This is a genomic window from Pseudomonas sp. NFACC24-1, assembly GCF_900115235.1.
In the GTDB taxonomy this organism is placed as follows: Bacteria; Pseudomonadota; Gammaproteobacteria; order Pseudomonadales; family Pseudomonadaceae; genus Aquipseudomonas; species Aquipseudomonas fluorescens_AA.
In genome coordinates this window covers 225801-283471 of sequence record NZ_FOVS01000002.1, presented here as the reverse complement: position 1 = coordinate 283471, position 57671 = coordinate 225801, and the positions used below count along the sequence as shown (strand labels likewise).

The window sequence follows — 57671 nt, the reverse complement described above, 5'->3', positions numbered from 1 at the left end:
CTGACCTTGCTCGCCAGGGCCGCCTCCGACAACGCCGCGTCGATCACGCCGTTCTGTGCCAGCAGGCGGATGTGGCTGTCGGTCAGGCGCGCCAGTTCATCATGACCCTTGGACAGGTAATGGGACGGCCGGCGCTGGGCGATCATCAATGACAGCATTTCCCGCAGGGCCAGGCCTTTTTCCGCCAGGCTCTGGGGATCGGTCGCGGTGCTGGCCAAGCGTTCATTGGCCCGATTGAAGTCGGCGCCGTACCAGACCCGCAAGCCTTCGGCCATGCCGTGGACTTCACCATGCCCCGGCACGGCGGAAAGCGGCACGCTGTTGAGGTAGTCGCGGATGATCCGCTGCCGTGCCTCGAGGGTTTGCGGGCCGGTCTGGTAAGCACGCACGCTGGCGGAAATCATCTGGCGGATTTTCTCCGCGCCGGACACGGTCAGGCCCTCAGGCGAGTGACGGTATTTCTCCAATTGTGTGGCCAAGGTGCTGCCCCCGGCGGATTGCCCCGGCAGGCTCAACAGCTTGGCGACTTGCGACCAGGCCGCCATGCCGAAGCGCGGCCAGTCCACGGCCGGGTTGGCCAAGGGTTGCTTGGGGTCGAGCAGAAACCGGTTCTCGATGAACAACAGGCTCTGCACCACCACGGGCGGGATCGCTTCGAAGTTCGCATACAGCTGCTGCGGGTACTTGAACTGATAGACCGGCGCGGCGCGGCAGTCGGTGATGGTCAATCCAGCCTGGATCTTTTCCGCGTAGGGCACGAACAGGCCTTTTTCGACGTAGCCCATCAACGCCGGCGAAAACCGCGCCTGGGCCTGGATAACGTAGTCACGCTTGAGCAGGCGCGGCAGGAACTCCCCCAGTGCGCTGTAGCCCAAGCGGCGGTCGAACGGGCCTGCGCCAGGGTAGACGATGGCATCGCTAGGCCCCGGCTGCACCGAGTAGCTCAGGGACTCGGCATACTTGCTGAGCTCCCGGGCCTGAAACCGCGACGTGCGCATCTCCTTGGCCACTGCGAGGCCGACCACCACCACGATAATCAGCAACAACAACCAGAATGCCCGCCAGCCATGCCGTGCGCGGCGTTTTTTTTGAGGTAAAGGCGCTTCTTCCATACGTTCAGTCGGGACCACAGGTTCATTCGAATCGGTTTGCCACAAAGCGCCCATAGTCGACTGATCCATTAAGCAGATTGATCGGACTTGCTTGAAGCTTAGACGGTGGTTGGCGTGGGGGAGGGGAAATTGTGGGCAACGGTCTGCCCTGGCCAGTAGCATCCCTTTGTGGCGAGGGGATTTATCCCCGCAGGGCTGCGAAGCAGCCCCAATGCAGATAACTCAATTGCCAGATACACCGGGGTGCAATTGGGGGACTGCTTCGCAGTCCAGCGGGGATAAATCCCCTCGCCACAGATAAGTCCCTACATCACAAGTACTACACAAGCTTCGGAGCATTCGCTCGACCTTCTCAGCGTCGATCAAACAACAGCATGGCTACGCTGCATCCAAACCCTCTCAAAGGAAGCAAGGAATGCATCCACGCCCCCATTCACATCGCTTGCGTCGAGGACGTTATTCGGAACAAGGACGCGCCTACCTGGTGACAGCCGTTACTCATCAGCGCCGTCCTGTTTTTGCCAACTGGAAGGTTGGAAGATTGTTGGTTGCAGAATTCAAATGCGCCCATGATTCTGGTCTGGTGAACTCTTTAGCCTGGGTGGTGATGCCGGATCATTTTCACTGGTTGCTGCAACTCCACGACGGCCATCTGAGTCGTGTCATCGGTGCCACCAAAGCTCGATGCACCCATCGCGTCAACAGCATGACCGGAGCCTCTGGTCCGCTTTGGCAAAGCGGCTTTCATGACCGCGCGATTCGTGACAATGAAGAGCTGCGGCCCTCCGCCGACTACATCATTGATAATCCGCTGCGGGCTGGGCTGGTGGAATGTATCGGCGATTACCCTCTCTGGGATACTGCATGGCTTTGAAGTGACTCATGCTCCCTATCTGGACCGGGGAACATGGATTCCCTGTAGTGAGGGGATTTATCCCCGCTGGGCTGCGCAGCAGCCCCAATACAGGCAACTCGATTGTCCAGAAATACCCGGGCGCGGTTGAGGGGCTGCTGCGCAGCCCAACGGGGATAAATCCCCTCGCCACAAATAAATCCCCTGCCACAGATAATCCCCATCATAACGGGCAGTGGTGTCGGGAAAGCCTTGCGCTAGAGCCATCGCCCCATGCCAAAACATGACGCCGCACCATCACTGTGCAATACTCCGCGGCGTTTCCGAGTGACCTGAATCCCAGACAACACCTCTCCAAAAGCTGATTCTGGCGCAGCCTTATCCCTGAATTTCCCTGGTTTTACAGTGAATCTCTCTATCCCTGGCTTTTTATACTGCACGACCCGCTGATCCTGAGGTTGTCGTTCCACAGGACGGTCTGCTCACAAGACAGACCCGGTTTCGGCAAAGCGGCAGGCTTACCGGCCTGTGGCTTTGGACACTCGGTGGTTAATCCAATAACAAGACGAGGTTGTATCCCTATGCCTGTCGGCAATCATCTGCCCCATGGCGAGACCGCTCAGGGCGGTCCGCTCAAACGTGAACTCGGCGAGCGGCATATCCGCCTGATGGCGCTTGGCGCCTGCATCGGTGTCGGGCTGTTCCTCGGTTCGGCCAAGGCCATCGAAATGGCCGGCCCGGCGATCATGCTGTCCTACATCATTGGCGGCCTGGCGATCCTGGTGATCATGCGCGCCCTCGGTGAAATGGCCGTGCACAACCCGGTGGCCGGTTCGTTCAGCCGCTATGCCCAGGATTACCTCGGCCCACTGGCAGGTTTCCTGACCGGTTGGAACTACTGGTTCCTGTGGCTGGTGACCTGTGTGGCGGAGATCACCGCCGTGGCGGTGTACATGGGCATCTGGTTCCCCGACGTGCCCCGCTGGATCTGGGCCTTGGCAGCACTGGTCAGCATGGGCTCGATCAACCTGATCGCGGTCAAGGCCTTCGGCGAATTCGAATTCTGGTTCGCCCTGATCAAGATCGTCACCATCATCGCCATGGTCATCGGCGGCGTCGGCATCATCGCCTTTGGCTTCGGCAACGACGGTGTGGCCCTGGGTATTTCCAACCTCTGGGCCCACGGCGGCTTCATGCCCAACGGCGTGTCCGGCGTGTTGATGTCCCTGCAAATGGTCATGTTCGCCTACCTGGGCGTGGAGATGATCGGCCTGACTGCCGGTGAAGCGAAGAACCCACAGAAAACCATCCCCAACGCCATCGGTTCGGTGTTCTGGCGGATCCTGCTGTTCTACGTCGGCGCGCTGTTCGTGATCCTGTCGATCTACCCGTGGAACGAGATCGGCACCCAGGGCAGCCCGTTCGTGATGACCTTCGAGCGCCTGGGCATCAAGACTGCCGCCGGCATCATCAACTTCGTGGTGATCACCGCCGCACTGTCGTCCTGCAACGGCGGCATCTTCAGCACCGGGCGGATGCTCTACAGCCTGGCGCAGAACGGCCAGGCCCCGGCCGGTTTCGCCAAGACCTCGGCCAACGGCGTGCCGCGTCGTGCATTGCTGCTGTCCATCGCCGCGCTGCTGCTGGGTGTGTTGCTCAATTACCTGGTGCCGGAAAAGGTCTTCGTCTGGGTGACCTCCATCGCCACCTTCGGCGCGATCTGGACCTGGGTAATGATCCTGCTGGCCCAGCTCAAATTCCGTAAAAGCCTGAGTGCTTCGGAGCGTGCGGCCTTGAAGTACCGCATGTGGCTGTACCCGGTCAGCTCGTACCTGGCGTTGGCATTTTTGGTGCTGGTGGTGGGGCTGATGGCGTACTTCCCTGATACACGGGTGGCGTTGTATGTCGGTCCGGCGTTCCTAGTGTTGTTGACGGTGTTGTTTTATGTATTCAAGTTGCAGCCGACGGGCGAAACCCACGGCTCGGTGCGGTCAGTGTCGTAAATTAACCGCGATATAAAAGAAAGCCCCGGTCAGTGACTGGGGCTTTTTCATTGAGCTGTGATTGACCGTCCGTCGAAGACTGTAGCTGACCTGTAAGTTCTGACAGTAGACCCGCATCGGACCGCAGTCTAGCTTGGAAGCTTGCCAACAGGGGAATGGCAAGGCACCAAGATGAAAGATCTATCTGCACTGTTGGCGATTGCACGAGTAACCTATGCGAATAACGAAGGTACTTAGCAAAAAAGAGGTGCTATTGTTTTTTACAGTAGCTTCTTTTGTGTACGTATACCCTATTGTTCATGCCGATTACGCCTATGTAGACGATAGTTGGCGGGAAATATTGGCGATCGATGACTGGTGGAGAATTCACGGCAGAGTGCTGGCTGAAGTGGTTACGAAGCTTATGGCGTTTAACAATGCAACCATTAATATTTTCCCGCTTCCATTGTTAATTGCTACTTTTGCATTTGCATGTGCGATGACTAGGCTGACGTTATGGTATTTTCCTCGCCCCGAGTGGACAGCGTGTCTCGTGGTGCTCCCACTGCTCTGTAATCCTTTTTTTTTAGGTAACATTAGTTTTCAATATGATGGGCCGGGTATGATGTTAGCAGTTGTGGCTGCTGTTTTTTCTATAACCTGTCATGTTCGCAATAGTTACCTGCGAGGGTGCGTGTCGGCTATTTTAATAGCGGTGCTGCTAAGTATTTATCAATTGGTGATTACAGTTTTTATTGGGTTGTGCTGTATGGAGTGTTTGTGGAATGTTAGAAATGGAAAGCCGGCGCAGGAAGTGTTGAGAGAAATTGGGTTGCGTGGTTTACAGCTTTTTTTGGGGGGGATTTTTTATTATTTTACCGCTTTCAAACTGACGAGCGATAGGCGCGGTTCGCTGGCAGAGTTCGATTCGCACTGGTTTGAGGAGTTCGTTAGGAAGTTTAAGTTCTCTATGGAAAAAGTGTTCGAGTTGATCAACGCCGGAAATGGATTTTTTTCTATTTTAATGGTGATCGTAGCCGGCGTGGGATATGTCCTAGTCATTAAGAATGTTTTAGCACTGGCCGGTGGTAGGGGCGAAAAAATTTTAGTTTTAGGGGCCTGTCTATGCGTACCGCCTGTGCTGATAGTTTGTGTCCCCGGTCCGATGTTATTCGTGCTGGATCCTAATTTGGAAGCGCGGAACTATCTGGGGTTTTCTGTAGTATTGTTTTTTTTGCTGCTGATGAGTCGTGAAGTTTTGGGGCGTGCTGGGTATAGGTTGCGAATGCTTTTGGTGATACCAGTTTTGGCGATGTATTCGTTTAGTTACGGCTATGGGCAAGTTCTTATCGCAAAAAAAGAGCTTGAGACGGCCATGGCAATGTTTATAGCTTATGACATTATTGCAACAAAAGAATTTCTCAATTCCCCTGTGCTTTATTATATTGAGCCCCCTATTAATGGGAAGTGGTTGCCCAAAGCGCAGGGTGCCATAAATTATATGCCGGCGTTGCGCTACCTTTTGAGCAGCTCCAGTATGGTGCTCCGCCCAAATACTTTACCTCAGTACGGTATTAATAATGTAGTTTCAGAGGGGCGCGCCGCTTTTGATGCGGCGACGGCTGAGGGCAAGACTTATAGGCGGGTGGTAGACAGGAAGTTCTATTCATTTTATGTCACTGAGTCAGGTGATTTTATTGTCATGAAAGATTTAACAGGTTCCGAAGGGTACATTAGGGGATGGTGGCGATAGTTATGCCGCCACTATTTTCTCCGGCGCAAAACTATCCGCCCGCGCCATCTGCCACATCCGCGAATAAAACGCCCCATTGACCTCGCCGGTGAGCAATTCCCCCGGCTTCAGAAACACGTGCAATTCAGAGAACAACTTGACCTCGGTAGCCGACATCCGCCGCACCAAATGCTTGGGCTGCAATTGCGACGGGTGCTGGAGCCCGGCGGCGGCGAGCATTTCGGCCAGGGCCTTGAGGGTGTTGCGGTGGAAGTTGTAGACCCGCTGGGCCTTGTCCGGGACGACCAGGGCGCGCTGGCGCAAGGTGTCCTGGGTGGCGACGCCGGTGGGGCATTTGTTGGTGTGGCAGCTTTGGGACTGGATGCAGCCGATGGCGAACATGAAGCCGCGCGCGGCGTTGGCCCAGTCGGCACCGATGGCCAGGACGCTGGCGATGTCGAAGGCGCTGACGATCTTGCCACTGGCGCCGAGCTTGATTTTGTCCCGCAAGTTCAGGCCCACCAGGGTGTTGTGCACGAACAGCAGGCCCTCGCGCAGCGGCACGCCGATGTGATCGGTGAACTCCACGGGCGCCGCGCCCGTGCCGCCTTCCTTGCCGTCCACTACGATGAAGTCGGGCAGGATCCCGGTTTCCAGCATCGCCTTGGCGATGCCCATGAATTCCCAGGGATGGCCCAGGCAGAATTTGAAGCCCACCGGTTTGCCGCCGGACAGCTCACGCAACTGCTGGACGAACTGCATCAGTTCGATCGGCGTGGAAAACGCGCTGTGGCATGACGGCGAAATACAATCCTCGCCCATGAGGATGCCACGGGTCTCGGCGATTTCCCGGGTGACCTTGTGCTTGGGCAGGATCCCGCCGTGGCCGGGTTTGGCGCCCTGGCTCATCTTGATTTCGATCATTCGCACCTGCGGGTTCTGTGCCTGGGCGGCGAAACGCTCGGGGTCGAAGCGCCCGTCGCTGGTGCGACAGCCAAAATAGCCGCTGCCCAGTTCCCAGGTCAGGTCGCCACCGTGTTCGCGGTGGTAGGGGCTGATACTGCCTTCACCCGTGTCATGGGCGAAGTTGCCCAGCTTCGCGCCTTGGTTCAGCGCCCGGATGGCGTTGGCGCTCAGGGAGCCGAAGCTCATGGCCGAGATGTTGAACACCGACGCGGAGTAAGGCTGCGTGCACTGCGGGCCGCCGACGGTCACGCGAAAACCGCTGGGGTCGCTCAGCGGGGCCGGGCGCATGGAGTGGCCGATGAATTCGAAGCCGGTCTGGTACACGTCGATCAAGGTGCCGAACGGTTTGTCGGCGCTTTCGTTCTTGGCCCGGGAGTACACCAGCGAGCGTTGGGCCCGGGAGAAGGGCAGGGCATCGCTGTCGGATTCGAGCAGGTACTGGCGGATCTCCGGGCGGATGCCTTCGACCAGGTAGCGGATATTGCCCAGGATCGGGTAGTTGCGCCGTACGGCATGACGGCTTTGCAGCAGGTCGAACACCCCCAACAGGCTCAACAGCCCGGTCACCAGCGCAATGGGCCAGAGCCAGTCGTGTTGCAGGAATGGCAGGCTGGCGAGGGTGAAGATGACACAGCCAGCAAAGAAGGCGTAACGACTCAGCAGAGACAGGCTCATACGGTTTCCTTGGGGGAGAGCGATTGGCGAGACATTAGCTTGGAATGCAGCTTGTGGCGAGGGAGCTTGCTCCCGTTGGGCTGCGTCCTGTAGCAACTGCGTATGAGCGTGTAGGAGCTGTCGAGTGCAACGAGGCTGCGATCTTTCCCCAGACACACTTGAATCTCAAGCGAAAGAAAGCGAAAGATCAAAAGATCGCAGCCTTCGGCAGCTCCTACAGGGGTGGCTCAGCTCGCCTGTTTCATCTGCCGCAACGGTAATTCCACGCGGAAGGTGGTGCCGACGCCGACTTCGCTGCGTACCGTGATTTCGCCATTGTGTTTTTTCACGATGCCGTAGGACAACGACAGCCCGAGCCCCGTGCCCTGGCCGATAGGTTTGGTGGTGAAGAATGGGTCGAAGATTTTCTGCAGGGTCTCGGGGGGAATGCCCGAGCCGTTGTCCGCCACTTCGATCCAGACGGTTTCTTCACCGACCCCGTTGCGCAGGGTGATGGTGCCGCGTTCGGGGCCGATGGCCTGGGCGGCGTTGACGATCAGGTTCATGATCACCTGGTTGATCTGCGACGGCAGGCATTCCACCTCCGGCAACGGCGTGTACTCCTTGACCACGTCGGCCTTGTACTTGATTTCATTGGCGACGATGTTCAAGGTCGAATCCATGCCGTGCTGCAAATTGGCCATCTGCCATTCCTGGCTGGAATCAACGCGGGAGAAATCCTTCAAATCCTTGACGATCTGCCCGACCCGGCCGATGCCATCCTTGGATTCCTTGATCAGCAAGGGGATATCCTCGACCAGGAAGTCCAGCTCCACCTTTTCGCGCAGTTTTCTCAAGTTCACCACCAGCTCCGGCGAGGCGATGGCTTCCTCGGCGTTGCCATAGGCGCTGAGCATTTCCTGAAGTTTGCCGAAGTAGCCGTCCAGCGCCCCCAGGTTGGAAGAAATGAAACCGATCGGGTTGTTGATCTCGTGGGCCACCCCGGCCGCCAACTGGCCCAGCGAGGCGAGCTTTTCCGATTGCACCAACTGGGTTTCCAGCATCTTGCGTTCGTCGATCTCCATCTGCAGCAGTTCGCTGGCCTGTCGGAAGGCCTGGGTGCGTTGTTCCACCAGGTCTTCGAGCTTGTTCATCTTCAATTGCGCCCGAGAGGTCATTTCCCATTTGGTGGTCAGGGTGTTGGCCATCTGCTGGACTTCGATGTTGTCGAACGGCTTCTTCAGGATCAGCAAGCGGTCGTGGCCGTTCAGGCGGTCGAGCAATTCATCCCAGGAATAATCCGAATAGGCGGTGCACACCACCACTTGCAACTGCGGGTCGCGCTTCCAGAGTTCTTCGATGGTCTTGGCGCCGTCCCAGCCTTCGGGCATGCGCATGTCGACAAAGGCCAGGGCATAGGGACGCTCCTTGGCCATTGCCCCCAGCAATTTGTTCAGGCCTTCCTGCCCACCGTAGGCCGAGTCGAGTTCGAACACGGTGGCGGCAGGTTTCGGCGCTTCGCCAAACAGCGCGCTTTCCATGTCCAGCAAATCCGTGTTGCTTTCATCCTCCGGGGTGAGGATCTTGCGGAAATCTTCATGAATGGCGGGTGTATCGTCGATCAACAGGATGCGGCGGTTACTCAGGCTGTTCATGGTTCACCTTCTGCAAGTTTCAGGGGCACCTGCAATTGGAATGTCGCCCCTTTTCCTGGCCCTTCACTGTGGGCGGTGAGGTGGCCGTTCATTTCGATGGCCGCCAATGCGCAGCTGTGCAGGCCAAAGCCGTGGCCTTCCTTACGCGTGGTAAAACCGTGGGCGAAGATGCGCGTCATGTTTTCCTCCGGAATGCCTTCGCCTTCGTCCTTGACGCTGATTTGCAGGGTCTGGCCATCGACGACGGCGGCCTTGAGGGTCATGTTCCGCGCATCGTTCGACACCCCGGCCATGGCGTACTTGGCATTGCTGATCAGGTTGATCAGGATCAGCAGCAAGCGATGCTTGTCGCCCATGATCCGCGGCACGTCGCCGTATTCCTTGATCACCGTAACATGATGGCGGGTCAGGGCGCCGGAGTTCATGCGCAAGGCGTCTTCGAGCAGTTCGCTGACCACCAGGGGTTCGAGCAGGCTGCTGGCGCCAGCATAGGATTGCTGGGTGGAGACGATATCCTTGATGTGGTCCACGCTCTTGCTCAACTGGGCCAGTTCATCGGTCAGGCTCTGCTGCTCCGAGGCGATGGCCTCGACCAGTTGGTTGAGGTAGCCGGGCAGCAACTTGCCCTTGGCGTCCTCGGTGAGGAAGTGCCCGAGGTCATCGGTGTGTTCGTTGATCAATTGCATCGCCTTGCCCAGCCCCAGGGCCTTGCTGCTGCGCAGTTTGCGGCTGACCAGGTCAGCGGAGATGTTCACGCTGTTGAGGACGTTGCCGACGTTGTGCAACACGTTGGTGGCGATTTCCGCCATGCCGGCCTGGCGGGCGGTGTCCATCAACTCGCTCTGGGTGTCCTTGAGCTGGCGGGTACGCTCTTCGACCCGTTGTTCCAGCTCGTCGTTGGCGGTCTGCAGGGCGCTGTTGACCCGATTGATTTCGGCGAAGCTGCGTATCAGGCGAATCGCCAGCCAGATCAGGATCAGCACCAGGAACGTGGCGAACACCAGCAGGTAAATGTGGTTGCGCTCGTATTTGGCGGCGGCTTTTTCCTGGTCTTTCTCGAGCAGGTTGGTGATGGTGTCCAGGCGATCGGCCACGGGGATCGCTCCGATTCCCAGCAGTAACTCATTCACCTTGGGTTGTTCGCGCAGGATCACCCCGATGTGCCTGCGCAGGACTTCGATGGAGTTGAGCAACCCCTCAGGCAGGCGTTCCTTGTTGACATCCAACTGGTTCAAGCCCAGCAGGACTTCGGCTGCGATCTCCGGGGAGCTGACCTGGGCGAACTCCATACTGCTGAGCAACAGGTCGTAAGTGTCGATGGCAACGTTCTGCAACTCCAGTTTGTAGGTGTCGGGCAGCCGGGCGAACTGGCCCTGGATGTCGTCCTCACCGGTGGGCAGAAAGGCCAGGGAGTTACGCAACACCGCGTTATGGGACTTGAACTGTTCTATCAGGCGGGTTTTTTCCTTGACCAGCTTGAGGTATTCGTCGCGCTGGGCCTCCCAGAGCGACGGCCCGTGGCGTCCCGGTTCCGATTCGATGGCGTCCAGACGCTGCCACAAGCGTGCCATTTCATGCAGGGGGGAGACCAACGGGTCGTAGTTGTGGGTCAGGGCGATCCGCGACTTGAGGACTTCGTTGTCCCAGATAGCGTCCTGTTGCTTGAGCAGGCGAATCAGGTCACGGGATTCAATGTACGAGGCGGCTTGCTGGGCCCCCGAATTGACGTACATGAACAGCAGGACCGAAGCCAGTAACAGGCCGATGAAGGCAAGACCGAGGCGGCGCAGAGTGGTCATAGGGGCTTGCCCTCCGATTCACCCGTCAGGGTCTTGAGGAACTCGACGATCAGTGTCGTATCGTTCTTGAGAGGCTCACGACCCAGTTGGTACTTGAACATCACCTCCACCGCGTGTTCCAGAGTCGTCGCCGACCCGTCATGGAAATACGGCGCGGTGACGGCCACGTTGCGCAGGCTGGGCACCTTGAAGACCTGGCGGTCCGCTTCATCGCCGGTGATGTTGAAGCGTCCTTCGTCGGCGCGGGTGGGGTTGCCCCGGTCGCCGACATAGTCACCCATGACGCCGAATTTCTGGAACATGTTGCCGCCGATGTTCACGCCCTGGTGGCAAGCGATGCAGCCGTACTCCTTGAAACGCTGGTAACCGAACTTTTCCCGGGGCGTGAGGGCGTCGGTGTCGCCCAGCAGGTACTGGTCGAAACGCGAATTGGGTGTTTGCAAGGTGCGTTCGTAGTCGGCCAGGGCGCTCTGGATATTGGGCTTGGTCACGCCATCGGGATAGGCGTCCTTGAAGTCCTTGGCGTAGCCGGGGTCATCGGCGATGCGCTTGACCACCGACTCCCAGGTGCTGCCCATTTCCACCGGGCTGGTCACGACCTCGTGGACCTGTTCTTCCAACGTATCGACGCGGCCATCCCAGAACTGGTGGAAGTTCAGGCCGGCGTTGAACACGGTAGGTGTATTGACCTCCACCGGCTTGCCGTCGAAGCCCAGGGAAAACGGCTTGTCGTCGGCGCCGCCCTTGTCCAGGCGATGGCAACTGGCGCAGGACAGGGTGTTGTTGACCGACAGCCGTGGGTCATTGAACAGCCGCAGCCCCAGCTGGACGCGCTTGGGGTCCAGGGCCGGCACCGGCGGCAGGGGCTTGAGGGGTTCATCCAGGGGGGCGGCGTGAGCGGTTACGCTTGCTCCCACGAGCAGGCCGAGCGCCAGAATCAGTCCATGTAACGCCATGGGATGTTTTCCTTGAAACTTTGGTTGAGGACTCAGCGGTTCACGAAAACGGGTTCTGGCGTTTTTCCCACTCGGTCATCCAATCGGCAAAGGCCTGCGGTTCGACGGCCTTGCTGAAGTAATAACCCTGGGCTTCCTCGCATTGGTGCTTCTTGAGAAATTCAAGCTGCTCAAGGGTTTCCACCCCTTCGGCGATGATGTGCAGGTTCAGGCTCTTGCCCAGGCTGATGATGGTGCTCACCAGCTTGGCGTCATTGCTATCGATGCTCAGGTCACCGACGAACGACTGGTCGATCTTCAGCACATCCACCGGAAATTTCTGCAAATAGCTCAGGCTCGAATAGCCGGTGCCGAAATCGTCGATGGCCAGGCGTATCCCCTGTTGCTTGATGGCCTTGAGGATGGCGACCGTGGTATCGATGTTCTGCATCAGTACGCTTTCGGTGATCTCCAGTTCTAACTGTGTCGGGTCCAGGCCGGTTTCCTTGAGGGTGCGGGCGATGCCTTCGACGAAGCCGCGCTGGCGAAAATCGATGGCCGAGATGTTCACCGACAGGCACAGCGGCCGCATGCCCTGGGCTTGCCAACGGCAGGCCTGCTGGCAGGCTTCCTGGAGTACCCATTGGCTCAGCGGCACGATCAAGCCGCTGTCCTCGGCCACCGGAATGAAGTCCGCCGGGTAGACCAGGCCATGTTCCGGCCTGTTCCAGCGCACCAACGCCTCGACACCGACCACCTTGCCGCTCTTGAGGTCGAGCTTGGGTTGGTAATGCAGCACGAATTCCTTGCGTTGCAGGCCCAGGCGCAGGCCCGATTCGATGGTCTGTTGCTGCCGTGCCCGGCGGTTCATGTCCTCGGTGAAGAAACGGTAGTCGTTGGGGCCGGTTTCCTTGACGTTGCGCATCGCCGTCTCGGCTTTCTTGATCAGCGCCACGGCGTCGAAACCGTCGCTCGGGTATACGCTGATGCCCAGGCTCGCGGTGACGCTCAGGTCATGGCCGTCGATAGGCTGGGGGGTGCTGATGGCCGCCAGCAGTTTTTCGGCCACGCCTTTGGTTTGCTGCGCCTCGGTGATGTCCCCCACGATCACCACGAATTCATCGGAACCGTAGCGGAACACCGAATCGGACTCACGCACCACGCTCGCCAGCGCCCGGGCCACGCGCTTGAGCATTTCGTCGCCCACCGGATGGCCCAGCGCGTTGTTGATGCGCTTGAAGCGGTCCAGGCCGATGAACATCACCGCCAGTTGCCGGTCGTGCCGACGGCACTGGGCCATGGCCTGGGTCAGGCGATCGCCGAGCAACATGCTGTTGGGCAACTCGGTGAGCACGTCGTATTGCAGCAGGTGGGACACCTTGAGCAATTCCTGGACGCGCTCTTCGATCGTGCGTTCCAGGCTGCGCATTTTCCGCGCCGCATCCTGGGCCAGTTGCCATTTCCAGGTCATGGCGCTGGCCATCTGGCGGATTTCCAAGGTGTCGAACGGTTTCTTGAGAATCAGCAATTGGTCATCGAACTCGATCCGTTCGGCCATGGTTTCCCAGGAGTAATCCGAGAAGGCCGTGCACAGGGCGATTTGCAGGCGCGGGTCGGCTTTCCACAGTTGTTCGATGGTTTGCAGGCCATCCCAGCCTGGTGGCATGCGCATGTCGGCGAACACCAGCGCGTAGGGCTGGCCTTCGGCCTGGGCGCGCTTGACCAGTTCCAGTGCCTCCTCGCCCTGGTAGGCCGAGTCGATCTGAAATTGCAGCCGGCTGACCTGTGGGGTGCCGAACAGCAGGCTTTCGGTGTCGTCCAGCGAATCATCGCTGCCGCCGCTGGGGCTGAGGATCTTGCGAAAGTCCTGGTGGATCGCCGGCGTGTCGTCCACCACCAGGATCCGCCGGTTGGCTGGCACCGACATGGGGTTCATGGATTGCTCTCCGATAGCTGGCTCGCTGGTCGGGTCCAGTGGTCTGTCGCGGGAATGATGGTGCCGGCCTTGAGCAGTTTGGCGGCCTGGCCGCTGTCGACCACGGTGCTGAAGTAATGCCCCTGGGCCTGCATCGCGCCGCCGCTGGACATCAGTGTGGTGCGTTGCTCCTGGGTCTCGACGCCCTCGGCAATGATCCCGATGCCCACGTCCCGGGCGAAGTTGATGATCGCCCGCAACGTCGTGGCGTTCTCCGGGTCGTCGTTGGCGCTGTCGAGAAAGCGCTGGGCGAGCTTGAGGTGATTGACCCGGTAGGTCTTGAGGTAATCGAACGAGGAATATTCGGTGCCGAAGTCATCGATGGCGATTTGCACGCCCAATTCGCAGAGGCGCGGCAGCACGTCGTTGTGGGTCCACTTGGTCTGGGCCAGGGTGGCTTCGGTGACGTCGAAACGCAGGTCCCAGGGGGCCAGTTCCCAGCGGGCGGTGGTGCGCAGAACGTCGTAGATCAGTTCCGGGCCGGTCTTGAGTTGGGTCAGGGACAGGTCGATGGCGATCACCGGCGGCGCCATGCCCTGGTCGCGCCATTGGCGCATCTGTTGGCAGGCCTGGTCCAGCACCCAGTGCCCGAGGGCAATGATGATTCCGGTCTTTTCGGCCGCTGGCATGAAGGCCGCCGGTTCCAGCCAGCCCCGTTGGGGGTGGTTCCAGCGCACCTGCACGCCCATGCCGAGGATCTTGCCGGTGCCGAGGTCGACTTCGGGCAGATAGTGCAGTTGCAGTTCCTGGTTTTCGATGGCTTGGCGCAGATCGTTGGCCAGGGCGACCCGGTCGGTGACTTCCTGGTTAATTTCCTCGTTGTGGAAGTGATACTGGTTGCGACCCTTTTCCTTGGAGCGGTACAGGGCCATGTCGGATTGCGCCATCAGGCTGTCGGCGCTCAAGCTCTGCGGGGTGTACAGGGCGATGCCGATGCTCACGGAGATCCGCACGTCGTTGCCGTCCAGGGAGTACGGCGCCACGAGGGCATCGCGGATCTTGCCCGCCAGTGCGGCGCAGTGGGTCGCTTCATGGACGTCCAGTTGCAGCAGGGCGAATTCGTCGCCGCCCAGGCGCGCCACCACATCGTTTTCCCGGGTACAGGACTTGATGCGGGCGGCGACTTCCTGCAGCAGCAGGTCGCCGATGGGATGGCCCAAGGTGTCGTTGATGCGTTTGAAGTGGTCCAGGTCCAGGTAGAACATGGCAAACGGCGCCGCGCCCCGACGAGCGGCGGCGAAGGCCTGGTGCAGGCGCTCGATCATGGTGGCGCGGTTGGCCAGCCCGGTCAGGCCGTCGGTGCGGGCGAGCAGGGCGATCTTCTCTTCGGCCAGCTTGCGCTCGGTGATGTCGAGGATGATGCCTTCCACTTCCAGCAACAGGCCCTGGTCGTTGCGCACCGGAATGTAGCGGTTCTCCACCCAGCGGAATGTGTCGTCGCCAGTGCGCATGCGAAACTCGATGGAGGCCCCGGCAGTGTCACGGTCGAGGACGCGGACCATGGCCTCCTGGACTTTGTCCTGGTCGTCGGGGTGGATCAGGGTTTGCGCCCAGTCCGGCGCGTTGATCAGTTGCGCCGCGGAATGACCGAACTTGGTGATGTTATGGGAGATGTACATCAACGCGAACGGCGGCTCGCCCCGCAGGCGATAGAGAATGGTCGGGCTGTTCTGCACGATGATGTTGGCGTCGGCCAACTCGCGGGTGCGTTCCTCGACGGCCCGTTCCAGCATGTCCATTTTCAGCGCCGCGTCCTCGGTCATCTGCCATTTGACGGTCAAGGCGCTGGCCATCTGGCGGATCTCAATGGCGTCGAAGGGTTTTTTCAGGATGAGCAGGCGGTCGCCCAGTTCGAGGCGCTCGGAAATGTCTTCCCAGGAATAATCCGAGTACGCGGTGCACAGGGCCACTTGCAGCTTGGGGTCGGCGCGCCACAGCCGTTCGATGGTTTCCAGGCCGTCCCAGCCCGGCGGCATGCGCATGTCGATGAACGCCATGGCGAAGGGCTGCCCTTGGGCCAGCGCCGTCTCGACTTTGTTCAAGGCTTCCATGCCCTGGAACGCCGAATCGAGGACGAAACTCATGGCGGCAACGGCCACCGGCGCGCCGAACAGAGCCTCTTCGGCGCTGCTCAGGTTGTCTTCGGCGTTCATCCGGGGGCTGAGGATCTTGCGAAAATCCTCATGGATGGTCGGGGTGTCGTCGACGATGAGGATCCGCCGATTGGTTTTATCCAAAGGCAGGCTCATGGCCGTGCACCACTTTGATGCTGACTATAGAACCCTGGGAACATCTGATATCCCTTTCGCTGGCATGAGTCTTCGGCCTGTACATGGCCCTTCATGGGGTAGAGCATAGTCGCCTCATCGCGATGCGCTCGGCCACTGATGGCAAATGTGTCTAAATTTTCGCAATCTACTAGGCTGTATTTCGGGGCTAGTAGAACGGTTGTCGTGAACAGGAGGGGGTTCAAATGGAAGATCAATCGCCGGACGTTCCGGTAAAGAAGCCGACGGTGCTGCTGGTCGATGACGAAGAGTCGATTCTCAACAGCTTGCGTCGGCTATTGCGCAGCCAGCCCTACGAGATCCTGCTGGCCGACAGTGGCGCCAAGGCCCTGGAGATTCTCAAGGAGCGGCCGGTCGACCTGGTGATGACCGACGCGCGCATGCCGAACATGGATGGCGCCACGCTGTTGGCCGAGATCCGCAAGCTGTACCCCTCGACGTTGCGCATCCTGCTCACCGGTTATGCCGATGTGGACATGATGACCAAGGCCATCAACGAGGGGCAGCTCTATCGTTACCTCAGCAAACCCTGGAACGATGAGGAGCTGGTGCAGGCCTTGCGCCAGGCCCTGGCCCACCAGCATTCCGAAAGCGAGCGCCAGCGTCTCGAAGCGTTGAACCGCGAGCAGAACCAGCAACTCAAGACCCTGAACGCCACCCTGGAAAAACGCGTGGCGTCGCGTACCTCCGAGCTGCAGCAGACCGCCGACATGCTCGACCTGGCCTACGACGAGCTCAAGCGCAGTTATGTGACCAGCACCGAGGTGTTTTCGCTGATCGCCAACCTGCGCCTGCCCAAGGCCAAGCAGACCAACCGGCAGATCATCGAGTTGATCAGGGTCTACAGCCGGCTGCATTTCCTCGATGAGTCCACCGACCGCGACCTGACCATGGCCGCGGCGCTCTACAACATCGGCAAGCTGAGCTGGACCGACAATATGATGGTCACGCCCGCCGACTTGCTGCACCACAATGAACTCGATCTCTATCGGGCCTATCCGAAGCAGAGCGAATCGCTGCTGATGACCCTGGACCCGATGAAGGATGCGGCCCGGATCATCCGCCATCACCAGGAGCGCTGGGACGGCAGTGGTTTCCCCGAGCACCTCAAGGGCGAAGCTATTCCCTTCGGCTCGCGACTCTTGAAATTGGCGGTGGATTTCATCGAGCTGCAGCGCGGGTTGATCCTCGAACGACAGATGAACAGCGACGAAGCGCTGGTCTACATCCGCAAATACGCCGGCAAGCTGTACGACCCGGACATGGTCGAGGACTTCATCAAGGCCTGCGGCGAGTACCTGGAAGACGTGACCTTGTCGGACCCGACGGTCAAGGTCATGAACACCCGGGAACTGGCGGCCGGCATGATCCTGGCGCGCAACCTCAACGCCGACAACGGCATGCTGCTGCTCAACGCCGGCAAGGTCCTGAGCGGTCCGCTGGTGGAAAAGCTCATCGCCTTCGAGTCGATGGAAGGGGCCCGGTACAGCGTGTTCGTCAAGATCCCCGAAGAACTGGCCGACCCTTCGGCGCCGAGGCCGATTTTGGGGTGATGCGGATCGGACAGACGGCGCAGTTCAACCTGTGGGAGCGGGCTTGCTCGCGAAGGCGATGTATCAGGCGACATTGGCTCTGACTGATAAGCCGCCTTCGCGAGCAAGCCCGCTCCCACATGGGTATGTCTGGATTCTGAAACCAGCGCCAGGCTTTGCTCCCTGCGGCTTTGGTCTGTAATCTCCCCGGCATTTTTCTGCCCAAGGCTTTGAATCATCATGACCACTTCCCTCATCCGCATCGCCGCCGCCCTGTTGCTCGGGCCGGACGGGCGAACCCTGCTGGTGCGCAAGCGCGGCACCCGGGCCTTCATGCAGCCGGGGGGCAAGATCGAGGCCCATGAACAACCGGTGCAGGCGCTGGCCCGGGAGCTGGAAGAAGAGCTCGGGTTGCGGATCGACTCGGCCCAGGCCCGCCACCTGGGTGTGTTCAGCGCACCGGCGGCCAACGAACCGGGGTTTATCGTGCAGGCCGAGGTGTTTTTGCTGAACATCGACGCCCCGGTTTCGCCGGCGGCCGAAATCGAAGAGGTGTGCTGGATCGACCCGGCCGGCGACAGCGATCTTGTACTCGCCCCGTTGACAGGCGAGGTGATCCTGCCGTTTTATCGAGCGACACACCTCGCCACTTGCTGATTCATGCCTCAAGGACTGACGCCCATGATTCCATTGCCGGACCTGTTGATTTTCGCCGCCGCGGCGTTACTGATGGTGCTGACGCCCGGCCCGAACATGATCTACCTGATTTCCCGTTCGATCTGCCAGGGCCGAAAGGCCGGCGTCACCTCGCTGTTGGGCGTGGTGGCGGGGTTCTTCGTGCACATGTTCGCCGCCGCCGCGGGGCTGACGGCGGTGTTCCTGGCGGTGCCCATGGCCTATGAAGTGTTGAAATGGGCCGGCGCGCTGTACCTGTTGTGGCTGGCCTGGCAGGCGGTGAAGCCGGGCGCGCGTTCGCCCTTCGAGGCCCAGCAGTTGCCGGCGGACTCGACACGCAAACTGATCACCATGGGCTTTCTCACCAGTGCGCTGAACCCCAAGATCGCGGTGTTCTATCTGTCGGTGTTCCCGCAGTTCATCAGCCCGGAACACGGTTCGCTGTTCACCCAGAGCATCATCCTCGGGCTGACCCAGATCAGCGTCAGTTTCAGCGTCAACCTGCTGATCGCCCTGTTCGCCGCCGGCATTGCCTCGTGGTTTGTCCACAACCCGAGCTGGCTGGCGGTGCAGCGCTACTTCATGGGGTTTGTCCTCGGTGCCCTGGCGCTGCGCCTGATGCTTGAGCAACGGCGTTCGGCGTGAACATCCGACGCCTGCGGGCCGGTGATGCCCTGGTGTATCGCGAGCTGATGCTCCAGGCGTACGCCTTGCACCCCCAGGCCTTCACCTCCAGCGTCGGCGAACGGGCGAAGTTGCCCCTCAACTGGTGGGAGTCACGCCTGGGCAGCCGGCTCGATGTGCTGTTGGGAGCGTTTGTCGAGCAAGAACTGGTCGGCATCGTTGGCCTGGCCCTGGACCCCCGGGAAAAAGCCCGGCACAAGGCGCTGCTGTTCGGCATGTACGTCGCCGACGCACATCGCCAACGAGGCCGTGGCTACCAACTGGTACAGGCGGCCCTCGACGAAGCCCGGCGCCACACCTTCCTGCGCCTGGTGCAACTGACCGTCACCGCGGGCAACGACCCGGCGCTCAAGCTCTACCAGCGCTGCGGTTTCGTCCTGTACGGTCTCGAACCGATGGCGATCCGCGTGGGCGACGAGTACCTCGACAAAATCCACATGTGGCTAGAGCTGTAAACCAACCGGCCATGGCTGTTGAGCTTTATTTGTGGCGAGGGGATTTATCCCCGCTGGGCTGCGAAGCAGCCCCCAAACCAGGCAACTCGGTGTGTCAGGAAGATTGAGTTCGCTGCTTTAGGGCCGCTTCGCAGCCCAACGGGGATAAATCCCCTCGCCACAAGGAATGTGCTTCACCGCACGGCACTGACTCCATCCAGCGTGGAAAACGACGTGTCCTTGGCCGTCAGCAAGAAATCGCGCATGTACGGCGCGTCGAGCATGTCGGTGCGCACCGCCGCGTACAGCGTGGCGAACAGACCTTTCTCCCCCAGCCGCTTGGCCTTCACGTAGCCCCGCGAGCTGTATTCATGCAGCGCCCAGTGCGGCATGCCGCAGACGCCACGACCGCTGGCCACCAGTTGCATCATCATCACCGTCAGCTCGGACGTACGCACCTGGGCCGGTTCGATGTCGGCCGGTTCCAGGAAACGGGTGAAGATGTCCAGCCGGTCTCGCTCCACCGGGTAGGTGATCAGGGTTTCGCTGATCAGGTCCTCGGGCACGATGTAGGGCTTGCCCGCCAACCGATGTTGGTTGGCCACGGCGAGCATCGCTTCGTAGGTGAACAGCGGCACGTACGTGATGCCGGCCAGTTCCAGCGGGTCGGAGGTCACCACCAAATCGAGATCGCCCCGGGCCAAGGCCGGCAAGGGGGCGAAGGCGAAACCCGAGGCCAGGTCCAGCTCGACTTCCGGCCAGGCATCGCGGAACTGGTCGATGGTCGGCATCAGCCACTGGAAGCAGCTATGGCACTCGATGGCCATGTGCAGGCGCCCGGCGGTGCCGCCCGCCAAGCGGGCGATGTCCCGTTCAGCACTGCGCAGTAACGGCAGGGCGGCATCGGCCAGTTGCAACAGGCGCAGGCCGGCGCTGGTGAAACGTACGGGCTTGGTCTTGCGCACGAACAACTGCATGCCCAGGCGCTCTTCCAGTTCCTTGAACTGGTGGGAGAGGGCGGACTGGGTCAAGTGCAGGCGTTCGGCGGCTTCGACCAGGCTGTCGGCTTCGCGCAGGGCATGCAGGGTCTTGAGGTGACGGAGTTCAAGCACCGGAGTGGCTCCATGAGTAAAACTTGTGATCAACACGAAAAGGTTGAGTTTGTCTCATGTAGGTCGAGCTGTCGACAATGGCGCCATCTTTTACAGGAGGACGCACACCATGGCCCTGGCCCACACCCTCGGTTTTCCCCGCATCGGCGCCGACCGCGAACTGAAAAAAGCCCTCGAAGCCTACTGGAAGGGCGACCTGGCCCCGGCTGCGCTGCAAGCCGTGGGGCGTGAATTGCGGGCTCGGCACTGGCAACTGCAGAAAGATGCCGGCATCGACCTGCTGCCCGTCGGCGACTTTGCCTGGTACGACCAGGTGCTCAGCCACACCTTGACCCTGGGTGCCGTCCCGCAACGTTTCCACGGCACCTTGAATGCCCAGGGCCGGCCGACCCTCGACACCCTGTTCGCCATGGCCCGTGGCGCCACGGCCAGTTGCTGCGGTGCCGAGCACGGCCAGGCGCAATACGCCCAGGAACTGACCAAGTGGTTCGACACCAACTACCATTACCTGGTCCCGGAGTTTTCCGCCGACCAGACCTTCGCCCTGAGCTGGGAACAGTTGTTCGACGAAGTGGACGAGGCCCATGCCTTGGGCCATCAGGTCAAACCCGTGATCATCGGCCCGTTGACCTACTTGTGGCTGGGCAAGGCCAAGGGCGAGGCGTTCGACAAGCTCGGCCTGCTGGAGCGCCTGCTGCCGGTCTACGGTGAAATTCTCAACCGCCTCAAGGCCCAGGGCGTGGAATGGGTGCAGATCGACGAGCCGATCCTCACCCTGGACCTGCCCCTGGCCTGGAGGAGCGCCTTCGAGCGGGCTTACCACATCCTCCAGTACTCGCCGTTGAAAAAACTCGTGGCCACCTATTTCAGTGGCCTGCAAGACAACCTCGGCCTGGCGGTGAGCCTGCCGGTGGACGGTTTGCACATCGACGCGGTACGTGACCCGGAACAACTGGGCCAAGTACTGGACCGCCTGCCGACCTACAAGATTCTCTCGGTAGGCCTGGTCAACGGTCGCAACGTCTGGCGCTGCGAACTGGAACAGGCGCTGGCGCAATTGCAAGCGGCCCAGGAGCGCTTTGGCGACAACCTTTGGGTCAGCACCTCGTGCTCGTTGTTGCACAGCCCGGTGGACCTGGAACGTGAAGACCGGCTCGACCCCGAACTCAAGAGCTGGCTCGCCTTCGCCGTGCAGAAGTGCGGTGAAGTCGCGGTGCTGCGCGATGCGCTGAACGATCCACAGGCCCCCGCCGTGCTGCAGGCGTTGAGCGACAGCCGCGAGGTGCAGGCCCGTCGCGCCGGCTCGGGGCGCATTCACAAAGCCGAGGTCCAGGCGCGCCTGGCGGCGATCGGGCCGCAGGACAGCCAGCGGCATTCGCCGTTTGCCCAGCGCATCGAACGCCAGCGTGCACGCCTGGCGTTGCCGGCCTTTCCTACCACCACCATCGGCTCCTTTCCGCAGACCCCAGCCATACGCCTGGCCCGTCAGGCCTACAAGCAGGGCAAGTTGTCGGCCAACGACTATCAGGACGCCATGCACACCGAGATCCGTCATGCCGTGCAGATCCAGGAACGCCTGGGCCTGGACGTGTTGGTGCACGGTGAAGCCGAGCGCAACGACATGGTGGAGTACTTTGCCGAGCAACTGGACGGCTACGCCTTCACCCGTTTCGGCTGGGTACAGAGTTACGGCTCGCGTTGCGTGAAGCCGGCGATCATCTACGGCGACATCAGCCGCCCGAAAGCCATGACCGTCGACTGGATCCGTTACGCGCAAAGCCTGACCGACAAGGTCATGAAAGGCATGCTCACCGGCCCCGTGACCATGCTGATGTGGTCGTTCCCCCGCGAAGACGTGTCGCGCCAGGTCCAGGCCCGACAACTGGCCCTGGCCCTGCGCGACGAGGTGCTGGACCTGGAAAAGGCCGGGATCAAAATCGTGCAGATCGACGAGGCGGCGTTCCGCGAAGGGCTGCCACTGCGTCGCGGGCAATGGCAGCACTACCTGGACTGGGCCGTGGAGGCCTTCCGCTTGTGCGCGTCGGGCGTGGGGGATGACACCCAGATCCATACCCACATGTGCTACAGCGAGTTCAATGATGTGATCAAGGCCATCGCCGACATGGACGCCGATGTCATCACCATCGAGACCTCCCGTTCGGACATGGAGTTGCTGGAAGCATTCGAGGCGTTCGACTACCCGAACGACATCGGCCCGGGCGTCTACGACATCCACTCGCCGCGGGTGCCGGACACGACCGAGATGGTTGCGCTGATGAGCAAGGCGGTGAAGCGCATCGCCGCCGAGCGGCTGTGGATCAACCCCGACTGCGGGCTCAAGACCCGGGGCTGGCCAGAGACGGAAGCGGCTCTGGTGAACATGGTGGCGGCGGCGCGGCAGTTGCGCAGTCAGTTGGCCTGAGGCCCCACAGGTTTGCCCCCCCTGTGACCTTGCACCCTGTGGCGAGGGGATTTATCCCCGTTGGGCTGCGAAGCAGCCCTGAAGCCAGGCGCCTTGTTGTATCAGGTGGATTGCGTCCAGCTTTTTCTGGGGCTGCTTCGCAGCCCAGCGGGGATAAATCCCCTCGCCACAAGGGGTAGTATTCGGTTTTATTGCTCCCCTTGACCGGGCAACCATCACCACTCGGCAATCTTCATCAAACTGTCACGCAACTGTGGCAGCGCGCTTGAACAAACTTCATCAGACTCGCGCTCTACTGGGGTTCTGCGTTTCGGTGTTTCTTCATGCGTGTACTTATTTTCCTGGCCGCGTTGTTTTTCGGCCTGCCGTCGATGGCGGCGTCTCGTTGCGATGTCAATGTTGCGACCCAACGGGTCGATCTGGATCAGGTCAGCCTGGCCTACCAGAGCATTGGCCGTGCCTCGGATCCTGCATTGCTGTTGGTGATGGGCCTGGGTGGGCAGTTGATCCATTGGCCGGACGAAGTGGTGGTCGCCCTGTGCGAACAGGGTTTCCGGGTGATTCGCTACGATAACCGCGATGTCGGCCTGAGCACCTGGCGCCAGGCGCCCGGCAGCGCCAACCTGACCTTTGAAGCCCTGCGCTACAAACTCGGCTTGCCCGTGGCCGCGCCCTATACCCTCACCGACATGGCCGACGACGGGCTCGGGCTGATGGACGCGTTGCAGGTGCGAAGCTTCCATGTACTGGGCGCGAGCATGGGCGGGATGATCGCCCAGCACATGGCGGCCATGGCGCCTGAGCGGGTTGAAAGCCTGACCCTGATCATGACCAGTTCCAGTGCCGCAGGCTTGCCCGCGCCCAGCGAAAGGCTGGTGCAACTGTTGTCCCGGCGTGGTGCTCCGAATCGTGAAATGGCCCTGGAGCAACAGGCCGACCTGCTGGCCGCGTTGGGCAGCCCGATGGTGGTGGATGATCGCCAGGCCTTGTTGCATCAGGCTGCACTGGCCTATGACCGGGCCTTCAACCCCGAAGGCGTGAAGCGCCAGATCATGGCGATCATGGCCGAGCCGAGCCGGGTAGCACTGCTCAATCAACTGCGGGTACCGACCCTGGTCGTCCACGGCACCGCCGACCCGTTGCTGCCGGTGATGCACGGCGTGCACCTGGCGGCACACATCCAAGGCAGCCAACTGAAACTGATCCCGGGCCTGGCCCATCGCTTCCAGGACGCGTTCAAGGCGCCGTTGCTGGGGGCGGTGTTGCCGTACCTGCAGCAGCACCGCGAAGACACGTCCCATTGGGCGCAGATTGAAGCGGTGCAGGCGCCGAATCTGCTCTAGCGGATGCCTGGGTTTTTTGTGGCAAGGGTTTAGCACATGGCTTCTACCGCACCTGCGCCTGCGCCACCAACCAGTCCATCAACTCCAGCAACGGCCCCGAAGCCTGGGGCTTGCGCGGGTGTACCAGGTGATAGCCCAGCCCGGTCTTGACCTTCAGCTCGAACGGCATCACCAGCCGGCCGGCGCTCAGGTCGTCGCCGATCAGCGACCAGTCGCCAATCGCTACGCCGGTGCCCTGGGAGGCCATGGACATCGCCAGGTCCAGGGTTTCGAAATGTTGGCCCTTGCTGACGTGGTTCAAGTGCACATCGGCCGCCGCCAGCCAGGCGTTCCAGTCACGCTCGTCAAGGGCCGGGTGCAACAGCAAGTGGTGCTGCAGGTCGGCGGGTTCATGCAGCGGCACCGGTCCTTCCAGGATCAGGCGGGAGCAGACAGGCGTCAGCTGTTCATCGAACAGGTGCAGGCACGCCAGCGAGGCACCCGGTGGTGGGCCATAGACCACCGCGGCGTCGAAGGCTTCGCGCTGGAAATCCACGCCGTGCCTGACCGTGGTGGTCAGTTCCACCGGCACGTCCGGTCGTTCCTTTTGCCATTGCAACAGGCGCGGCAGCAACCAGCGCATCACACAGGTCGGGGCCTTGAGCTGCAGGGTCTGGCGTTTTTCGCCGATCTGCTCGACCGTTTCGCCGATCAGGCTGAACACCTGCTGCACCCGTGGCAGCCACGCCAGGCCCTCGGCGGTCAGGCTCAGGCCGCGGGCCTGGCGCTGGAACAACGCATAACCCAAGTGATCTTCCAGTCCGGCGATCTGTCGGCTCACCGCGCCCTGGGTGATGTGCAGTTGTTCGGCGGCCCGGGTGAAGTTGCAGCATTGGGCCGTGATCAGAAATGTGTGCAGCGCCGGCAACGGGGGGAGTCGTTTCATTTCGATCCAAGCCATGACGTGAGGACATGGCTAGTATGACTTTTTATCCATTGTTGTCGCCATGCCCCGACCGTTCCAATAACGCCATCCCCAAGACAAAAGAGGCCCGCTTCCTGCGTTGCGCGGCCCTTTACCCGACCAGAAAAAGGCAATGGCAATGGCGACGTGCGGCGAAGTATTGGTCAAGTTACTCGAAGGTTATGGCGTGGAGCAGGTGTTCGGCATTCCCGGCGTGCACACCGTCGAGTTGTACCGCGGGCTGGCCCGTTCCAGTATCCGCCATGTGACGCCGCGTCATGAACAGGGCGCAGGTTTCATGGCCGACGGTTACGCCCGGGTCAGCGGCAAGCCCGGCGTGTGTTTCATCATCACCGGTCCCGGCATGACCAACATCACCACCGCCATGGGCCAGGCCTACGCCGATTCGATCCCGATGCTGGTGATCTCCAGCGTGCAGTCGCGCAGCCAGTTGGGCGGCGGTCGTGGCAAGCTGCATGAACTGCCGAACCAGTCTGCGTTGGTGGGCGGTGTCGCGGCGTTTTCCCATACGCTGATGTCCGCCGCCGAATTGCCCGGCGTGCTGGCCCGGGCGTTCGCGGTGTTCCAGGCCGGGCGCCCGCGGCCGGTGCACATTGAAATCCCGCTGGACGTTTTGGTCGAAGACGCCGATGCCTTGCTTGCCAGCGTGCCGGTGAACATCAGCCGCGCCGGTGCCGCACCGGGTGCGGTAAAACAAATGGCCGACCTGCTGGCGACGGCTCGACGGCCTCTGATCCTGGCCGGTGGCGGGGCCATTGACGCAGCGCCTGAATTGACCGAGCTGGCCGAACGTCTCGGCGCGCCGGTGGCGTTGACCATCAATGCCAAAGGCCTGCTGCCTGCGCGCCATCCGTTGCTGATCGGCTCCACCCAGAGCCTGGTGGCCACCCGTGCGTTGGTGGCTGAGGCGGACGTGGTGCTGGCCATCGGTACCGAACTGGCCGAAACCGATTACGACATTACCTTTGCCGGCGGCTTCGAGATTCCCGGTGCGCTGCTGCGCATCGACATCGACCCGGACCAGACCGTGCGCAACTACCCGCCGCACTTGGCGCTGGTGGCCGACGCCGGTGTCGCCACCCGGGCGTTGCTCGACGAATTGGACCGGCAACCCTTGGCCGAACGTCAGGCCGATTGGGGGCCGGCCCGTGCCGCCCGGTTGCGGGCGGAGCTTCAAGGCAGTTGGGACGCCGCGACCCGCGCCCAGACCGTGTTTCTCGAGACGGTCTTGCAGACACTACCGGAGGCCGTGTTCGTCGGCGATTCCACGCAACCGGTGTACACCGGCAACCTGACCTTCAACCCGGAGCAGCCGCGTCGCTGGTTCAATTCCTCCACCGGCTACGGCACCCTTGGCTACGCGTTGCCGGCGGCCATCGGCGCCTGGCTCGGCGGCACGGACCTGGGCCACGGTCGCCCCGCGGTGGTGTGCCTGATCGGTGACGGCGGGTTGCAGTTCACCCTGCCGGAACTGGCCAGCGCCGTGGAAGCGCGCGCACCGGTGATCGTGCTGCTGTGGAATAACCAGGGCTACGAAGAGATCAAGAAATACATGCTCAACCGCGCCATCGAACCGGTGGGGGTGGACATCTACACCCCGGATTTCATCGGGGTCGCCAAGGCCTTGGGCTGCTTTGCCCAAGCCATCGACGATGTGCCGGCGCTGCGTGCGGCGTTGCTGGCGGCCCGTGAGCGGCAGGGACCGACATTGATTGAAATTGACCAGGGTGTCTGGGCATCGAAGTGTTGAGGTGTTTTGACTGGCCTCATCGCGAGCAAGCTCGCTCCCACACTGAGTCTGTAGTGAACAGAGAACCTGTGTTCACTGAAGATCCCTGTGGGAGCGAGCTTGCTCGCGATGAGGCCCCCCCAGTCAACGCAAAACCCAGGTCAAACGGTCATCCGCAACCGCGCCAGATCTCGCAATGGCGGCGCGCCGAACAACCGGCTGTACTCGCGGCTGAACTGCGAAGGGCTTTCATACCCCACCCGATACCCCGCCGCCGAAGCTTCCAGCCCTTCGGCCAGCATCAGCCGACGAGCTTCCTGCAAGCGCAGTTGCTTCTGGTATTGCAGTGGGCTCATGGCCGTCATGGCCTTGAAACGGTGATGCAGGGTCGAGACGCTGAGGTTCACTTCCCGGGCCAGGTCATCGATGCGCAGCGGCTGTTCGAAATGGCCGTTGAGCCATTTGATCGCCTGGCTGATGCGATGGCTCTGACTGTTGGCGATGGCGATTTCATAGAGCCGATAGCCCTGTGGACTGCGCAGCAGGCGATAGAGGATTTCCCGGCGCACCAGGGGCGCGAGCATGGCGATGTCTTTCGGCGTGTCCAGCAGCCGTGCCAGGCGCAGCACCGCGTCGAGCATCGGCGTGTCCAGGCGTTCGACATACAGCCCGCGCCCGGCGGGGCGCGTCGGCACGCCCAAGGGGCCGGCATCGGCGATCAACGCAGTGATTTCCGCCGGGTCGATGTCCAGGCGCAGGGCCAGGATCGGCTGTTCGGCCGTAGCGTTGGCCATGCAACCGCTCAACGGCATCGACACCGAGACCACCAGGTAATGCAACGGATCGTAGTCGAACAATTCGTCGGCCAGGCGTACCTGTTTGCTGCCCTGGGCCATGATGCACAGTGCCGGTTGCGCCAGAACCGGGGCGAATGTCTGGGGCTTGCTGTGGCGCGACAGGTTCAGTGAGCCGATGGCTGTGGCGTAGCTGCCGTCTTCGCTGGTGTTGCGGTCGATGATCGACGCCAGTTCGGCGCGCTGTTGTTCCAGGTACGTGTCCAGCGGGACGTGGGCGTGATCGAGTGGCGACATGCCGGGATCCTCAGGCGATAGGGAGCGATGAGCGAAGCTTATGTTTGTGCAAGGCGCAGCGGTAGCAACATCCTGTTGAAAGCTTGCCTGATCCTGCACGGCGCAATGGGCTATGACAGGGCAGCGCTGGCGAAACTTGCTTGAAACCTTTTGTTTCAACTTGGCGGCTGGCAACCGGTTCGACGGCGGATTTTGTGCGTCCGATGCGCAGGATTGTGCAATGGGTCGGCAGGAATCGACTAACGAAGCTGGCGTCGTGACGCTTAACCTTTGATCCTGTCGCAGCCTGTCCCCGGCTGCACAACGGATTACCTGGGAGGGTTGAGCATGACTACACAGATCCCCGTCAGCCACATGGCTTTTGTCCGGGCCCGCAGTGGTTGCTCCAAGCAACTGGGTGCACGCCTGAGTACGCTGATCGCGCCCTCGCGCCAGGCGCCTGGTTGCCTGCACTTCGCCTTGCAGCAATCGCAATGCGACGCTGATTTGTGGCTGGTGTCCGGGCTCTGGATCAATCAGCCGTCGATGGACGCCTACTTCAACTCACCGGCCATGGCGATTTTCGCCGAGCTGGTGCAGGACTTGGTGGTGAGCAGCCTGGATTTCCACACCTTCAGGGAAGTCTCCGCCGCCCAGGCGACCGAAGGGTGCCGGGCGCAGGTACACAAACTGGCCGGTTGAAGGTTTAATGACCGTCATTTTCCACCGCCAGGATGCACAAGAGATGGCACGTAAAGCCTTTGAAACCTTTGAAGCGGTTTCCGCCGTTGTTCCCAAGGAGGGTGGCGGTTACCTCGCCGCCATTGCCACCAAGGCCATCGGCGGCTTAGGTGCGCCGCGTTTCAACAAGGTGCTTGAAGACCAGAGCTTCAAGACCGCGACCGAAGCCGATGAAGCCGCTGCCGTGCAGCTCACCCATCTTCAGGGTGTCGACGACGAGGGCGGGTTGGTCTGGTAAACCCGTGTCACCTGTTGGGATGACCTACACCTGTGGCGAGGGGATTTATCCCCGCTGGGGCGCGAAGCGGCCCTAAAACCAGTCCAGGCAACTCAGTGTCAGGAAGGTATTGGGGGCTGCTGCGCAGCCCAGCGGGGATAAATCCCCTCGCCACAGAGTGTGATGGGCAAACTTCTATTTGGGGCGATGCATCTTGAACAACGCCTCAGGCCCCAGCTGGAAATAATCCGCCGGCCCACCCCCGCGCAAGATCGGCTCGGCGGCGGCGGTGTCGTACACCCCATCTTTCAACAGCCACTGGGCGATATGCACGGCGACCACTTCGCCGAGGATCAGCCAGCTCGGCACCAGCCCTTTGTCTGCTCGCTGCAATTGAATGATCTGCGTGACCTTGCATTCGAAGGACACCGGGCTTTCGGCGACGCGCGGCACCTGGATCACCCGTGACGGGGCGGCCGTCAGGCCCGCCAGTTCGAACTCATTGACCTCTGGGCCGACCATCGCGCAGCTCTGGTTCATCTGCTCGGCGAGCGGGCGGGTGGCCAGGTTCCAGGCGAATTCACCGGTCTGTTCGATGTTGTTCAGGCTGTCTTTGCGCCCGACGCTGGAGAACCCAATGATCGGTGGAATGTAATTGAAGGCGTTGAAGAAACTGTAGGGCGCCAGGTTCAGGCGGCCTTCGCCATCCTGGGACGAAATCCAGCCGATGGGCCGTGGGCCGACGATGGCGTTGAATGGATCGTGTGGCAGGCCGTGACCGTTGGCGGGTTCGTAGAAATGGATGTCATCGGGCATTGGGTGCAGATCCTGGGGGGGATTTTGAAGAGTTCGACGATAGTGCAGGGGGCAGCTGTTTTTGTCAGCACCGAGAACCTTGTGGGAGTGGGCTTGCTCGCGATGGCGCCGGAACATTCAATATTGCTGCAAGCTGGTCACCGCTTTCGTAAAACCTGCGTCCGCTGTTCTTCTGCGTATCCCAAAAACAACTAAGCCCGGCCGAAGCCGGGCTGTGAGAGGGGCTCCGTCGCAATTAGCTGATGGCGGCAGCGTTAGTGCGGTCGAAACCATCTTCTGCGACGGTGGCGCCGTTAGTGCGGTCAAAACCATCTTCTGCGACGGTGGCGCCGTTAGTGCGGTCGAAACCGTCTTCTGCGACGGTGGCGCCGTTAGTGCGGTCGAAACCATCTTCAGCAACGGTGGCGCCGTTAGTGCGGTCGAAGCCATCTTCTGCGACGGTGGCGCCGTTAGTGCGGTCGAAACCATCTTCTGCGACGGTAGCGCCGTTAGTGCGGTCGAAGCCGTCAGCAGCAAGGGTGGCAGCGCCAGTGCGGTCGTAGCCATCAGCGGCGATGGCCGAGCTGGTGCGGTCGAAACCATCGGCAGCAAAAGTATTGGCGGCCAGTACGGACAGGGTCAGGGCGATGATCAGTTTGGTTTTCATGGTCGTGCTCCAGAATGTTTGGCGTCAGGCGCCTTGGGTGTGGAGTTCATATTACGCTCGATAATTAGATTAAAAAGCGCAAATAAATGCTAAAAACAATCGATTAAATCGATTGGTTGGGGGTTGCCGCAGAACGGTCAATGAGGCCCATTACCGGCGTATCGAACGGCGTTCTGTTGAGGATGAGGATGGAGGTCAGGCATTAACCAGAGATTAATGTCGGATAAATCTTTAGACATGGAACAAAAGAAGGGGCGACCCCGTCAGGTTCGCCCCTTTTTTGATCCAGCCCTGAAACAGGTGTAAACCTTAGCCAGGACCAGACATGCGACTTGAAGATCAGTCGGTCACGATCCGCGAATGCTTGCGGGTGTCTTTCATGGTGATGTACACCAGCAGCGACACGGCGATGCAGGCCGTCACGTACCAGTAGTAGCCGGTTTCCATGCCGATGCTCTTGAACCACAGGGCAATGTATTCAGCGGTGCCGCCGAAGATCGACACGGTCAGTGCGTAGGGCAGGCCGACGCCCAGGGCGCGGATTTCGGTGGGAAACAGCTCGGCCTTCACCACGGCGTTGATCGAGGTGTAGCCGCTGACGATGATCAGCGCGGCCATGATCAGGAAGAACGCGCCCCACCAGGTCTGGATGGTGTGCAGGGTGGTGAGAATCGGCACGGTGAACAGGGTGCCGAGGATACCGAAGGCGATCAGGATCGGCCGGCGACCGATCTTGTCCGACAGCCCGCCGATCACCGGTTGCAGGCACATGAACAGGAACAGCGTGGCGGCGGAAATGGTGGTGGAGTCGGAGATGCTCATGCCGACGGTGTTCACCAGGTATTTCTGCATGTAGGTGGTGTAGGTGTAGAACGCCAGGGTACCGCCCATGGTCAGGCCGACCACGGTCATCAGTTCCTTGGGGTGGCGCAGCAAGGTGCGCATCGCGCTTTCCTTGGACTTCTCTTTCTTGGTGAACGACTCGGTTTCTTCCATGCCGCGCCGCAGGTACAGCGCCACGACCGCACACAGTGCGCCGATGGCGAACGGGATGCGCCAGCCCCAGGCGTACAGCTGTTCGGTGGTGAGGAACTGTTGCAGCACGATCAATACGCCCAAGGCGATGAGCTGGCCGGAAATCAGGGTCACGTACTGGAAGCTGGAGAAGAAGCCCCGACGTTCCTTGGTCGCCATCTCGCTCAGGTAGGTTGCCGAGGTGCCGTACTCGCCGCCTACCGACAGGCCTTGGAGCAGGCGGGCAAACACCAGCAGGATCGGCGCGCCGACGCCGATGGTTTCGTAGCTCGGGCTCAAGGCGATGATCAGCGAGCCGAAGCACATCAGGTACACCGAGGCCATCAACGCACGTTTGCGCCCGGCGCGGTCAGCGTACAGGCCCATCAACCAGCCGCCGATCGGGCGCATCAGGAAGCCCACGGCGAAGATCGCGGCGGTGTTGAGCAATTGGGCGGTGGTGTCGCCTTTGGGGAAGAAGACTTTGGCGAAGTACAACGAGAACGCGGCGTAGACGTACCAGTCATACCACTCGACCATGTTGCCGACCGAGCCGCTGAAGATCGATTTGATCCGGCTGGCGGTGGTTCTTTCACGGGCGGGCACGGCAGCCGACCCAATGGGCAGGGCGTTGGAGTTGTCCATTGAAGGATCCTTCATTTAATTGTTTTTGTGGAGCGTGCGGGAACGCAGCCTGACAGGGCTATAGCAGGAGCTGTGCCAGCGGTTGGAGGGCCGGTCTAGAGGGGTTTGCGGTGTTGAGTGAGCGGAAATCCGCTTGTTTTCGTTTGCGGGTGAGCGGAAATCCGCTTATCCGTGGGTGTTTGCTCCGGCCTCATCGCGAGCAAGCTCGCTCCCACAGGGTGATGTGGGCACAGGACAAAATGTGGGAGCGAGCTTGCTCGCGATGGCGCCAGTGCAGGCGCCACAGAAACCTACAAAAACATCTCCCGACTCAACCCGTGCCGCTGCATCTTTTCATTGAAGGTGCGGCGTGGCAGTTGCAGTTCTTCGAGCACGGCTTTCACATCACCTTTGTGTCGCGCCAGGGCGGCGCGCAGGCATTGGGCTTCGAAGGCTTCCTGCTGGGCCGCGAGGGACTGGCCCGGCTCCGTCTCCAGGGTGGGCAGTTGATCCAGCCCCAACACCTGGCGTTCGGCGACGTTGGCCAGTTCCCGCACATTGCCCGGCCAGTCGTGGCTGAGCAGATGGCTCAACTGCGGTCCGCTCAGGGGCGCGGCGGGGCGGCCCAGGCGTTCGGCGGCATTGTGGGTGAAGTGTTCGAACAGCAGGGGAATGTCCTCGCGCCGTTCTCGCAGCGGCGGCAGGCGCAGCTCGGCGATGTTCAAGCGATAGGCCAGGTCTTCGCGAAAACGCCCGGCCCGGGCTTCGTCCAACAGGTCGGGCTTGGTGGCGGCGATGATGCGCAGGTCCACGTGAATGCTCTGGTTGGAACCCAGGCGTTCGAGCTTCTGCTCCTGCAACACCCGCAGCAACTTGACCTGCTGGGCCAGGGGCATGCTTTCGATTTCATCGAGAAACAGCGTGCCGCCGTCGGCGTATTCGAGCTTGCCGATGCGCTTGCCCTGGGCGCCGGTGAAGGCGCCGCTTTCGTGGCCGAACAGCTCCGCCTCGAACAGCGGTTCGGGAATGGCTGCGCAGTTCAACGCGACGAAGGGCTTGCTCGCCCTCGGGCCGAAATCGTGCAGGCAGCGGGCGACCAATTCCTTGCCGCTGCCGGTTTCGCCGCGGATCAATACGTTGACCGGCAGTGCCGCCAGGTCCAGCACTTGGCGCCGCAGGTTTTGCAGGGCACGGGAAACCCCAAGCAGCGTGCCATCGAGGCGAGCGCGGGCGTCGGCCTGTTCATGCAGGCGGCGGTTTTCCAGGACCAGGGTGCGCTTGTCCAGGGCCCGGCGCAGGCTGCCCAGCAGGGCTTCGGGGCTGAAGGGTTTTTCCAGGAAGTCGTAGGCACCGTCGCGCATGGCCTCCACGGCCATGGGCACGTCACCGTGGCCGGTCAACAGAATCACCGGCAGGTCCGGGTCGCGGCGGCGTACTTCGGCCAGTAGCTCCAGGCCGCTGAGGCCGGGCATGCGCACGTCGCTGAGGATCACCCCGGGGAAATGCTCCGGCAACCGGGCCAGGCATTCGTCGGCGCGACTGAACAGCTGCACCTGGAACCCCGACAGGCTCAACCATTGCTCCACGGCACTGCGGATGCTGCCTTCGTCATCCACGACCATGACTGAATCAAGCATGCAGTTGTGCCTCCTGATCGATGGGCAAGGTCACGCAGAATACCGCGCCGTTCTCGTGGTTGTCCGCGCTCAGGCGCCCGCCGGACTCATGGATGATTGCAAACGAAACCGCCAGCCCCAGGCCCAGGCCATCGCCCACGGCCTTGGTGGTGAAGAACGGATCGAACACCTGGGCCAGGTGTTCCTCGGCGATGCCGGTGCCGCTGTCGCTGACGGTCAGGCGCCACAGTTGGTCATCGGCTTCCAGGCGTACCTCCAAGCGCTTGAGGGCTTGGCCGGCCATGGCGTCGAGCGCGTTGCGCAGCAGGTTGATCAACACTTGTTCGAGGCGGATCGCGTCGCCGCGCACCCACGCTGGACGGGTCAAGTGCAACACGGTGTTGACCTGCTCGTCCCGCAGGCGTGTGTCCAGCAGTTGCAGCGCCTGGTCCACCACCGCCGCCAGATCCAGGCGTTCACGCAGGCCACTGGGGCTTTTGCGGGCAAACGTCTTCAAGTGGCCGGTGAGGGCGGCCATGCGGGTCAGCATGTCGTCCACCGGCTTGAGGGCCTTGTAGGCGTCATCGACCCGACCGTGATCCAGCAGCAAGCGCAGGGTTGCCAATTGCATGCGCTGGGCGGTCAAGGGCTGGTTGATTTCATGGGCCAGGGCCGCCGACATCTGCCCCAGCGCCGCCAGCTTGGCCGATTGCACCAGCCCGTCCTGGGCCGTGCGCAGATCCCGGGTACGTTCTTCGACCAACCGTTCGAGCTCTTCGCGGCTGCGCTGGCGCAACCTTGCCAGGCGCCAGCGCTGGTTGAGAAACAGCAACAGGAACACCAGCGCCAGCCACAACCCGGCGGCGGCGAGCCCGGCGTTGCGCAGGTCCTCGAAGGCGATCTGCGGACGGCGCAGCAAGTGCAGGGTCCAGCCTTCGGCGCTCAACGGCAAGGATTCCCACAGGTAATCCGCCGAGCCATCGGGGGCCTCGACCCGGGCCAGGTGGCTGTTGTCGTCGAAGCGTCGCAGCGGTTCATGGGCCAGGGCTTGCAACGGTTGTTTGTCGTATTGGCGGGTGGCCTTGAGTTCGGCGCGGTCGTTGTCGGTCAGCGGCTGCAAGTGGCGATAACGCCAGCCCGGGCGATTGGCGATGAAGATGATGCCCCGGGCATCGCTGACCAGCAGGGTGTCGCTGCCCTGGCGCCATTCGCGCTCCAGCTCCGGAAACTCCAGCTTCACCACCATCGCGCCGAGGAACTCGCCGTTGTCGCCGGTCACGGCGCTGGAGAGGAAGTATCCCGGGATGCCGCTGGTCACGCCCACCGCATAGAACCGTCCGGTGCCCTGGGTGCGGGTCTGGATGAAATAAGGGCGAAAGCCATAGTTGTGCCCGACATAGCTGCTGGGCAGGCGCCAGTTGCTGGCCGCGACGGCCAGGCCGCTGTGGTCGAGCAGTTCCAGTGTGGATGACTGGGCGGCGCCATTGATCTGTTCGAGCTTGCGATTCAACGCATCCTGCTGCGCCGCGCTGACCGGTCCCTTGAGGGCCGAGCGCAACTCCGGATCCAGCGCCAGCACGGCGGGCAGGGCGCGGTAGCGTTCGATCAGGGTGTGCAACGAATTGGCGTACAGTGCCAACTGCTGGCTGGCACGGTTGGCATCTTCCTTCAAGGCCTCGCGTTCGGCGTGGCGTACCGCCAGGGTGGCGGCAACCGCCGCGCCGGCAAGGATCAGCAAGGTGTACAACGACAGGCGCAAGGTACGGGTGGTCGGCAGCATGCTGGCGTAAACCAGTGGAAAGTCGGGCGGGCACGATAGCATGGCGGTTGCTTCGAGCGATCATGTACTTCAGGCCTGCACCTGATCCTGTGGGAGCGGGCTTGCCCGCGAAGACGCCGGCACATTCAACATTGATGCAAGCTGACCCACCGCTTTCGCGAGCAAGCCCGCTCCCACAGGGATCAGTGGTGGATATTAAATGTTGTGAGCACAAAAAAAGGCCGGTGGGCTTGTCGCTCACCGGCCTTGTTCATGGCACTGACGTGTTACTGCACTTCGACCGCCAGGCTGTCGCTGATCTTCTTCTGCCAGATGGCAGGACCGGTGATGTGCACCGACTCGCCTTGGCTATCGACCGCAACGGTCACCGGCATGTCCTTGACCTCGAACTCGTAGATCGCTTCCATGCCCAGTTCGGCGAACGCCAGGACCTTGGATTTGCGGATCGCCTGGGCCACCAGGTAAGCGGCACCGCCGACGGCCATCAGGTAGACGGCCTTGTTGTCCTTGATCGCTTCGATAGCGGTCGGGCCGCGCTCGGATTTGCCGATCATGCCCAACAAGCCTGTCTGCTCGAGGATCTGGCGGGTGAACTTGTCCATCCGCGTGGCGGTGGTCGGGCCGGCTGGGCCGACGACTTCATCGCCGACCGGGTCGACCGGGCCGACGTAATAGATGAAGCGGCCCTTGAGGTCCACTGGCAAGGTTTCACCCTTGTTCAGCATCTCGACCATGCGCTTGTGCGCCGCGTCGCGGCCGGTGAGCATCTTGCCGTTGAGCAGCACGGTTTCGCCCGGCTTCCAGCTTTGCACGTCTTCTGGCGTCAGGGTGTCGAGGTTGACGCGACGAGCCGACGGGCCGGCTTCCCAGACGATTTCCGGGTAGGCGTCCAACGGTGGCGCTTCCAGCGACGCCGGGCCCGTGCCGTCCAGCACGAAGTGGGCGTGACGGGTGGCGGCGCAGTTGGGGATCATGCACACCGGCAGGGAGGCGGCGTGGGTCGGGTAGTCCATGATCTTCACGTCGAGCACGGTGGTCAGGCCACCCAGGCCCTGGGCGCCGATGCCCAGTTGGTTGACCTTCTCGAACAGCTCCAGGCGCATCTCTTCGATACGGTTCTGCGGGCCGCGGGCCTTGAGCTCGTGGATGTCGATGGACTCCATCAAGACTTCCTTGGCCATGACCGCGGCTTTCTCGGCGGTGCCGCCGATGCCGATGCCGAGCATGCCCGGTGGGCACCAGCCGGCGCCCATGGTCGGAACGGTTTTCAGCACCCAGTCGACGATGGAGTCGGACGGGTTGAGCATGGCCATCTTCGACTTGTTCTCGGAGCCACCGCCCTTGGCCGCCACGTCCACTTCCACGGTGTTGCCCGGGACGATGGAGTAGTGGATGACCGCCGGGGTGTTGTCCTTGGTGTTTTTACGTGCGCCGGCCGGGTCGGCCAGGATAGAAGCGCGCAGGACGTTTTCCGGCAGGTTGTAGGCGCGACGCACGCCCTCATTGATCATGTCGTCCAGGCTCATGGTCGCGCCATCCCAACGCACGTCCATGCCCACGCGCACGAACACGGTCACGATGCCGGTGTCCTGGCAGATCGGCCGATGGCCGGTGGCGCACATGCGCGAGTTGATCAGGATCTGCGCCATGGAGTCACGGGCCGCCGGCGATTCTTCGCGCAGGTAGGCCTCATGCATCGCCTGGATGAAATCCACGGGGTGGTAGTAGGAAATGAACTGCAGGGCGTCGGCAACGCTCTGTATCAGGTCATCTTGCTTGATCACGGTCATGAGTCGCGCTCCTCTCTAAAGACGGGAACATTCTATAAGGCAGCTTCAAGCCGCAAGCTTCGAGCCGCAAGCTGAAGCAGTATGCGTACTGCTCTGAACTTGTCGCTTGGAGCTTGCGGCTTGCAGCTGACCTTCAGGTCAAGGCACGCCGGGCATGCTGGCGCGACGCTAAAAAGGCGCGGCAGTATATCGCAGGCAGGCATCCTGTGGGAGCGAGCGGCCTGTATGGAGGGGATTTATCTGTGGCGAGGGGATTTATCCCCGCTGGGCTGCGAAGCAGACCTGAAAGCTGCCACTGCGGTGTGTCAGGTTAATGCCATCTGTCTTTTGGGGGCTGCTTCGCAGCCCAGCGGGGATAAATCCCCTCGCCACAGGGGGCATCTACCAGCACTCGACAATGCGTCAATTGGGCCATTGCTTTGACGCCATTTTTCTGCTCCAGAATTGAATGGTCATTTGCCCGACACGCCACTAAAGTGGCGTCTGGCCTGTAGCGTAGGACGCCTCCTGTCAGTTTCCTTTCCCATGGTGAGTCAACGATTGACCCATAACGCCATTCAACGTCTTTTGCTGAAACGCTTCGCTTTGGCGGCCGCGACGTACGCGCTGGCACTGGTTTTGTTGTGGCTGGCATTTTTCAGTGGGCATTACTTGGACTCGTTGCGCGGTGTCATCATCGGCAGCGTGTTGGTCGTGCTTTGCCAGGCCGGGCTGTTCGCGCTGTTTATCACCGACCGCAACCTGCGTTTCGCCGACCCCAGCCTCACCGAAGTGCAGGTGTTGATCGGCCTGGGCTGGCAGACTTGGATGATGGCGCACCTGGACCAGGCCCGGGGCGTGTTCCTGGTGTTTTATGTGCTGATCCTGCTGTTCGGGCTGTTCCACCTGTCGCGCCGGGCCTTTGTGCGCTGCGCGTCGCTGGTGTTCATCAGCTTCGCCGCGATTACCCTCTGGGACGGTTACTTCTTCAGGCTTCCCGATCCCACCCTGGCCGGGTTGCAGGTGGCCGTGCTGTTTCTCGTGCTGGTGTGGCTGGTGTTTTACGCCCGCTACGTCCAGACCTCACGCCAGCGCATGCGCCAGCGGCGGTTTGCCTTGCAGGCGCACCAGGACACCTTGCGCGGGATGATGCGCCAGCTCGAAGACCTGGTGGCCACCGATGAACTGACCGGGCTGTTCAATCGCCGGCACTTCCTGCGCCTGGCTTCCCGCGAACTCAACACCCTCAGGCCCGGCGTCGCCCATGGCCTGGCCCTGATCGACCTCGACCATTTCAAGCGCATCAACGACCTGCATGGCCATGCTGCGGGCGATCAGGTGCTGCAGGCCTTTGCCGCGGTCGCCACGGCGTGCCTGCGCGAGGGCGATGTACTGGCCCGTTACGGCGGCGAGGAATTCGTCATGCTGCTGCCCGCTTGCGACCCCCAGCGCCTGACGGCCTGTTGCGAGCGGTTGCGGCTGGCGTTCACCGAAGTCGAGCTGATCGGCCTGCAGGTCGGTGCCCTCAGCCTGTCGGCGGGCATGACGATGCTGGAAATGGGCGATGACCTGGACAACGCGTTGCAGCGTGCCGACCAGGCCCTGTACCGTGCCAAGCGAGACGGCCGCAATCGTTGTGCCGCCGCCTGGGAGAACGTTGATGCCTGAACTGACAGTCGCCGGCCGGCAATGGAGGGTGGCGGCGGGCAGTAACCTGCTGGATGCCTTGAACGGCGCTGGCGTGGCGGTGCCCTACAGTTGCCGCGCCGGGAGCTGCCACGCCTGTCTGGTGCAGTGCGTGGGGGGCGATGTGCGCGACAGCCGCCCCGACGCCTTGAGCCCGACGCAGCGCGACCAGGGTTGGCGGCTGGCCTGCCAATGCCAGGTGGTCGAGGATGTGCGGATCCACACCTTCGACCCGCAACGCGACGGCCAGGCCGCCCAGGTGATGGCGGTGGATTGGCTGGGCGGCGAGGTGCTGCGTCTGCGCGTTACCCCCGAGCGGCCGCTGCGGTATCGGGCCGGGCAGCACCTGGTGCTGTGGGCCGGCGAGGTGGCCCGGCCGTATTCCCTGGCGAGCCTGCCCGAAGAAGACCGCTTCCTGGAGTTCCACCTCGATTGTCGCGAGCCCGGCCAGTTCACCGGGGCGGCCCGGCAGATGAAGGCCGGCGACCCGATCCGCCTGGGCGAACTGCGTGGCGGTGCCTTGCACTACGACGCCGACTGGCACGACAGGCCGCTGTGGTTGCTCGCCGCTGGCACGGGCCTGGCGCCGTTGTTCGGCCTCCTGCGCGAAGCCTTGCGCCAGCATCACCAAGGCCCGATTCGCCTTATTCACGTGGCCCATGATACGGCCGGGCATTATCTGGCCAAACCCCTGGCAGCGCTGGCGGCCAAGCATGAAAGCCTCTCGGTGGAGCTGCTAACCGCGGCCGAGGCGTCGTCCGCCTTGGCGCAACTGCGGCTTGTTTCCCGGCAAACCCAGGCCTTACTCTGCGGCCATCCCGACCGGGTCGAGGCCTTTGCCAAGCGTTTGTATCTGGCTGGCTTGCCGCGCAATCAACTGCTGGCCGACGTCTTCCTGCCCCGTGGTTGAGCGCTGATTTCCAGACGCGAGACCGATCATGACCGAAACCCTGTTGCTCGACTGTCAACGCGGCCTGCTGACCGTGCGCTTGAACCGCCCGGACAAGAAAAATGCCCTGACCCGGGCCATGTACGGTCAATTGGCCCAAGCCCTGGCGATGGCGGACAACGACCCGCAGATTCGCGCGGTGCTGCTCAGCGGCTCCAGTGACTGCTTCACAGCCGGCAACGACATCGTCGACTTCCTCGAACAGCCACCGAACGACCTCGATAATCCGGTGTTCCAGTTCATGCTCAGCCTGCTCGATTGCCGCAAACCGGTGATCGCCGCCGTGGCCGGACCGGCGGTGGGCATCGGCACCACGTTGCTGCTGCATTGCGACCTGGTCTACATCAGCCGAGACGCGCGGCTGCGCATGCCGTTCGTCAACCTGGGGCTGTGCCCGGAGTTCGGTTCCAGCCTGATCCTGCCGCGGCTGCTGGGCCAGGCCAGGGCTGCGCAATTGTTGCTGTTGGGTGAGGGCTTCAGTGGCGAACAGGCGGTGGCGTGGGGCATTGCCACCGAGGCGCTGGACAGCGGCGAAGCGGCATTGGCCAAGGCGCGGGAGGTGGCGCTGCGCTTCGAATCGTTGCCGCCTGACGCGGTGCGCATCAGCAAGCAACTGATGAGGGCGCCGGACCGGGAACTGTTGCGCAAGGTGATTGAAGAAGAGGGCAAGCTGTTCACCCAACGCCTGCGCTCGCCCGAGGCGGTTGCGGCGTTGTCGGGGTTTATCAACAGGCATTGAATTCTGGAGCGCCTGGGCTGGCCCCATCGCGAGCAAGCTCGCTCCCACAGGGGGGCATGAACACCTGTGGGAGCGAGCTTGCTCGCGATGGCGGCAGACCAGATAGCACATGCTTCAAGGCAAAAACCAAAAAGCCCCGCCATTCACATGGCAGGGCTTTTGTTTTTCAGCGCTCGGTCACTCAGACCATCGGGTCGCCAACATGCAGGATTTTCATCCCGTTGGTGCCGCCGATGGTGTGGTAGCTGTCGCCCTTGGTCAGGATGACCCAGTCACCGGTCTGCACGACGCCGCGCTTGACCAGCTCATCCACCGCCGCCTGGCTGACTTCGCCCGGTTGCAGGGCGGCCGGGTCGAACGGCACAGTGTAGACGCCACGGAACATGGCGGCGCGGGCCTGGGTTTCGCGGTGCGGGGAGAACGCGTAGATCGGCACCGAGGAGCGGATGCGCGACATGATCAGCGGCGTGTAGCCACTTTCGGTCAGGGCGATGATCGCCTTCACGCCCGGGAAGTGGTTGGCGGTGTACATCGTCGCCAGGGCGATGCTTTCGTCGCAGCGCTCGAAGGTTTTGCCGATGCGGTGGCTGGAGGTCTTGCTGGTCGGGTGCTTTTCAGCGCCGATGCAAATACGCGCCATGGCTTGCACCGCTTCGAGCGGGTAGAGGCCGGCGGCGCTTTCGGCCGAGAGCATCACGGCGTCGGTGTAGTCGAGCACGGCGTTGGCTACGTCGGACACTTCGGCGCGGGTCGGCATCGGGTTCTGGATCATCGACTCCATCATCTGGGTCGCGACGATCACGGCCTTGTTGTGGCGGCGTGCGTGCAGAATGATTTTCTTCTGGATGCCCACCAGCTCGGCGTCGCCGATTTCCACACCCAGGTCACCACGGGCCACCATCACGGCGTCGGACGCCTTGATCAGGCCATCGAGGGTTTCGTCGTCGGCCACGGCTTCGGCGCGTTCGATCTTGGCCACCAGCCAGGCAGTACCGCCGGCTTCGTCGCGCAGTTGACGGGCGTATTCCATATCGGCGGCGTCACGGGGGAAGGACACGGCGAGGTAGTCGACTTCCATTTCCGCGGCCAGCTTGATGTCGGCCTTGTCTTTTTCGGTCAGGGCCGGTGCCGTCAGGCCACCACCGCGACGGTTGATGCCTTTGTGGTCCGACAGCGGGCCGCCGATGGTCACGACGCAGTTCAGTTCGGTGGCGGAGGCGGTCTCGACGCGCATCACCACACGGCCGTCGTCGAGCAGCAGCTCGTCGCCCACGCCGCAGTCCTTGACCAGGTCCGGGTAGTCGATACCCACCACCTGCTGGTTGCCTTCGGTCAGCGGATGGCTGGTGGAGAAGGTGAATTTGTCACCGATCTTCAGCTCGATGCGCTTGTTGGCGAATTTGGCGATGCGGATCTTCGGGCCTTGCAGGTCACCCAGCAGGGCAACGAAGCGGCCGTGCTTGGCGGCGAGGTCGCGCACCAGCTTGGCACGCGCCTTGTGTTCTTCGGGCGTGCCGTGAGAGAAATTCAGACGGGCAACGTCCAGGCCAGCCAGAATCAGCTGTTCGAGAACTTCCGGCGAATTACTGGCCGGGCCAAGGGTAGCGACGATTTTGGTGCGACGGACGGACATGCAAGACTCCTCAAGTTCAAGCGCCAGCGAAGGCTACTATGCTCTTTGGGTGTAGTCATTGTTCATATGCACTACTTTTTCGTTTGTTTTTCGAAATGAACATTCCTGAAAATTTTCACGCCTCTTTGGGCTACACAAACCTCCGTGGTTAGGAGATTTATCTGTGGCGAGGGGATTTATCCCCGTTGGGCTGCGAAGCGGCCCTGAAATCAGGCAGCTCGGTGTGTCAGGCCGACCGAATCTATTGTTTTGGGGCCGCTTCGCAGCCCAACGGGGATAAATCCCCTCGCCACAAGAGCAGACCCGGTTCCATTTCAGGTTGAAGATTTTCCCAGCCAGGTCGATACAGGGCTCAAGACAGGAGAACCTCCCATGCGATTCGTGCTTTTTGTTGCCCTGGCCCTGAGCGTCACGGGCTGCACCCGTTGGTCGATGAACCACCACATGAACCTGGCCTACAAGGCCTATGACCGTGGCAATTGCGAGCAGGTCATGCTCGAGTTGTCCCAGGTCGACCGCGCCAGCCGTGCCCGCCGCTACATGCAGCCGGAAGTCTCGATGCTGCGCGGCCAGTGCCTGGAACGGCAGAAGCTGTTTATCGATGCGGCGCAGACCTACCAGTTCATCATCACCCAATACCCTAACAGCGAATACGCGTTCCGCGCCCGCGCCCGCCTCGAAACCCTGCAGAGCCTGGGCCACTACCCGACCCGCAGCGCCTCGGCCATCCGTCCAGCTTCTTGACCCTCCCTCCCGTGGCCAGGCGCAATCCTGGCCACTCTCCCTCTGCCCGTCGTGTTTATGAAAATTAATACATGGGGCTGGTTGTCACCCCGCCTTGGGCTATATTTGTACAAGTCGTAATTAGAGCTAGATCTCTACTTTTTAGAAGCACCTGAGACCGGCAGAGACAGGCCAAGACGATTGATAGCGTCTGGCACCGGGATTGGGGAGAGCGGACTCGCTTGGGTTCGTTCCGAAGTGATCGGTCGGCCCTGTGCGTGGCCGCTAAAAAAGCGATACAAGACATGTACAAAGAGCGTCGGATCGAACGGCATCAGTTGCCGTATTTCCTCAAAGTGTTTAACGGTATCAACGACAAGCCTATCGGTTTTCTAGGCAATGTTTCTGAAAATGGGCTGATGCTCATCAGCCCTCTGCCGTTGATGGTCGGTGCGGATTTTGACCTGCACCTGAAAATCCCCTCCGACGAAGGGCCACAGCAAAATATCAAGTTGAAAGCCAGGTGCCTGTGGTGCCATGAAGACGTGACGCCGATGCATTTCGATGCCGGGTTCAGCCTGACGTGGGCGCCGCCGGAGTACGGGCAACTGATCAATGCGTTGCGGCAATATTTCAGTTTCTATCCGTTGCCGGAATCGGCTTGATGGCATCGATTGTAGGAGCTGCCGAGTGCAACGAGGCTGCGATCTTTTGATCTTGATCTGCTGGTCTTTCGTTTGAGACTCAATTGTCTGGGGAAAGATCGCAGCCTCGTTGCACTCGACAGCTCCTACACGCTTACGCAGCGATTACGGGGTGCCTATCAGCGCTGAACCTTCGTTTCGTTATCCAGCAGTCTTTCCAGCAACAACACCCCCATCTCGCCCATCTGGTGAATCGCCAGGGCCATATTGCGTGGGGCGCCTTCCAGGTCTTCCGATAAATCCAGGATCAGCGTGCTCACCGAGCAGAAGGTTTCGTAGGTGTGGGCGAGCATGCCTTCGGGGTCGGCGTCGGGGGCGACGATGAAGTAGTCCAGGTGTTTGGCGGTTTTCTGCTCGGGCTGGCCGTGGTTGGGCTTGAGGTAGTAGTCCAGGGCTCTTTGGGCGGCTTCGTCGAGCTTTCCGGGATCGAGGGTTTCGTGGGGGGAGAGCGGGTCGGTATGGGGTGGATTGGGGGTTGGCTTGATCATATTCACTTCTTTTTGGTGGCGCTGCCATCCGGCTCGCGACTAAACGAGGGGTGGCGGCTGGACGCAGGTTAGTCGACCGGTGAGAAGTGAAACCGGCGCGCCCGAGGGCGCCCTGCGCACAGCCACCATCAAGTGCGGGGATAGGGGAACCCGACTGGATGACGCTTGTGCACCTCACTTCAACACCGGGCGACTAAACCCGATCGCTGGATATCAGCGACGCGAATCAAGTTACGGGGCAAGGCCAAGGCACACAAGCCGGCGGATTCTGGCGGATCTGTAGTCCGTTGCGCAAGGCGCTGTAGTCAGCTGGAGCTTTGCTGGCTCGCTGTAGGACCTATGCGGTCCCCGCCTTTTTCCATGCAAGATATTGCGTCACCAATTGCGCCCCCAACTCACTGGGGCGCGCATCCAGGGTCGGGATGCCATGGGCGCTCAGTTGCTGATGCAGTTCGGCCCGGGCATTCAAGTAGTCCACCGTTCCGCAATAGGCCAAGGCTTCAGGCAAGGTTTGCACCGGCGCCTGGCGCAACCGGTCGAGGGCTTCTTCCCGCAGGCTGGCCACCAGCACCCGATGCTGTTGGCCCAACCGTTTCACGGCGGCGAGCAGATCCGCGTCGTCCTCATCCCGCAAGTTGGTCACCAGCACCACCAGGGCCCGGCGTTTTTGCCGAGCCAGCAACTGGGTCACGGCTGCTTGGTAATCAGCGGGGCGCTGGCTGCTGTCGAGGTCGTACACGGTGTTGAGCAAGACGTTGAGCTGGCCCGGGCCTTTGACCGGGGCGAGGTAGCGGGGCTGATCACTGGCGAACGTGTTCAGGCCCACGGCATCGCCCTGGCGCAGCGCGGTGTAGCTGAGCAGCAGGCAGGCGTTGAGGGCGTGGTCGAAGTGCGCCAGCTCGCCGTCCTGGCTGCGCATGCGCCGGCCGCAGTCGAGCATGAAGATGATCTGCTGGTCGCGCTCGTCTTCGTATTCCCGGGCAATCGGCGTGCGGTGGCGGGCCGTGGCCTTCCAGTCGATCTGGCGCAGGCTGTCGCCCTCGCGAAATTCCCGCAGTTGATGGAATTCCTGCCCCTGGCCACGACGTTGACGCTGGCGGATGCCGAGTTGGCTGAGCCAATTGTCCACCGCCAGCAGTTGACCGTCGTAGAGCCTGGCGAAGTCCGGGTAGACACGGGTGTGGTCGACGGCCTCCAGCAGGCGTTTGTCGGTCCACAGGCCCAGCGGGCTTGGCAGGTTGGTTTCGCACTGGGCGAAGGTGAAGTGACCGCGCTTGAGCGGGCGCAGGCGGTAGCCGACCTGGCTGCGTTGGCCGGGTTGCAGCTCGACCGACAGCGGCAGGTTTTCGAAGTCCAGGCCGTCGGGGACATGATCGAAGAGCTGCACGTGCAGCGGTTGGGCAAAGTCATGGCTGATGTCCAACCGCACGTCACCCCAGCGACCCAGGGCCAGGCTCCCGGGCATTTGCCGTTGCAGCCGGGGCGAGGGCAGGCGCCGGACGCGCACCGCGTCGAGCAACGCCAGGGCCAGTACGGCCAACAGCAACCCCCAGTTGATCGACAGCAGCGTCGCCGGCACAGCCACGCCGAGTGCCCGCAGCGCGCCCAGCACAATGCCGAGGGCCAGCAGCAGCGCGAGCCAGATCAAGAGCAGGCGCGAGGGTTTCATGGGTGCATTCCCATTGGAGACATGCAGAGCGCGCTTTTGTGGCGAGGGGATTTATCCCCGCTGGGGCGCGCAGCGGCCCCTTGCAGTGTGTCAGACAAAACCAGGGGGCCGCTTCGCAGCCCAGCGGGGATAAATCCCCTCGCCACAATGAGTCTCTCCACCACGAAGTGCGTATTCACAACCGCGGCGCCGGCACTTGATCGAGCAGTTGCCCCAGCACCTGATCCACCGACAGCCCTTCGATGTCCAGTTCCGGCGCCAGCCGTACCCGATGGCGCAGTACGGCCAGGGCGCAGCCCTTGATGTCGTCCGGCACCACGAACTCGCCGCCGCGCAACAACGCCCGGGCCCGGGCACACCGCACCAGGGCAATTGACGCGCGGGGCCCGGCGCCGAGGGTCAGGCCCGGCCAACTGCGGGTGGTGCGGGCCAGGCGCACGGCGTAGTCGAGCACCTGGTCGTCCATCGGCAGGTCGCTGGCGATGCGTTGCAACGCTTGCACGTCCTTGGCTTGCAGCACCATGCGCAGCGGTTGCACGTCGAGCATGTCGGCACGGGTCGAGCGGCTGACCTGGCGCACCATGTCCAGCTCCTGGTCGGCGTCCGGGTAGTCCATGCGCACCTTGAGCATGAAGCGGTCGAGCTCGGCTTCCGGCAGCGGGTAGGTGCCTTCCTGTTCGATGGGGTTCTGGGTGGCCAGCACCATGAACGGCTGGCTGATGGGCAGGGCGCGCCCTTCGAGGGTGACCTGGCGTTCCTGCATGGCTTCGAGCAGCGCGGCCTGGGTCTTGGCCGGTGCGCGGTTGATCTCGTCGGCCAGCAACAGGTTGGTGAACACCGGGCCCTTGCGCAGCTTGAACTGCTCGGTCTGCAAGTCATACACCGCGTGCCCGGTGACGTCGCTGGGCATCAGGTCGGGAGTGAACTGGATGCGCGCGAACTCGCCGTTGAAGCAGCGAGCCAAGGCGCGCACCAGCAACGTCTTGCCCAGCCCGGGAACGCCTTCGAGCAGCACGTGGCCGCCGGCGATCAGTGCCGTGAGCACATCGTCGATCACGCTGGCCTGGCCGACCACCGCCTTGCGCAGCTCGGTGCGGATCGCCTGGGCCAACTGACTGGCGCGCTGGCGCTGTTGGGCGGCGTGGGCCTGGCCGTCGGTAGGTTCGTTCTGTTCAGTCGTCAATTCTGGAGTTCTCCTAACGGTTAAATCCTATTCCTATTAGATAAATCATCTAGTTACATGATCTAACCATTTCATGCTTTGCCATGACTGGGCGGTGACATCTGAGCCGCCGACATAACCTAGCCCATTTGGAAGTGCAGGTTTGGAAAGATCAACCCAGCGAAGCGTGCGGGCAAACCCGCCTCCACCGTGCGGGATCTGGGAGTCCTGCTGACCACAATCCCCGCGTCGATCAAGCGGCTCAGTTCCTCCGTGGCAAGCCGATCCTTCAAACCTGTGAACACCTTGAACTCTGCACGCGGCATCGCCCCTTGGGTGAGCAGCGCCAGCACGGCAGCTGCACTGGTATGCCTGATGCCGGCACGGCGAAGCTCAGGATCCGTTGAGAACACATGAACAACCTGCTCGCGCAGCTTGGCTGGGTTTAGCGAGGTCGTCATGTACTCAATCTGGTCGTGGCAGACATCGAGCATGAACTCGATGAAGTTGAAATAGTGGCGCTGTGAGAGTTGGCCGCGCCCGTCATAGTCTCCTTCACGAGGACGATCAGCCAAAGCCAGGAAGCGATAGTACTCATCTTGCCTGCGAGCCAGGCCGCGGGACAGTGACCAGAGGAAAGGTTTTAGCCCGAGGTGAACCAGTTGCAGGTGGGTGAGCATCCGAATCACTCGACCATTGCCATCGAGGAAGGGGTGCACAAGCGCCACTCGGTGATGGCCTGCCAGGGCCGCGATCAGTTGGCGTCGCGGATCCTTTATTCGTCCGTAGTGCAACTGCAGATGCTCAAGCATGGGCAATACAACTGCAGCCGCTGGAGCGATATGCGCGCCGACCTGGACCTGTTCATCCTCTTCGACCCGCAGCCTGCCCGGTTCCATCATGCGCCCATTGCTCAGGGTCAGTTCCTGCGTGGAAGCATCTTTGAACAGTCGACGATGGATGGCCGCGATCAACCTGGGATCGAACATGGCAGAGAAATTATTCGCTGGCCGCATGCGAAGCAGCCGCTCCATCACCTCCTGCTGCGTCATGTGTTGTACGGCCAGCTCTTTGAGCTCTTTTCTTTCCCGTTTTGGTGTCGTGCGAGCAATCTGGAGGTCGGCGATCTCGGTTCGATGCCCTTCGATCAGGTTCGAGTAATAGGTATTGGTGATGCGCAACAGGCCCGCCAGTTGCTTCGATGTCTCATCGGCAAGCCGTCCGGCCAGAAATTCTGCCTTGCGGGGCAACTGATCCGCGGACTGAATGATCGAGTCGGGCAGATTTTCTGGCAGTACTGGGTCAAGGTACGTTTTCGAGGTGATCATCGTTTGATTCCGGCGCCCTTAAACGGCTACTTACTCGGTAATTCCTGCGGAAATTTATGCGGAAAACAAAATCGGCTACAGCGCCGGTTATTGCTAGGCTTGGTAACGCCGTACGATAGATGAATTCGAGTGTTCTTGCGGATTTATCTGCGGAAAACTCATAAGGCATTCCTAAGGGTTTGCAAATGGGCGACCTGGCGGCAGAACTCTGCGCGGGACATGCGCTGTTTCGGCCGGGGGCTCAAGGCCTGGCTGATGGCCCGTGTGGGCTGGCGGGTCAGGCGGGCGAGGACCTGCCATTGTTCGGCGACGGCCAGTTGTTCGAAGCCTGGGTGAAGATGGCGGGCCCGGCGCAGCACGTCTTGTTGCAAGGCGTGCAACAGGTGCTGCTGGCCATTGTGGCGCAGGTGGAAACCGGCGCTGGCCTGTACGTGTTCTTCCAGCTGACGCCGGGCCTGGGAGGCCGGTGGTTGCAGCGGGCCGTGGCGCACCGCCGAACGCCAGAACCACAGGGCAACCAACGCCAGCAGTGCCACCAGCGCCTGGGGGAAGTAGCGCAGCAACAGGGTCAGCAAGGTGTCGTGGTCGGTGTTGAACAGCAGGGTGACATCCGTGTCGGCGCTCAAATACCAGAGCAGCCAGGCGTTGTCGTACTGGTCGATGGCGTCGTTCTTCCACAGTTCGGCGTCGGTGATCACGGTGATCGAGCCGAGGCCGAGGTTCAATTGCATCATGTGGGTCGACACCGCGCTGTTGGCCCAGGCCTGGGCCAGGTTGTACGGGTCTTCGAGGTGGAAGTCGGTGTCGAAACCGGCATACGCCGGCGCTTCTTCGTCTTCCAGGTAGAGCTTGGTCAGTTCCGGGTAACGGTCCTTGATCAATTCGGGCGCGGGCTCCTTGAGGTCTTCGCTCAGGAGTTGGCGCAGGCGCACGCGGTCGAGCAGCAGGTCGCCGCTGCTGCCGGTGCTCTTGTCCCACAAGGCTTCGGCCACAAAGACCAGGCGTCCGCCGGCCCGGGTCCAGTTCATCAACTGTTCGACTTCCCGTGGCGTCATGTGAGTGCGCTCGCCCAGCAACAGCAGGCTGTGCTGGCGTGGCTCCAGGGTGGGCAGCACCTCCAGGCTGTTGGCGTGCTCGACGTTGATTCCCCGCTGGCGCAGGAACCGTTCGGCGGCCAGGTAAGGGTTGGCCTGTGCTTGCGGGGAGGGGCCGTGCTCGACAACCTCTTCATAGGGCACGGCCTGGGTGTAGAGGTAAAAACCGAATGCGCACACCGCGGCGGCCAGCACGGCGCCGACCAGCCACCCCGCGTGCCGGCTCATCGAGACGCTCCCGGCCCGAACAACCCGCGCCAGCCGTCACACAGTTCCTGTTGCAGGTGGGGCGGCGGCGGGCGATGCCCATAGGCAATGTTCTGCCAATGCAGGGTCAGGCTTTTGCTGAAGCCCAGCAGATTGTCCTGCTGGAGTTGTTCGATGCGTTGCAGCACCTGGCCTTCGGTGTCGGACGGTTTCAAGGGGATCTTGAAGTCATGATGCAACCGGCTGAGCAGTGCCCGGTACAGCAGGCCCAAGGCTTCACGGGGTTGCGTGGCCCACAGCTGTTCGACGCTGGCGGCGACGTCGGTCGGCAGGCTTTCTTCACGAATATCCAGGCCGAACATGTGTGCCGGTGCCGCTCGTTCCACGGGCAGGCGTTGCGTCGGTCGCCGATTGACCAGGGCCTTGAGCCGTTCCCGGTAGTGCCAGGCCAGCCAGACGATCGCACCTGCCAGGCAGGCCCACAGCGCGACCTGGATCAGCGCAGCGGCAATGTCGAAGCGTTGGCCGCCGAGCCATTTGAACAGCGCCTTGAGCCAGCTCGGTTTTGCCTCGGTCTCGTCGCTGGGTTCGGCGGTTTCTTCGCCGAAACGATAACGGGTGACGGTCTCCGGGTTCTTGAACGGCGGGGCCTCGAGGATCGCCTTGATGCCGGCCCGGGAGGCTTCGCTGGTCAGGGGTTGGTTGAGCAGCCGCGGGCTGTCGGGGGCGTTGGGCTCTTCGTCGGCCCACGCCGGGGGCGCCAGCGGCAGCATCACCAGGGCCAGCAGCAACAATGCCGGGGCCACGCCGCTCAGGCGCTGGCGCAGGCGCCGGAACACCAGTTCGATGTCCCACGCTTCGAGGATCGTGCGCCGGTTCAGGTAAAGGCTGAAGCCGCAGGCGACGTACACCGGCTCCCACAAGATCAGCAGCAGTGGGTAGAGGAAGTTGACCAGGTGTTCGAACCACAACCAGTCGTGCTCGGCTGCTGACACCAGCGTCTCCCAGTCCCATTGCAGTTCGACTTGTTGCGGCACGAACAGATAGAACAGGGCCATCAGGCCGAACCACAGGGCGGTTTCCAGGTGCATGCCGATGATGGTCAGCCATTGCGCCGCGCCGCGGTTGCGTTGCAGCAATACCCGTATGCGTTGCCCCCGCGCCTCACCGGCGAGCCCTTCGAGTTGCACCACCGGCAGCAGGAAGCTGCGGCTCAGGCTCAGTCGGCGCCAGGTCAGGCTGGCCAGCAACTGGGGCTTGAGCAGCGCTGGCCATTGGCGCAAGGCCTGTCTCAAGGTGGGGGTTTCGCCAAACAGCGCCTTGGACAGGATGTACAGCGGCAGACGGTCAAAGGCCGGTTTCAACCACCAGAACAGCATCACCACCAGGGACGGTGAGTCCCACAGCAGCAGGGTCAGTAACAGGTACACCGGCAGCGTGATGATCGCCCAACTGGTCATCAGCAAGCGTCGATGCTGCTGGCTCATCAACACGCCAAGGTCCATGGCTTCCCAGGTGGTGCGTGGGCGGATGACGACGGTGGCATCACTCAGGCGCATGGCGGACCCGTCCGGCAAGCGACAGATAGCTGATGACCAACAGCCACAACAAGCCGCCTACGGTGTATTTGGTAGCGGGCGTTACCGCGCTGGAAGACCAGTAGGCCTCGATGAACGCGGCGATGAGCAGGAACAGCATCACGCCGCCGATCATCAGCACGCTTTTACCCGCCGCGAGCCGCAAGGCCTCGCCCCGGGTCAGGCGTCCCGGCGCGATCAGCGCCCAGCCCAGTTGCAGGCCCGCGGCGCCGGCCAGGGCGATGGCGGTGAGTTCGAAAGCGCCGTGGCCGATCACGAACGACCAGAACGTCCCTCCGGAACCGATCTGGGTCAGGTGCCCGGCCACCGCGCCAATGGTCAGGCCATTGAAAAACAGGAAGAACGCGCTCCCCAGCCCAAACATCAAGCCACTGGCGAACGTCTGAAAGGCAATGCCGATGTTGTGCATGATGTAGTAGCCGAACATGACCCAGTCTTCGCTGGCGGCCCGTTCGACCGAGCGCCCCAGGTGCCCGGAAGCCGGGTCATACATGCTGCGGATCTGGCTGATTTCGTCGGCGCCCAGCACACTGTAGACCAGTTCCGGAAACAGATAGACCAGCAGCCCGATGCCGACCAGGCTGCCCAGGAACATCAGGCTGGCGGCGAGCACGAAGCGCCATTGCTCACGCACCAGCCGAGGGAAACCGACCAGGATAAAGGCCGAAAGGCTGGCCGATGGTCGGCTGCGATCCCGGTAGAGTTGCTGGTGACCGCGCAGCGCCAGTTGTTGCAGGGTGTCGACCAGCAAGCTGCTGTAGCCCCGGGCCTGGGCCAATGCCAGGTGATGGCAAAGCCGTCGGTAGGCGGCAGGGAAGTCACCGCTCTGGGGCACGTTGCGGCTGTGCTCCAATTGATCGAGTTGCTGGGCCAGGTGCTCCCATTCTCTTTGGTGGCGGCTTTCGAACAGGCTTTGCTTCATGTCGGCCCCAGCAGGCCGCGGGCGATGCCATTGAGTTCGGCGGTGGCGTTCGGCACCTGGACGTTCAGTGGCGCGGCCAGGATCGCGGCCAGTTCGTTGACCCGCGCCTGGGACAGTTCTGCCTGGCGCTCGGCGAAGCCCAGCACGGCGCGTTGCTCGTGCAGGTTCAGGGTAAAAGGCGCGCGTATCGGCGAGGCCATGGGCAATGCGGGGCGTTTGACCGGTTGTTCGCGATAGACCACCAGCGTACCGGCCGCGAGATCGCCCAGGCGTTTGAACGCCGGATGCTGCAGGCAGCAGATGGCCCCGAAGGTGTAGCCGAAGGGCAGCATGTCGACGAAACGCAGCAGGTTACGGATCAACGACGCCGACCAGCCGATGGGCCGGCCATCGTCCTGCACCACGCGCAGCCCCATGATCTGTTTGCCGGGAGAACGCCCCTGGTTGAGGACCTCGAACAGCACCATGTACCACCAACTGACGACAAACAGCAGGATGGACCCCAGGCCGAGCCCCAGCTCGCCGAAAAACGCCAGGACCAGGAAAAAAACACCCAGGACCAAGCCGCGTATACCCAAATCGATGGTGAAGGCGATTGCACGGGGCATCAGCCCCGCCGGGCGCAGTGGCAGGTCGATGCCCTCCGGCGTTTCCACCTGATAACGCGTGTCGAGGGGCGCGGGCAGCGTCGCGTTCCTTTGCAGTGCTGGTGTCTCGAGCATGGGCAACCTGTGATGGGCCGATCCGAACATTCAATCTCGGCCCCGATGCTAGCAGTCTTCGTGCGGGCAAACGATAGAGCTGTGCAGGTCATTTCATGGTTTGCAATAGGATTGAGAGGGTGAACGCTGTCTGCATCATTCTGCGACCCCTCAGTGTTCACAGATCCCTGTGGGAGCGGGCTTGCTCGCGAAGACGGCGGTACATTCAACATCAATGTCACTGACCCACCGCTTTCGCGAGCAAGCCCGCTCCCACAAGAATTCTCGAGTGTTCACAGATCCAGTGTCCGACACCGCTCGCACATTGGTATTCAAAAGTTACAGCACTGCTGGTCGCAGGCGGGTTCGAGCGCCTAGACTTCGCCAGTCTTCAGTTCAGGAACAGCCCGTGACTTCCATCTTCTGGTACGACTACGAAACCACCGGCATCAACCCGCGTTGCGACCGGCCCTTGCAGGTGGCGGGTATCCGTACCGATTTCGAGCTCAATGAAATCGACGAACCGGTGAATCTGTATTGCCAGCCCAGCGATGACATCCTGCCCCATCCGGCGGCCTGTGCGATTACCGGCATCACCCCGACATGCCTGGCCGAGAAAGGCTTGAGCGAAGCTGATTTCATGACCCGTGTCCACGGGCAACTGGCCGCCCCCGGTACCTGTGGCGCCGGCTACAACACCCTGCGTTTCGACGATGAAATGACCCGCTACAGCCTCTATCGGAATTTCTTCGACCCGTACGCGCGGGAATGGCAGGGCGGCAACAGTCGCTGGGACTTGATCGACCTGGTGCGCGCGGCCTATGCGCTGCGCCCGCAAGGCATTGTCTGGCCCCAAGAGGACGGTCGCGTCAGCCTCAAGCTCGAACGCCTGACCGCCGCCAATGGCATCGATCATGGCCAGGCCCACGATGCGTTGTCGGACGTGCGCGCGACCATCGCCCTGGCCCGCCTGGTCCGTCAGCGACAGCCGCGGCTCTACGACTGGCTGTTCCAGTTGCGCAGCAAGCAGAAGGTGATGGACCAGATCCGTCTGCTGCAGCCGATGGTGCATATTTCCGGTCGCTTCTCGGCGGCGCGCAACTACATCGGTGTGGTCTTGCCGCTGGCCTGGCACCCGAAAAACCGCAACGCCCTGATCGTCTGCGACCTGCACCTGGACCCTCAGGGCCTGCTGGACGACGATGCCGAAAGCCTGCGCCAGCGTTTGTATACCCGCCGCGAAGAACTGCTCGAAGGTGAGTTGCCGGTGCCGCTCAAGCTTATCCATATCAACAAATGCCCGGTGGTCGCGCCGTTGTCGGTGCTGCGCGTCGAGGACCAGCAGCGGCTGGAGCTGGACATGGAGGGTTATCAACAGCGCGCATTGCGGCTAACTGACGCACAAAAAGTTTGGCAGGATAAACTTCAGGCTATTTATGGCCGCGAGGACTTCACCGCCAGCGAGGATCCCGAGCAACAGTTATACGCGGGTTTCTTGGGCGATCGCGATCGGCGTTTATGTGAACAAGTGCGCATGGCGGACCCGGCGCAATTGGCGCAAGCGCAATGGCCTTTCGATGATGAGCGTCTGCCGGAACTATTGTTCCGATACCGTGCACGCAACTTTCCAGACACCTTGAATCCTGAAGAGCAAGGGCGCTGGAGAATTTTCTGTCAACAACGTCTGTCCGCCCCGGAATGGGGAGCGCCTAATACCTTGCAAAGTTTTGACGAGGCGATGGGAGAGTGGCTGGCCCTGTCAACGCCGATGCAGCGAGAAGTACTCGTGGAATGGCAGGGCTACAGCCAGCAATTGCGCAAACGTTTAAGCCTTGAATCGCAATGAAATGAAAAGATAACAGGCACAAAAAACGCCAGTATTCACTGGCGTTTTTTTGTTCGCAAAGAAGCTTGCGCCGCGGTGAGGCTTAGCCCAGCAGGGTTGCCCAGCCTTCTACCACGTCACCGCCCCACTTGGCTTTCCACTCTTTCAGAGTCTTGTGGTTGCCACCTTTGGTTTCGATGACTTCGCCGTTGTGCGGGTTCTTGTATTGCTTAACTTTGCGAGCGCGCTTGGTGCCGGTAGTTTTCACGGCGCCACGTGGCGCTTTGCTCGACTTGGCTTCTGGATCCAGCAGGGCAATGATGTCGCGCAGCGACTTGGAGTATTCGCCCATCAGCGTGCGCAGTTTGCCTTCGAATTCAAGCTCGGTTTGCAGTTTGTCGTCTTGCGACAGGTTTTTCAGGCGAGCTTGCAGTTCTTTGATGGCTTCTTCTGTGGCGCGGTATTCATTGATCAAGGACATGTGGACTACCTTATGTAGGACGCGGGTGACAAGGAGACAGTGCGACAATAGTAATCAGACAGTTTCATCAAGTAAACATTTAACCGGTGTTTTATTTAATTAATTAGTGCCGCGCCACAAAAACGCCTGTTGCAGTTAAATACCGCGACAGTGTCTTCACATCTGTTCACATATAATCTGCTTTCCCGAGCCGTGCCGGCCATGGCCTGGGGCTGTCGTCCAGGATTCGGCGTGTCATCGATACTGCAGTTTTGCTGCGCAATGGCTAGAATGGCCGCCTTTGCGAAGTTCTGGAGTTCCCCTAATGCGCACTTTTCGTCTGGTGATTGCTTGCCCGGACCGCGTCGGCATCGTTGCTAAAGTCAGTAACTTTCTGGCGTCCCATAACGGCTGGATCACCGAAGCGAGCCATCACTCGGACAATCAAAGCGGTTGGTTTTTCATGCGTCACGAGATTCGTGCCGACTCGCTGCCTTTCGGCATTGAAGCCTTTCGTGAAGCGTTCGCCCCCATTGCCGAAGAGTTCTCGATGGACTGGCGTATCACCGACACCGCGCAGAAAAAGCGCGTGGTGCTCATGGCCAGTCGCGAGTCCCATTGCCTGGCTGACCTGTTGCACCGCTGGCACAGCGATGAGCTCGATTGCGACATCGCCTGTGTGATTTCCAACCATGACGACTTGCGCAGCATGGTGGAATGGCACGGCATCCCGTACTACCACGTACCGGTCGACCCGCAGGACAAGCATCCGGCGTTCGCCGAAGTCTCTCGACTGGTCAAGCAGCACGACGCCGAGGTGGTGGTGCTGGCTCGCTACATGCAGATCCTGCCGCCGGCCTTGTGCAGCGAGTACGCCCACAAGGTCATCAACATCCACCACAGTTTCCTGCCGTCGTTCGTCGGGGCCAAGCCGTACCACCAGGCGTCGATGCGTGGGGTGAAGCTGATTGGCGCCACCTGTCACTACGTGACCGAAGAGCTGGATGCCGGTCCGATCATCGAGCAGGACGTGGTGCGCGTCAGCCACAGCGACAGCATCGAAGACATGGTGCGTTTCGGCCGTGACGTCGAGAAGATGGTATTGGCCCGGGGCCTGCGTTATCACCTGGAAGACCGGGTGCTGGTGCACGGCAACAAGACCGTGGTCTTCTGACTGGGTTTGGGGCGCTTGTAGGAGCTGCCGAAGGCTGCGATCCTTTGATTTTTCTCTTTCGCTTGAGACTCAAGCGGTAGGGGAAAGATCGCAGCCTCGCTTCGCTCGTCAGCTCCTACAGGCGCAGCCGAGCGGGAGCAATCTCTGGGTACAATGATTCGGGCAACCTTCTTACGAGAGCACGCGCCATGACCGATCCATTGGACAAAGCCACCTCCAAGGCGCCAGCCACCCTGGGCGAGGGCTGCCTCAGCCGCTATGACCCCGACGCGTTGAGCCCGGAGGATGGCACCGAGTTTCCCGATGCCGCGCAACTGTGGGAGCAATTGCATCCCCAGGACGAGCCCGAACAGACGCCGTGACCGGTCAGGCTTGCCTGAGCCTGATGAGCTTCTTGATCAACGGCCGCCCGACCATCAGGAAGAACACCGGCCCACCGGCCACCAAGTAAAAGTAGTAGGTCACCGCCCGCCAGATCAGGATCGCCGCCGCTGCGGTGGACTTGCCCACCATGGGGGCCAACAGCGCCGCCGAAGTCAACTCGGCCGCTCCGGCACCGCCCGGCAGCAGGCTGAACTGCCCCGCGCTCAAGGACAGCATCTGGATCAGGAAACTCCAGGCCCACTGCAAGTCCGCGCCCAGCCCCTTCAATGCCAGGTACAACACGCTGTAGCGAAGCGCCCAATGCAGGCAGGTCAGGCCGAAGACCTGGCACAACGTCTGTCGCGGCAATTTCAAGGTGTCGGTGAAGGCCGCCAGGAAGTTCAGGATCTTGCGGCCCCAGCGTCGGCGGGTGGCGGTCTTTACCCGCAAGTGCCGCAGCACACGAGCGCCCAGCAGAATCAGTCGGCGGTGATAACGGGCCACCAGCACGCAGCCGAACAGCCCGCCAAACAACGAAATCGCGCTCAACGCCAGCATCCATTCCAGGCGCTGGCTGAGGTTCTGGAACAGCGCGTAGAGCAGAATGCCCACCAAGGCGCAGAGGAAGAACAGCAAGTCGCTCAGTTGATCCATGGCGAACACCGCGCTGCCATGGGCCGGGCGCACACCGTTGCGCGCCAGCAGGGCCATCAGCGTCAGAGGGCCGCCACTGCCACCGGGCGTCGCGCACATGGCGAACTCGGTGGACATCACCACGCCCATGCTTTTCCACCCGCCGATGCGCCCACGGTATTCACCCAGCAGCAGGCGCAGGCGCACGGAATTCAAGCCCCAGCACAGCACGATCATGCCGAGCATGGTCAGCAGCAGGGACAAGGGAAAGCGCTGCACCCGCGACCACATTTCCCCGCCACCGACCAGCAGCGGCACCAACAGCGCCGTGAGCAGGGCGGCGCCCAGCCAGATCAGCCGTTTCATGCGGCGCTGCGGGTCCGCAGCCCCTGGGTTGCCAGCCAGTCGACCTTGGTCATCGGCACGCGACCATCGTTGAGCAGGCGTTCGAGGGTACGCAGCCAATAGTCCCGG

48 protein-coding genes (2 of these 48 cut by a window edge) are annotated in these 57671 nt (G+C 61.6%); 20 read left to right on the top strand and 28 right to left on the bottom strand.

The window, feature by feature from the left end; all coding sequences use genetic code 11:
- Window positions 1–1166 carry the 5' end (the start) of a transglycosylase domain-containing protein gene (locus tag BM317_RS03470; RefSeq protein WP_092473097.1) on the bottom strand. Its footprint begins 1942 nt before the window's first position, so 1166 of the gene's 3108 nt are visible here — the first part of the coding sequence; the start codon lies at window positions 1164–1166; its stop codon lies off the left edge, out of view.
- 361 nt (window positions 1167–1527) lie between these two features.
- Between BM317_RS03470 and BM317_RS03465 the strand changes: the two genes are divergently transcribed.
- The 3 genes from BM317_RS03465 (at window position 1528) to BM317_RS03455 (ending at window position 5700) form a co-directional block, all read left to right on the top strand.
- Complete coding sequence (locus tag BM317_RS03465; RefSeq protein ID WP_092473095.1) at window positions 1528–1986, top strand: REP-associated tyrosine transposase; 459 nt, start codon at window positions 1528–1530, stop codon at window positions 1984–1986.
- A gap of 560 nt (window positions 1987–2546) precedes the next feature.
- Window positions 2547–3968, top strand: a complete 1422-nt coding sequence (locus BM317_RS03460) for an amino acid permease (protein ID WP_092166331.1) — start codon at window positions 2547–2549, stop codon at window positions 3966–3968.
- Window positions 3969–4182: 214 nt separating this feature from the next.
- Window positions 4183–5700 carry a glucosyltransferase domain-containing protein gene (locus tag BM317_RS03455; RefSeq protein ID WP_092473093.1) on the top strand — a complete coding sequence of 506 codons (1518 nt, stop codon included), beginning with the start codon at window positions 4183–4185 and terminating at the stop codon, window positions 5698–5700.
- On the opposite strand, the gene BM317_RS03450 is transcribed toward BM317_RS03455, so the two are convergent.
- From BM317_RS03450 to BM317_RS03425, 6 genes are all read right to left on the bottom strand, one after another.
- Entirely contained in the window at window positions 5701–7320 is a 1620-nt protein-coding gene (locus BM317_RS03450) for an FMN-binding glutamate synthase family protein (RefSeq protein ID WP_092473091.1), read from the bottom strand. It lies immediately after the preceding gene.
- 227 nt (window positions 7321–7547) lie between these two features.
- Complete coding sequence (locus BM317_RS03445) at window positions 7548–8954, bottom strand: ATP-binding protein (RefSeq protein WP_092473088.1); 1407 nt, start codon at window positions 8952–8954, stop codon at window positions 7548–7550.
- Window positions 8951–10753, bottom strand: a complete 1803-nt coding sequence (locus tag BM317_RS03440; protein WP_092166338.1) for a DAHL domain-containing protein — start codon at window positions 10751–10753, stop codon at window positions 8951–8953. The genes BM317_RS03445 and BM317_RS03440 overlap by 4 nt, the downstream gene beginning before the upstream one ends.
- Window positions 10750–11709, bottom strand: coding sequence for a cytochrome-c peroxidase (locus tag BM317_RS03435; RefSeq protein ID WP_092166339.1), 960 nt, complete (start codon window positions 11707–11709; stop codon window positions 10750–10752). The genes BM317_RS03440 and BM317_RS03435 overlap by 4 nt, the downstream gene beginning before the upstream one ends.
- A gap of 40 nt (window positions 11710–11749) precedes the next feature.
- On the bottom strand, window positions 11750–13624 hold the full coding sequence (locus tag BM317_RS03430; protein WP_092166340.1) for a two-component system response regulator: 1875 nt from the start codon (window positions 13622–13624) through the stop codon (window positions 11750–11752).
- On the bottom strand, window positions 13621–15912 hold the full coding sequence (locus BM317_RS03425) for a GGDEF/EAL domain-containing response regulator (protein WP_092166341.1): 2292 nt from the start codon (window positions 15910–15912) through the stop codon (window positions 13621–13623). Before BM317_RS03425 ends, BM317_RS03430 begins: the two co-directional genes overlap by 4 nt.
- A gap of 224 nt (window positions 15913–16136) precedes the next feature.
- Here BM317_RS03425 and BM317_RS03420 point away from each other — a divergent pair, with 224 nt between their 5' ends.
- The 4 genes from BM317_RS03420 (at window position 16137) to BM317_RS03400 (ending at window position 19297) form a co-directional block, all read left to right on the top strand.
- The gene (locus BM317_RS03420) at window positions 16137–17504 is read left to right on the top strand and encodes a response regulator c-di-GMP phosphodiesterase, NosR family (protein ID WP_092166342.1); all 1368 of its coding nucleotides are present in this window, start codon (window positions 16137–16139) and stop codon (window positions 17502–17504) included.
- Window positions 17505–17723: 219 nt separating this feature from the next.
- Window positions 17724–18140: an NUDIX hydrolase gene (locus tag BM317_RS03410; protein WP_092166345.1), complete on the top strand. Its 417-nt coding sequence runs from the start codon at window positions 17724–17726 to the stop codon at window positions 18138–18140.
- A 24-nt stretch (window positions 18141–18164) separates the two neighbouring features.
- Window positions 18165–18803: a LysE family translocator gene (locus BM317_RS03405; RefSeq protein WP_053124734.1), complete on the top strand. Its 639-nt coding sequence runs from the start codon at window positions 18165–18167 to the stop codon at window positions 18801–18803.
- Complete coding sequence (locus BM317_RS03400) at window positions 18800–19297, top strand: GNAT family N-acetyltransferase (protein ID WP_092166346.1); 498 nt, start codon at window positions 18800–18802, stop codon at window positions 19295–19297. Before BM317_RS03405 ends, BM317_RS03400 begins: the two co-directional genes overlap by 4 nt.
- Before the next feature lie 173 nt (window positions 19298–19470).
- On the opposite strand, the gene metR is transcribed toward BM317_RS03400, so the two are convergent.
- A complete protein-coding gene (gene metR / locus BM317_RS03395) occupies window positions 19471–20388 on the bottom strand; it encodes a transcriptional regulator MetR (RefSeq protein WP_060740854.1) in 918 nt (305 codons plus the stop codon).
- Window positions 20389–20497: 109 nt separating this feature from the next.
- Between metR and metE the strand changes: the two genes are divergently transcribed.
- Together metE and BM317_RS03385 are read left to right on the top strand one after the other, a co-directional pair.
- Window positions 20498–22810 (top strand): 5-methyltetrahydropteroyltriglutamate--homocysteine S-methyltransferase, encoded by a 2313-nt coding sequence (metE, locus tag BM317_RS03390; protein WP_092473086.1) that lies wholly within the window; start codon window positions 20498–20500, stop codon window positions 22808–22810.
- Between the two features lie 323 nt (window positions 22811–23133).
- The gene (locus tag BM317_RS03385; protein ID WP_092166348.1) at window positions 23134–24153 is read left to right on the top strand and encodes an alpha/beta fold hydrolase; all 1020 of its coding nucleotides are present in this window, start codon (window positions 23134–23136) and stop codon (window positions 24151–24153) included.
- A gap of 43 nt (window positions 24154–24196) precedes the next feature.
- Here BM317_RS03385 and BM317_RS03380 read toward each other — a convergent pair whose 3' ends face one another.
- Complete coding sequence (locus BM317_RS03380; protein ID WP_092473172.1) at window positions 24197–25078, bottom strand: LysR substrate-binding domain-containing protein; 882 nt, start codon at window positions 25076–25078, stop codon at window positions 24197–24199.
- A gap of 157 nt (window positions 25079–25235) precedes the next feature.
- Between BM317_RS03380 and BM317_RS03375 the strand changes: the two genes are divergently transcribed.
- A complete protein-coding gene (locus BM317_RS03375; RefSeq protein WP_092166349.1) occupies window positions 25236–26867 on the top strand; it encodes a 5-guanidino-2-oxopentanoate decarboxylase in 1632 nt (543 codons plus the stop codon).
- 140 nt (window positions 26868–27007) lie between these two features.
- Here BM317_RS03375 and BM317_RS03370 read toward each other — a convergent pair whose 3' ends face one another.
- Window positions 27008–27937 carry an AraC family transcriptional regulator gene (locus BM317_RS03370; RefSeq protein WP_092166350.1) on the bottom strand — a complete coding sequence of 310 codons (930 nt, stop codon included), beginning with the start codon at window positions 27935–27937 and terminating at the stop codon, window positions 27008–27010.
- Between the two features lie 327 nt (window positions 27938–28264).
- Between BM317_RS03370 and BM317_RS03365 the strand changes: the two genes are divergently transcribed.
- Both BM317_RS03365 and BM317_RS03360 read left to right on the top strand, forming a co-directional pair.
- The gene (locus tag BM317_RS03365; RefSeq protein ID WP_092166351.1) at window positions 28265–28618 is read left to right on the top strand and encodes a putative quinol monooxygenase; all 354 of its coding nucleotides are present in this window, start codon (window positions 28265–28267) and stop codon (window positions 28616–28618) included.
- 43 nt (window positions 28619–28661) lie between these two features.
- Window positions 28662–28895 (top strand): hypothetical protein, encoded by a 234-nt coding sequence (locus BM317_RS03360; protein ID WP_092473170.1) that lies wholly within the window; start codon window positions 28662–28664, stop codon window positions 28893–28895.
- A gap of 174 nt (window positions 28896–29069) precedes the next feature.
- Here BM317_RS03360 and BM317_RS03355 read toward each other — a convergent pair whose 3' ends face one another.
- The 6 genes from BM317_RS03355 to BM317_RS03330 all read right to left on the bottom strand — a co-directional run bounded on the left by BM317_RS03355 (window position 29070) and on the right by BM317_RS03330 (window position 37160).
- Window positions 29070–29690: a flavin reductase family protein gene (locus BM317_RS03355; RefSeq protein ID WP_092473084.1), complete on the bottom strand. Its 621-nt coding sequence runs from the start codon at window positions 29688–29690 to the stop codon at window positions 29070–29072.
- A gap of 235 nt (window positions 29691–29925) precedes the next feature.
- Complete coding sequence (locus tag BM317_RS03350; protein ID WP_092166354.1) at window positions 29926–30336, bottom strand: heme utilization protein; 411 nt, start codon at window positions 30334–30336, stop codon at window positions 29926–29928.
- Window positions 30337–30675: 339 nt separating this feature from the next.
- Window positions 30676–31995, bottom strand: a complete 1320-nt coding sequence (locus BM317_RS03345; protein ID WP_060740863.1) for an MFS transporter — start codon at window positions 31993–31995, stop codon at window positions 30676–30678.
- 290 nt (window positions 31996–32285) lie between these two features.
- Window positions 32286–33611 (bottom strand): sigma-54-dependent transcriptional regulator, encoded by a 1326-nt coding sequence (locus BM317_RS03340; protein ID WP_092166356.1) that lies wholly within the window; start codon window positions 33609–33611, stop codon window positions 32286–32288.
- Window positions 33604–35370, bottom strand: a complete 1767-nt coding sequence (locus BM317_RS03335) for a sensor histidine kinase (RefSeq protein ID WP_092166478.1) — start codon at window positions 35368–35370, stop codon at window positions 33604–33606. Before BM317_RS03335 ends, BM317_RS03340 begins: the two co-directional genes overlap by 8 nt.
- A gap of 266 nt (window positions 35371–35636) precedes the next feature.
- On the bottom strand, window positions 35637–37160 hold the full coding sequence (locus BM317_RS03330; protein WP_060740866.1) for a fumarate hydratase: 1524 nt from the start codon (window positions 37158–37160) through the stop codon (window positions 35637–35639).
- A 540-nt stretch (window positions 37161–37700) separates the two neighbouring features.
- On the opposite strand from BM317_RS03330, the gene BM317_RS03325 reads away from it, so the two are divergent.
- Genes BM317_RS03325 through BM317_RS03315 form a run of 3 tightly spaced genes read left to right on the top strand, consistent with a single transcriptional unit; the run spans window position 37701 to window position 40513 of the window.
- Window positions 37701–38807: a GGDEF domain-containing protein gene (locus BM317_RS03325; RefSeq protein ID WP_092166479.1), complete on the top strand. Its 1107-nt coding sequence runs from the start codon at window positions 37701–37703 to the stop codon at window positions 38805–38807.
- A complete protein-coding gene (locus tag BM317_RS03320; RefSeq protein WP_092473082.1) occupies window positions 38800–39735 on the top strand; it encodes an iron-sulfur-binding ferredoxin reductase in 936 nt (311 codons plus the stop codon). Before BM317_RS03325 ends, BM317_RS03320 begins: the two co-directional genes overlap by 8 nt.
- Window positions 39736–39763: 28 nt before the next feature.
- A complete protein-coding gene (locus tag BM317_RS03315) occupies window positions 39764–40513 on the top strand; it encodes an enoyl-CoA hydratase (protein WP_092473080.1) in 750 nt (249 codons plus the stop codon).
- 181 nt (window positions 40514–40694) lie between these two features.
- Here the strand turns inward: BM317_RS03315 and pyk are convergent, their stop codons facing one another.
- On the bottom strand, window positions 40695–42146 hold the full coding sequence (pyk, locus tag BM317_RS03310) for a pyruvate kinase (RefSeq protein WP_092166364.1): 1452 nt from the start codon (window positions 42144–42146) through the stop codon (window positions 40695–40697).
- 372 nt (window positions 42147–42518) lie between these two features.
- Between pyk and BM317_RS03305 the strand changes: the two genes are divergently transcribed.
- Together BM317_RS03305 and BM317_RS03300 are read left to right on the top strand one after the other, a co-directional pair.
- On the top strand, window positions 42519–42890 hold the full coding sequence (locus BM317_RS03305; protein ID WP_060740870.1) for a tetratricopeptide repeat protein: 372 nt from the start codon (window positions 42519–42521) through the stop codon (window positions 42888–42890).
- Between the two features lie 284 nt (window positions 42891–43174).
- Window positions 43175–43534 (top strand): PilZ domain-containing protein, encoded by a 360-nt coding sequence (locus BM317_RS03300; RefSeq protein ID WP_092166365.1) that lies wholly within the window; start codon window positions 43175–43177, stop codon window positions 43532–43534.
- A 158-nt stretch (window positions 43535–43692) separates the two neighbouring features.
- On the opposite strand, the gene BM317_RS03295 is transcribed toward BM317_RS03300, so the two are convergent.
- The 8 genes from BM317_RS03295 to BM317_RS03260 all read right to left on the bottom strand — a co-directional run bounded on the left by BM317_RS03295 (window position 43693) and on the right by BM317_RS03260 (window position 52763).
- Window positions 43693–44061 carry a DUF6124 family protein gene (locus BM317_RS03295; protein ID WP_092473078.1) on the bottom strand — a complete coding sequence of 123 codons (369 nt, stop codon included), beginning with the start codon at window positions 44059–44061 and terminating at the stop codon, window positions 43693–43695.
- Between the two features lie 337 nt (window positions 44062–44398).
- Entirely contained in the window at window positions 44399–45730 is a 1332-nt protein-coding gene (locus BM317_RS03290; protein WP_092473076.1) for a DUF58 domain-containing protein, read from the bottom strand.
- A 175-nt stretch (window positions 45731–45905) separates the two neighbouring features.
- Complete coding sequence (locus BM317_RS03285; protein ID WP_092473074.1) at window positions 45906–46913, bottom strand: AAA family ATPase; 1008 nt, start codon at window positions 46911–46913, stop codon at window positions 45906–45908.
- Between the two features lie 119 nt (window positions 46914–47032).
- Window positions 47033–48220: a Fic family protein gene (locus BM317_RS03280; protein ID WP_092473072.1), complete on the bottom strand. Its 1188-nt coding sequence runs from the start codon at window positions 48218–48220 to the stop codon at window positions 47033–47035.
- 158 nt (window positions 48221–48378) lie between these two features.
- Window positions 48379–49542 (bottom strand): DUF4350 domain-containing protein, encoded by a 1164-nt coding sequence (locus BM317_RS03275; protein ID WP_092166376.1) that lies wholly within the window; start codon window positions 49540–49542, stop codon window positions 48379–48381.
- Entirely contained in the window at window positions 49539–51080 is a 1542-nt protein-coding gene (locus BM317_RS03270; RefSeq protein WP_092166378.1) for a DUF4129 domain-containing protein, read from the bottom strand. The genes BM317_RS03275 and BM317_RS03270 overlap by 4 nt, the downstream gene beginning before the upstream one ends.
- On the bottom strand, window positions 51067–52041 hold the full coding sequence (locus tag BM317_RS03265; RefSeq protein WP_092473070.1) for a stage II sporulation protein M: 975 nt from the start codon (window positions 52039–52041) through the stop codon (window positions 51067–51069). Before BM317_RS03265 ends, BM317_RS03270 begins: the two co-directional genes overlap by 14 nt.
- On the bottom strand, window positions 52038–52763 hold the full coding sequence (locus tag BM317_RS03260; RefSeq protein ID WP_092166382.1) for an RDD family protein: 726 nt from the start codon (window positions 52761–52763) through the stop codon (window positions 52038–52040). Before BM317_RS03260 ends, BM317_RS03265 begins: the two co-directional genes overlap by 4 nt.
- Before the next feature lie 388 nt (window positions 52764–53151).
- On the opposite strand from BM317_RS03260, the gene sbcB reads away from it, so the two are divergent.
- Window positions 53152–54588, top strand: coding sequence for an exodeoxyribonuclease I (sbcB, locus tag BM317_RS03255; RefSeq protein WP_092166384.1), 1437 nt, complete (start codon window positions 53152–53154; stop codon window positions 54586–54588).
- Window positions 54589–54670: 82 nt separating this feature from the next.
- Here sbcB and mvaT read toward each other — a convergent pair whose 3' ends face one another.
- The gene (mvaT, locus tag BM317_RS03250; protein WP_003205091.1) at window positions 54671–55048 is read right to left on the bottom strand and encodes a histone-like nucleoid-structuring protein MvaT; all 378 of its coding nucleotides are present in this window, start codon (window positions 55046–55048) and stop codon (window positions 54671–54673) included.
- A 304-nt stretch (window positions 55049–55352) separates the two neighbouring features.
- On the opposite strand from mvaT, the gene purU reads away from it, so the two are divergent.
- Window positions 55353–56201 carry a formyltetrahydrofolate deformylase gene (gene purU / locus BM317_RS03245; RefSeq protein WP_060740880.1) on the top strand — a complete coding sequence of 283 codons (849 nt, stop codon included), beginning with the start codon at window positions 55353–55355 and terminating at the stop codon, window positions 56199–56201.
- Between the two features lie 188 nt (window positions 56202–56389).
- The gene (locus BM317_RS30680) at window positions 56390–56563 is read left to right on the top strand and encodes a hypothetical protein (protein WP_170842278.1); all 174 of its coding nucleotides are present in this window, start codon (window positions 56390–56392) and stop codon (window positions 56561–56563) included.
- Between the two features lie 4 nt (window positions 56564–56567).
- Here BM317_RS30680 and BM317_RS03240 read toward each other — a convergent pair whose 3' ends face one another.
- Together BM317_RS03240 and BM317_RS03235 are read right to left on the bottom strand one after the other, a co-directional pair.
- Window positions 56568–57563 carry a glucosaminyl phosphatidylglycerol flippase gene (locus BM317_RS03240; RefSeq protein ID WP_092166386.1) on the bottom strand — a complete coding sequence of 332 codons (996 nt, stop codon included), beginning with the start codon at window positions 57561–57563 and terminating at the stop codon, window positions 56568–56570.
- A protein-coding gene (locus BM317_RS03235; protein WP_092473068.1) for an N-acetylglucosaminyl phosphatidylglycerol deacetylase crosses the window boundary here: on the bottom strand, window positions 57560–57671 show its final stretch. It continues 656 nt past the right edge of the window; only the last 112 of its 768 coding nucleotides appear in the window; the start codon falls outside the window, past its right edge — the gene reads right to left on this strand; its stop codon occupies window positions 57560–57562. The genes BM317_RS03240 and BM317_RS03235 overlap by 4 nt, the downstream gene beginning before the upstream one ends.

Bases quoted from the DNA above. Each gene is read 5' to 3' on its own strand.
- BM317_RS03320 (WP_092473082.1), top strand. From the start codon at position 38,800: ATGCCTGAACTGACAGTCGCCGGCCGGCAATGGAGGGTGGCGGCGGGC.
- BM317_RS03260 (WP_092166382.1), bottom strand. From the start codon at position 52,763: ATGCTCGAGACACCAGCACTGCAAAGGAACGCGACGCTGCCCGCGCCC.
- BM317_RS03385 (WP_092166348.1), top strand. From the start codon at position 23,134: ATGCGTGTACTTATTTTCCTGGCCGCGTTGTTTTTCGGCCTGCCGTCG.
- BM317_RS03460 (WP_092166331.1), top strand. From the start codon at position 2,547: ATGCCTGTCGGCAATCATCTGCCCCATGGCGAGACCGCTCAGGGCGGT.
- BM317_RS03370 (WP_092166350.1), bottom strand. From the start codon at position 27,937: ATGTCGCCACTCGATCACGCCCACGTCCCGCTGGACACGTACCTGGAA.
- BM317_RS03280 (WP_092473072.1), bottom strand. From the start codon at position 48,220: ATGATCACCTCGAAAACGTACCTTGACCCAGTACTGCCAGAAAATCTG.
- BM317_RS03265 (WP_092473070.1), bottom strand. From the start codon at position 52,041: ATGAAGCAAAGCCTGTTCGAAAGCCGCCACCAAAGAGAATGGGAGCAC.
- BM317_RS03465 (WP_092473095.1), top strand. From the start codon at position 1,528: ATGCATCCACGCCCCCATTCACATCGCTTGCGTCGAGGACGTTATTCG.
- mvaT (WP_003205091.1), bottom strand. From the start codon at position 55,048: ATGTCCTTGATCAATGAATACCGCGCCACAGAAGAAGCCATCAAAGAA.
- BM317_RS03405 (WP_053124734.1), top strand. From the start codon at position 18,165: ATGATTCCATTGCCGGACCTGTTGATTTTCGCCGCCGCGGCGTTACTG.
- BM317_RS03355 (WP_092473084.1), bottom strand. From the start codon at position 29,690: ATGCCCGATGACATCCATTTCTACGAACCCGCCAACGGTCACGGCCTG.
- BM317_RS03315 (WP_092473080.1), top strand. From the start codon at position 39,764: ATGACCGAAACCCTGTTGCTCGACTGTCAACGCGGCCTGCTGACCGTG.
- BM317_RS03240 (WP_092166386.1), bottom strand. From the start codon at position 57,563: ATGAAACGGCTGATCTGGCTGGGCGCCGCCCTGCTCACGGCGCTGTTG.
- BM317_RS03300 (WP_092166365.1), top strand. From the start codon at position 43,175: ATGTACAAAGAGCGTCGGATCGAACGGCATCAGTTGCCGTATTTCCTC.
- BM317_RS03305 (WP_060740870.1), top strand. From the start codon at position 42,519: ATGCGATTCGTGCTTTTTGTTGCCCTGGCCCTGAGCGTCACGGGCTGC.
- BM317_RS03445 (WP_092473088.1), bottom strand. From the start codon at position 8,954: ATGAACAGCCTGAGTAACCGCCGCATCCTGTTGATCGACGATACACCC.
- metE (WP_092473086.1), top strand. From the start codon at position 20,498: ATGGCCCTGGCCCACACCCTCGGTTTTCCCCGCATCGGCGCCGACCGC.
- BM317_RS03435 (WP_092166339.1), bottom strand. From the start codon at position 11,709: ATGGCGTTACATGGACTGATTCTGGCGCTCGGCCTGCTCGTGGGAGCA.
- BM317_RS03275 (WP_092166376.1), bottom strand. From the start codon at position 49,542: ATGAGCCGGCACGCGGGGTGGCTGGTCGGCGCCGTGCTGGCCGCCGCG.
- BM317_RS03455 (WP_092473093.1), top strand. From the start codon at position 4,183: ATGCGAATAACGAAGGTACTTAGCAAAAAAGAGGTGCTATTGTTTTTT.
- BM317_RS03440 (WP_092166338.1), bottom strand. From the start codon at position 10,753: ATGACCACTCTGCGCCGCCTCGGTCTTGCCTTCATCGGCCTGTTACTG.
- BM317_RS03410 (WP_092166345.1), top strand. From the start codon at position 17,724: ATGACCACTTCCCTCATCCGCATCGCCGCCGCCCTGTTGCTCGGGCCG.
- BM317_RS03420 (WP_092166342.1), top strand. From the start codon at position 16,137: ATGGAAGATCAATCGCCGGACGTTCCGGTAAAGAAGCCGACGGTGCTG.
- BM317_RS03375 (WP_092166349.1), top strand. From the start codon at position 25,236: ATGGCGACGTGCGGCGAAGTATTGGTCAAGTTACTCGAAGGTTATGGC.
- BM317_RS03380 (WP_092473172.1), bottom strand. From the start codon at position 25,078: ATGAAACGACTCCCCCCGTTGCCGGCGCTGCACACATTTCTGATCACG.
- BM317_RS03270 (WP_092166378.1), bottom strand. From the start codon at position 51,080: ATGCGCCTGAGTGATGCCACCGTCGTCATCCGCCCACGCACCACCTGG.
- BM317_RS03330 (WP_060740866.1), bottom strand. From the start codon at position 37,160: ATGACCGTGATCAAGCAAGATGACCTGATACAGAGCGTTGCCGACGCC.
- BM317_RS03430 (WP_092166340.1), bottom strand. From the start codon at position 13,624: ATGAACCCCATGTCGGTGCCAGCCAACCGGCGGATCCTGGTGGTGGAC.
- BM317_RS03365 (WP_092166351.1), top strand. From the start codon at position 28,265: ATGACTACACAGATCCCCGTCAGCCACATGGCTTTTGTCCGGGCCCGC.
- BM317_RS03345 (WP_060740863.1), bottom strand. From the start codon at position 31,995: ATGGACAACTCCAACGCCCTGCCCATTGGGTCGGCTGCCGTGCCCGCC.
- BM317_RS03450 (WP_092473091.1), bottom strand. From the start codon at position 7,320: ATGAGCCTGTCTCTGCTGAGTCGTTACGCCTTCTTTGCTGGCTGTGTC.
- BM317_RS03350 (WP_092166354.1), bottom strand. From the start codon at position 30,336: ATGAAAACCAAACTGATCATCGCCCTGACCCTGTCCGTACTGGCCGCC.
- BM317_RS03295 (WP_092473078.1), bottom strand. From the start codon at position 44,061: ATGATCAAGCCAACCCCCAATCCACCCCATACCGACCCGCTCTCCCCC.
- purU (WP_060740880.1), top strand. From the start codon at position 55,353: ATGCGCACTTTTCGTCTGGTGATTGCTTGCCCGGACCGCGTCGGCATC.
- BM317_RS03290 (WP_092473076.1), bottom strand. From the start codon at position 45,730: ATGAAACCCTCGCGCCTGCTCTTGATCTGGCTCGCGCTGCTGCTGGCC.
- pyk (WP_092166364.1), bottom strand. From the start codon at position 42,146: ATGTCCGTCCGTCGCACCAAAATCGTCGCTACCCTTGGCCCGGCCAGT.
- BM317_RS30680 (WP_170842278.1), top strand. From the start codon at position 56,390: ATGACCGATCCATTGGACAAAGCCACCTCCAAGGCGCCAGCCACCCTG.
- BM317_RS03425 (WP_092166341.1), bottom strand. From the start codon at position 15,912: ATGAGCCTGCCTTTGGATAAAACCAATCGGCGGATCCTCATCGTCGAC.
- BM317_RS03340 (WP_092166356.1), bottom strand. From the start codon at position 33,611: ATGCTTGATTCAGTCATGGTCGTGGATGACGAAGGCAGCATCCGCAGT.
- BM317_RS03335 (WP_092166478.1), bottom strand. From the start codon at position 35,370: ATGCTGCCGACCACCCGTACCTTGCGCCTGTCGTTGTACACCTTGCTG.
- BM317_RS03360 (WP_092473170.1), top strand. From the start codon at position 28,662: ATGGCACGTAAAGCCTTTGAAACCTTTGAAGCGGTTTCCGCCGTTGTT.